Source organism: Terriglobales bacterium (assembly GCA_035561515.1).
Classification (GTDB): Bacteria; Acidobacteriota; Terriglobia; order Terriglobales; family Acidobacteriaceae; genus DATMXP01.
In genome coordinates this window covers 57672-115342 of sequence record DATMXP010000027.1, presented here as the reverse complement: position 1 = coordinate 115342, position 57671 = coordinate 57672, and the positions used below count along the sequence as shown (strand labels likewise).

The window sequence follows — 57671 nt, the reverse complement described above, 5'->3', positions numbered from 1 at the left end:
GGAAAGGAGACTTCTTCAACCACTCGATCGCTTCCTGCAATGACTTAGTCTGCCAAATCCAGAAGCCCGCAACCAACTCCTTCGTCTCCGGAAACGGTCCGTCGATCACCGTTTTCTGTTCACCTGAAAACCGAATACGCACACCCTGCGAGCTTGGCGCCAATCCTTCACCGGCCAGCATCACGCCTGCCTTCACCAGCTCTTCGTTGAAGATACCCATTTCGCGCAGGATCTCCTCGGAGGGCATCATCCCCGCTTCACTGTCATTGTTCGCCTTCACCAAAACCATGAACCGCATTGTCTTCTCCTGTAATCTGTTTCTCTTACTTCCTTGCGCCGCTGACGCAAAAGAAACTTAATCAACCGCGAAACGGAATCAACGCTCGTACTTTCGTCTCCCGCCAATACAGTCCTGCCCAGATAAATACACCGAGGTAGATCGGGAAGAGTACGTGAGTGAAAAGCGGATTCCCCACGCGGACGTGCGTAGCCACCGCACCGCCCAGGTAACCTGTCAGCAGGATGGCGCCGAGAATACTGGTTCGCGGAATCGCATAAGCTATCGTGCAAACCAGCAACGTAATGCCGATACCCAGGATCGTGCTCTCCGGATATCCAAGGCTTTTCGTTCCTTCTACGACGGCCGGCGGTTTCACCAGCTTGCCGATGCCGTCTAGAACTAAAAATAGAATGGCGATACCGCTGAGTACTCGCCCTGCCACAATTCGCTTCTTGCTTGTCATCTGCACTGTCTGAGTTGCTGCTTGCATCGTTCACCTCACGAATCTAGCTCTGCACCATCACTTCGAACCCGCCCCAGGCCATACGCTTTAAGTCGAAGGGCATCTTCTTCGGATCGAAAGTATTCATCCGTTTGTCCTTCATCACCTTTGCGTTCACCTTGTCGCGATGCGCACGCGACTTGTACACGATCCACGAGAACACGATCACTTCGCCCTGCTTCGGCTTCACCAGTTTCGGGAACGGCACACCGAATTTCACGGCCATGTCGTCGCCATACGACTCGAAGTACTCGAGTGCGCCGTACTCCTTCCAGACTTTGGCGCCCAACTTCGCCATCTTGTGATAGGCCTTCAGGTTCTTCTTCGGAACCGGAAGGATGAAACCATCCACGTACTTAGCCATCGTTCTCTCTCTTTCTCGTTACTGAACTGCCTGTCGCTCAGCCTCAGTGGTGGGCAACAGGTCCGAAATTTCGACAACTGGCCGTATTTCCACCTTGCCCCAGCGTGCAGCCGGGATCCTCGCGGCGATCGCAATGGCTTCGTCCAGGTCTTTCGCTTCCACCATGAAATAGCCGCCGAGCTGTTCGCGCGTTTCTGCAAACGGACCGTCTGTCACAAGCCGTTTCCCTTCACGAACTTGCACGCTGGTTGCTGTCGCTACCGGCTGCAACGGACTGGCCGAGATGTACTGGCCTTTCGCCGCTAGGTCGTGGCAAAGCTGCGCCGACTCCCCGTAGCACTTCTCGCGTTCCGTATCCGTGATGGCGTTTTCTTCGGAGTAGATAAGGAGCATGTACTTCATTCGCGTTTCTCCGTCTGTATAACGAATGGCAAACATGCAAATCGACACGACCCCGGAAATATTTCTAAAATCGGGTATGTCTGCCGACCCCACATCGGCCGTTGAAGAAGTTTACCGCACTGATTGGGGACGAATTGTCGCCACCTTAATCGGGCTGGTCGGAGACTTCGATCTCGCGGAAGAGGTTGCACAGGAAGCATTTACGGTCGCCGTGGACCAGTGGCGCACATCCGGAGTTCCCGAACTTCCTCGTGCCTGGATCGTAAAAACAGCCCACCATAAGGCCATTGACCGGCTCCGGCGTCGTACCAATTTTGAGGAAAAGCTCGGCAGTTACGCCACGATGGTACGTACCGTAGAGGAACCAAACTACGATACGAATGAGATCCCCGACGACCGCCTCCGCCTTATCTTCACCTGTTGCCACCCGGCGCTCGCACGCGAAGTCCAAGTTCCGCTAACGCTTCGGGAGCTATGCGGGCTCCAAACCGATGAGATCGCGCGCGCCTTCCTGGTCCCGTCCACCACCATGGCACAGAGGCTTGTCCGCGCAAAGCGGAAGATCCGCGATGCCGGCATTCCCTACGCCGTTCCCGAAACCACGGAGATGGCTGAGCGTCTCGAGGCCGTACTCACCGTCATCTACCTCATCTTCAACGAAGGGTATTCCGCCACCCGCGGCCATTTGATCCGTCACGACCTTTGCTCGGAAGCCATTCGTCTTGCGCGGCTGGTTTGTTCGTTGATGACGCCAAGGCCATCCGAAGCCTTGGGCCTCCTCGCGCTCATGTTGCTGCACGATGCGCGCCGTGACGCCCGTCTCGATGAAGCTGGCGACCTGATTACGCTCGAGGACCAGGATCGTACCCGGTGGAACCACCGGCAGATCGCCGAAGCCATGCCGCTCGTCTCCGACGCGCTTCGCACGGGACTCGGTCCTTATTCTTTGCAGGCCGCCATCTCGGCGATTCATTGTCACGCCCCACGCGCCGAAGATACCGATTGGCGGCAGATCGTTGGAATTTATGGCGAACTGGAGCGCATCCAACCTTCACCCGTGGTCTCGTTGAACCGCGCAGTGGCGATTGCGATGGCCGATGGCCCACAGGCGGGCCTTGCCATCATCGACAAGTTGGAAGGGCTCGAAACCTATCATCTCTACCACGCCGCGCGTGCCGATCTTCTTCGCCGAATGAATTCCCTGGCAGAAGCGGCTAAGGCCTACGAACGCGCCCTTTCGCTTGTCACCAACGACAGCGAGCGTCGCTACCTGGAACGGCGGCTCCGCAACGTGCAGTCCGGATCACTTTAATCGCAAGAACCGGATATTCCGCAGACTGTGTATCGCGCACAATCGTTCTCACTTCAATGAGGTGAGAAAGCTATGAGCAAGTTCCGCGTCGTCGCACTCAGCACACGAACGGCTGATTACGTGCGTGCAAAACAAAAAGCTCCCGTGTTCGGACATCCGGCTTTCACCAGCGTCGCCACCGGCCACGGCCCGTGCCGCCACTGCCTGACTCCGTTTCGCATCGGGGAAGAAAGCCGAACCCTTTTCACGTTCGACGCCTTCGACGGCACCGCTGCCGTGCCGCTGCCTGGTCCGGTCTTCATCCACTCCGATGGTTGTGCACGATACGCTGAAGACGCCGGTTATCCGCCGGCGCTCGTTCCGTATCCGGTGCTGCTTGTCGCTTATGCGGGAGAGCAGCAGGTCGTGGCACAACAGCGAGTCGCTGCGGGTATGCAGGAGGAAGCTGTGAACGAATTACTGTCGCGTTCCGACGTCGACTACATCCACGTCCGCGACGGCGAAGCCGGGTGCTTCGACTTCCGTGTCGAGAAAATGCAGGAAAATGCGTGAGGCAGTCCCCACCCTTCGCCGGGATCTGCGCAAGGGTGGGGTTCGTTACTCCTTACCTCTTTGTCGGATACGCCCCCACGGTCTTCGACTCCGCTTCACTCCAGCCGAGCATTTTGCGCACATCTTCAGGTAGCGGCACCGTCGCTGGGATCGGCTGCGCCAGTTCATACCGGCCTATGTCCGCACCTTTCAGCACCGAGCGTGGGCTCCTATCGATCTGCTTCCCACTCGCTTCATACGCTGGAAGCGCTTTTCTGAATTCTTCAAGCGAATCAAAGGTCAACGAGCAGTTTTCATTCTTCGCCGGACTCCACGTCACCAGCGGAGGCGGAGTTGCTCCCGTCGCAACTGGTCTCGCATACACGTTTCCGTTCATCTCTTTAGTTTGCGGGTTGGGAAGCTGCTGGCACATCTCTTTCGGCTGCTCGAAACGCACCATGGGCTGACTATAGGACCCACTCGCGACCAAAAGGTTGTTCACGAACACGTGGTTCTCGCGTTCATTTACATCCGGACCGGTAGATGGATGCCATCCGAAATGATCGTTCGTCTTGCTGCGCTCGTTACGCTCAAACGACGCCGGTGCGTCTACATAAGTGTTGTTGTAGATCCGCACTCCGGCAGAATTCAGTACCCGCGTGCCCTTGTTGCAGTGCGCAAAAACGTTTCCTGCGACCGTCGCCTTCCATGAAATCTCCCAGAACAGGCAGTCCGTCGCGCCTTCGATCCAGTTGTCCAGGATCATGCCGTCATGGTTGCCCACGTCATACCAGAGGCCATTCGAGTTCGGATGGTCGATCACTAGGTTGTCGCGGAACGTTACCCGCCTTGTCTGGTTGAAGATCTTTACCGCGGATGCGTAGTAGCCCGTGATGTTCTCGATGTTGTTCCGACGGATAATGTTTTTCTCCAGCAAAACATCCGAGGACCCGATCACGTAAATGCCCTCAGTTCCGGTATCGCTGATCAGCGAATTCCGAATGATCAACCCATCGCCGCGAAAATATCCCGCTACCCGCGAGCAGAATGTAATCGTCACGTTCTCGATCAGCGTGCCGACAGCCTCTTTGCCGAATGTTGCCGGATCCGACAATCCCACCGGTTCGTCCGTTGGTTCATCGTTCGACGTGAAGTGCTTTTTCCCCTCCACCTCCAGCGCGCGATACGCATATTGCGTGAACGTGATGCCGCGGATGGTCGGTCCCTTGTGATCGTTGGTCTTGCCGTGGACGGGTTCGCTCGTGCGTACCAGCGCGCTGTCGAACGCCGTGATCTCCACCTGCTTGTTCGTCGGATCGGTGCCGATGTACACGTACCCCGTTTTGTAGTCGATGAAGTACGACTTCGGGTCCAGCTCGCCTTCCCATCCCACTGACTTCAACAATTCGCCGTTGACGAACACCATGTCGTTGTTGAAGCGATGCAGCGGTGTCTTCACTCCCTCGCGATCACGTCGCCACCAACTGAGTGGCTGTGCCGGAAAGAGCTTCTCCCATTTCGTTTTCCAGATGTTGTTGCCAATCGCCTGCCACTCCGTTGCCACCTTTGTGCCCTTCAGTATCGGCCCCTCCTCAAGGTAGGGCTGGATCGTGACGCCTTGGTTCAGCAACAGGCCGCCGGTCCGGTATACACCGCCGCGCAGGATTACAGCATCGCCTGTAACCACCTTCTTGATCGCTGCTTCCAGCGTGGTCGGTTGCTGGAGTGTCCCTGGCGCCTCTGGCTTTCCATCTGGCGCAACAAAATAGACGTGCGCTGCCTTCGGAACCTCGTACCGCTGGTCAATCGGACCATACGGCCCGCCCGAGGGCTGCGCCAGCAACCAGAAAGCAGGAGTCAGAAGGAAAATTCCCAGGAGAAAGGAGGGTACGAAACGCCGATGCATGTCTGTCCTTCTACAACGATTTAGTTCGTTATAACAACAATCACGGACAATATACGCATTCGCGCACGAACTGTCACTGTCGGCACCCGCGGGCCGTTACGAATCTACTGGCCCGCCATGGCTCGGATCTGCATCAAGGCCCGTCGTGCGGTTTCGTTCGATGGATCGATACTCAGGGCATATCCGTACTGCCGCTGTGCTCCCGCCACATCGCCCAACCGCAGCATCGCCTCCCCTGATCCAAGCAGGCAATGTAAGGCGATATTGGCGTCCTTGGTGTAGGTCCCCGCCAGCAAGTAGTGCTGCAGCGCCCCTTGGACGTCGTAGCGAACGAACAGAATTTCAGCCATGTTGAAGTGGCAGAGGTCTTGTTTCTCGTTCAGTTCGCACGAGCGCTTATAGTGCTCAAAGGCTTCGTCCATCCGGTTAGAAACCAGTAGGGCGTCGGCGAGCAGGTTCTCGATCATCGGTTCAGGCGTCTTCTCAACCTGCGCCGCACGAGTAAACAACACAACTCCGTTTCGCCAGTACTGCACATAGTGGTAGCTCGCAAATGCGAACACTGCCACTAGCACGCATCCGGCGACCGCCGGAATCATCCGCGGAACGTGAGCCTTCTCAACCAGTGCCGCACATCCCCAGACAGCCGCAACAAATATCCCAATCGCCGGGATGTACGCGAACCGGTCTGCGATGACGACGTATCCTGCCTGCAGGATTCCCGTTACCGGACCAAGTGCCAGGACGAAGAAGAGCCAGCCTACAATCAGATACCCCGTCTTCCGGCCTCGTATTGCCGCTGCCGTGATCGCCACCAGCAGCAGGATCGCTCCGGCCAACTGCAAGATGGGAATCCATTTCGGGTGGTAAGGATAGAAAGCTGCCAGGTCAGTCGGCAGAATCAGTTTTCGCAGGTACACCACATACGAAACGAATGCCTGTTCAATCCTCATGCCCAGCGGGATAGTTCCAGTGGTAGCGAAAGCGCCGACTGCGCGTTGTCCGATGATCGTGATGACCGTGCTCCCCACGCTCATCAGCAGCAGCGGGACTTTCTCCAAAACCAGCCTGCCCCACGACGGTGGGTTCTCTTGCCCTCTTCGCCGCAGCGGCCAGACATCGATCAGGAGCAGCAACACCGGCAGCGTAACCGCCATGGGCTTCGACATCAGCGCAGCCAGAAAAGCCAGTGCCACCAGCGCATAGCGTTTTGCGGCAGGCTTTGCGACATACCATCCATACGCCGCAATGGTCAGAAACGAAAACAGCGCACTTAACAGACTCTTTCTCTCCGATAGCCAAGCCACCGTTTCTACATTCAGCGGATGAAATGCGAACAGTGCCGCAACCATCGAACTGCGCCAGAAAGCTCCTGTGCCTTTGTAGAGAAGGAAGAACAACAAAAGCACGTTGATCGCATGCAGGATCAGGTTCACCGCGTGATGCGATCCCGCGCGAGCCCCAAACAACTGCACATCGGTCATGTGCGACATCCACGTCAGCGGATGCCAGTAGAAGATACCGGTCTCCTTGAATGCCCATGCAATATTGGCGGCACTTAACCCGACCGTGACGTGCGGATTGTCTGTAATGTAGTTGTTATCATCCCACCGCAGAAATCCGTGTTCGGAGACGGGCGAATATACGAGGACGACCGCGAGAACGAGCGCTAGCGGTATGAGAATTTGCTTTGGAGGCAGGCTGTTGGTGAATGAACGCCACCAGTTCGCGCTTTCATCGCCCATCGGAAGGCTCCCGGAGAAAATCTCATCGATTCTCTTTTTGGTCAGTCACCGACAGCAATGACATGCATCACCAGTCTGTTGTGACCATCACCCGGCAGCCTGTTTTGAAGGTAAACAAAAAGGCGGCCCCTTCTCGGGACCGCCTCTCCGTTCTGATGAAACCGACGCTACTTCACCACCTGCAGCACCATCTGCGTACCGCTGTCCAGACGAACACTCTTATCCGTCGAGGTGATTACGCTTCCGTGTGTCGAATGCGCAACATCTCCTGCGATGGAGATGTTCTTCAGCCCAACCACACCACCAGTGTTGCTGCTCAGGCTTCCCTGCAATCCATTCCCGACCTGAGTCGTGGAGCCCAAGGTCGAATTCACAGTCCCCGCCGCATTGCCGCCGACGTTGGCTACGGTCCCGGTGGCCGCGCTTGCGTTCGAGGCGACACCACCCAGCAGTCCACCGCCACTCCGCGCCGCCCCGGAGTGTGACATCGTCGACGCACTATTCGAGGAGAAAGAATCTTCAAACGGAGTTGCCGCAACTTGAGCGGCCGTGAGTGCCTGCACCACTCCGTTCACCTGTACCTGGCTGCCATCCTTCAGGAGTGCATGGTCGAACATAATCCCGAGCGTGGAGTTCGCCTGCCCTTCACTCTTCGCCGACGCTTCCGTCACATGCCCAATCAGCTTCGAGCCTTTCTTGACCACAACCTTGCCGTCTGACTTCACGTCTTGGGCGACCGTCGCAACAACGCGGTCACCCGCTTTTAGCTTGCGGGAATCGAGCGATTTCGCAAGCACTGCATTCACCATTGTTCCGGCAGCTAACGAGTTCGAAACGCCCGCGGAATTCTTGGACTCAGAATTCACCTTGGCCTCTGACTTCGCGCTTGCTGCGCCCGAGGACGACCGATCCATGCCGACGTTCGTCTGCGTCGAGGCATCCACTCGCGTGTCCGACTTCACATTCGCGCCTGACTGGTCCACCGCCGCGGCGTTGCTGCCCGACACGGCAGCACCCGTGGAATGATTGACTTGCTGTGCCGCTGAAATCCCTACCAGGACTGAAAGAACGCAAGCTGCGACTACATTGGTACGCATAACATTCTCCTCACCCGCGGATGAAATCCCGCTTCTGGTTGAGGTTCTCGCAAACCCACTGCCAACGTGACCGTTATAAGTAAGTCGTTTATTTTCAGACACATTCCTTTTGGTTGCCTCGTGCGGTTACGCAGGTAATAGCGAAAACTTTTCCCTGCGGTCAAAGGCTGCTCGGAAATTTCTACAAACACCGACGGGAGCGCCGGAACACTTCTTAACCGCGACGATTGAGGCATCGTCCGCATTAAGCCCGGCACAGCAGGACGGAAACGGCAGGTCGTCGCCGGCGTTCGCATCCTAATTCGGTCACTCCGTTCCCCCACATACCCATTGTTCAACTGTCCCAATTGTGGCGCTGTCCGTCCGAATCTCGTGTATCTTTGCTGGACGCATTTTGGGGTGCAATCATCACATGCGGCCATAATCTCCGCCCCCAGACCGGCTTCGCCATCTGACCTGATATTTGCGGAGCCCAGGGCCACTGAAGTCGAAATACCGGGCCGGGTAGAACATCACAACAGGAGACACCTTTGAACGCTATTGCCACGGCCCCAGCTCCCTCCAAACCAAATCGCGGACGCAGCATCGGAGCTATCCTCGCCGGCTTCGTCGTGGTTGTCGTCCTATCCACACTCACCGACGTCGTCATGTACGCGACGAAGATATTCCCTGCGCCTGGAAGCCCCGGCCAGCCCATGTCGGACGCGCTGTTCGCACTCTCCACCCTCTACCGTACCGTTTACACCGTGCTCGGCGGATACATCACCGCCCGACTCGCGCCAAACCGCCCCGTCCGTCACGCCATCATTCTCGGTTTCGTCGGCATAGTCGTCGGCTCGATCGGGGCCGCCGCCACATGGAACCGCAACATGGGGCCGCATTGGTACGCCATCCTGCTGGTTGTGCTCGCAGTCCCAAGCTGCTGGGTCGGAGCTCGATTGTTTGCGCGGGGTGGAGAGTAGCCTCCGCTCGCATTTGAAATGAGAGTTGTCGCTCCGAAAACCACGAACGGACTCGAACCCTGGGCAGGTTTGACGATTTTCTATAACGCCCTTAGAATCAGGAAGGAAGCACTGTTGCGCGTGCCCCTCCTGCAGTATCCCTCAGCGCAAAAGACCTATGGCGGTGTAGCTCAGGTGGTTAGAGCGACGGTCTCATAATCCGTAGGTCGCTGGTTCGAGTCCAGCCGCCGCCACCAATCAAATCAACAACTTTCGAAGGAGTCTCGCTCGCTTGTGTACGCGGCGGTTGTGTCCTGTTTGCGTCCGTTTGCGAAGTTGTATCGGACTTCGGCTTCGGCACCGAATCGAGCAGCAATCCGGTTGATTAGAGCCTTCGTGCTCCGGGATCTCGCGTCCGCTCAACCGATTGCTGGATCCTAATCTAGGAGTGAAGCCAATACTCTAGAACGTTCACGCTACCTGAAACAAAATAGAATAGTGACCGTAGAAAAGTGCGTCCTTGCCTGAACTGCACCTCCCCGGTATCGTTACTGCCAAAAGACGTCTTACATTCTGTGGGAGTACGAATGCCTACTTTGGTGGAACAGCCAACGCGGATCCAGGCCGCTGGCAATAAACCCAAGCTCATCGACGAGTTCATCGGACGCGTCAACAGCAAGCACGAATCCGTCAGTATCGCGCATATGCGCAGCCCCGAAGGCTGGCTCGAACCCGGTCAGACCCCCGAATTCGACGAGTACACCATTGTGATCAGCGGCGTACTCCGCGTTACTCATCGTAGTGGTTATATGGACGTGAAGCCTGGACAGGCCGTGATTGCCAACAAGGGCGAGTGGGTCCAATATTCGACTCCGCAGGGCGCGGAGTACATCGCTATCTGCGTGCCGGCGTTTTCGCCCGACAAGGTTCACCGCGACTACTAGCCGTTTTCGCGGGCGATCTTCATCCCCATCTTTTGGAGCAGCATCATCGCCCATCCGGGATGGAGCTCTTCCAGATGGCGCTCGTATTCCTTCTCTCCGCGAAATTCCATGTCGCAGAACATGCAGACATGCTTCTTCGTCTGCGTGCCGGAAACCGTGGCGGAAGGAGCACCGTTGAGCTGCGTGAGTGGAATGAAGGAAGTCATCATGGGAGTACAGTAGCCCGGCTTATCACAGGCGTCTGTGACATACGTCACACCTCCCAAAAACCGGGCTGCTGGGCGCCTGCCGCAATTCAGGTTTGCCGGTAAGCTGCTTTGTCCGTTATACTTCTAGTTTGTCTCTTGCCCAATTTTGAAATAGGAGTAGTAAGGTTTCATGCCGAAGCGCACGTTTCAACCCAACCGTCGTCGCCGCTCCAAGGTGCACGGGTTCCGTAGCCGTATGAAAACAAAGAGCGGAGCGGCCGTTTTGTCGCGCCGGCGAGCCAAGGGACGCAAGCGCGTCTCCGTTAAGCCAGGCTTCCGCGAATAGTGTGGGCAGGGGCAGTCCTGCTCCTGCAAAGGTCCGCCGTGAACGTTCCCAGGGTTCGATTTCCACGAACCGCCAAGCTGCTGAAACATTCCGATTTTCAGCGCGTATATAAAACCGGGAAACGGCATTTCTCTGGTCTCATGACGGTGTTTTACACGCCCCGTCCTGATTCCGGTTCCGGGCCCCGTATCGGGTTTACTGTCCCGCGTGCCCTTGGCGTCGCGGTCAATCGCAACCGGATCAAACGCCGGATGCGAGAAGCCGTACGCCATAACTTCGCCGGACTGCAATCGTCCGTGGATGTGGTTTTCAACCCGAAGAAACAGGTTCTCGAAGCCGATTTTGTCCAGATTGAACAGGAAGTGAAGCGCGCCTTCGAAGTTATCCAGAAAGCCGCCTCGCGTATGGAAGCGACAAACCTGACGAAGGAAAGGAGCACCGCCCAGTGATTCGCGCGTACCTGCTGCTCATGCTGCGCGGATATAAGGCCTTCCTTTCTCCGATGCTTCCCAATGCCTGCCGTTTTGTACCCACCTGCTCCGAATACGCCATGGAGGCCATTTCTCACTACGGCGCGTTCCGCGGCGGATACATGGCGTTATGGCGCCTGTTGCGATGCCATCCGTTTTCTCCAGGTGGATACGACCCCGTCATTCTTTCTGAAAAACCAGCCGGGACACCCGAGGTAGCCGAAGAGTGTCTCTGCTCTGCCGATCATCCGGTACGTGCGGAAGCCGTGCCGCAACCTGAATTCACCAGCCCAACCCTGCGCCCCAATGTGTGGCGCTGCTGAGACAGAACGCCTTGCCTGAATATAAAGCTCCTAACCAGGAAACGCCCACCGGAAGACTCATGCTGGTCTTCCTCGTCACCTTCGTCATCCTGATCCTTTTCCAGCCGTTGATGAAGAAGTTCGGACCGCAGACGCCGGCCCAGCCCCCTCAACAGCAACAAGCCCAGCAACAGCCGGCCGCCGCACCTCCTGCACAGCCCGCCACAACTCAGCCAGCGAAGCCGGCAACGCCCGCCACCGGGACTGCCGCCGCCAAACAGGCCGCGGCTGAAACCGAGACGGTGATCGAGAGCGAGTTTTACAAGATCACCTTTACCAATCGTGGTGGGCAGGTTAAGTCCTGGATCCTGAAGAAGTATTCCGACGACAAGGGCAATCCGCTCGACATCGTGCACCAGTCTGCAGCCCAGCAGTACGGGTATCCGCTTTCGCTCTTCACCTACGACGAGAATCTCCGCAAGCAGTTGAACTCGGCTCTGTACGTGGTAAACGCGACGCCTCGCGGGGTTACGTATGAGTACAGCGAAGGTGGAATCGACGTCCGCAAGTCGTTCACCTTCGACGACAGCTACGTCGCTAAGCTCGATATCCTTGTTACGAAGAATGGCCAGGCCGTACAGGCATTCCCCGCCTGGCCCGGCGGATTCGGTGACGAAACCGTCCCCGCTTCCTACGCCGTTGAGCGCATCGACTTCCACCCGCTACAGCCTATTTCGCGCACCTGGTACGGCGGCTCAAAGCAGGTTGAGCGGCTCGATTTCAAGAGCGTCAGCGGCGGCAACACGCTGCGCCAACCCATGTATTGGGGCGGTCCGGCCGACCAATATTTCGCGGCTATCTTCCTCCCGGATGATCCAACGAACACCACGATGGTCACCTTCCGGAATCCGTTGAAGATTCCGAAAGATCTCAATAAGCCTGACCCGAACCAGATGCTCACTGTGGACATTCTCGGTGCTGCAGTTGGCAACGTGAACGGTCACACCACCATGCGCTTCTTCGCCGGCCCGAAAAACCTGCAGGTTCTACAGGCGACCCACGCCACGGCCGTTCCGGGCATGGAAGCTCCGCCCGATCTCGGCACCTTGCTTGACCTGGGCATGTTCAGCTTTATCGCCAAGCCGCTCTTCCTGTGGCTGCGCTGGACTTACGAGCACTGGATCGCCAACTGGGGATGGGCCATCGTCATCCTGACGATCATCATCAACCTGGCGCTCTTGCCGTTGCGTCTCAGCGGCATGAAGTCGGCCCTCAAGACGGCGAAGATTCAGCCGGAAATGAAGGCCATTCGCGAGAAGTACAAGAACATTCCGTTGCGCGATCCTCGCCGCGCCGAAGCGAATACGAAGATGAACCAGGAAATCGCCGCGCTCATGAAGCAGCACGGCGTCAATCCTGCCGGCGGATGCCTCCCGCTGCTCATCCAGTTCCCCTTCCTGATCGCCTTTTACAGCATGTTGTCGAATACCACGGAACTGCGCCACGCTTCGTGGTTCTACCTGAAGGACCTCTCCGCGCCGGATCCGTACCACATCCTGCCGCTGGGCATCGTCCTTTCCACGTACTTCGTTCAGAAGATGACGCCGCAGGGCGGCATGGACCCGCAGCAACAGAAGATGATGAACATCATGATGCCGGTCATGCTGGGCTTCATCAGTTGGAACCTGTCTGCCGGACTCTGCCTCTACTGGACCGTCGGCAACATCGTCGCCATGCTCATGCAGATGGGCCTGAACCGCACCGAACTCGGACGCGAGCAGCGTGCCCTCGCCGCAAAGCGCGCCGCCAAGAAAGCCCGTTAGAAACAGCGGAAACAGAAATGCCCGGGTCGCAACCCGGGCATTTTTTCTTGCTCGTTTTTGTTACTGCTTGGAAACCGGTGCCGCCGACGAATCCTTCGCCAGGCGAACCCGCGCCGCGTCCAGTTTCTTCTGTACCTTTGCGACATCCGACTGTTCCACTTCCGCGGGAATGGTTTTGTTCCACTCCTGCAATGCCCGTTCCCATGTTGCTGCAGCCAGTTTTAAACGGTCGGTCTTCTGGTAGAGGTCGCCCAGGTGGTCCAGCACCGTCGGATCGTTGTTCACCTTCTCCACTGCCTTGCGCAGGTTCACTTCGGCAAGATCGTAGTTGCCCATCTTGAAGTAGGCCCAGCCCAGCGAATCCAGGTAAGCGCCGTTCTGCGGATCCAACTGCAGCGCCTTCTTGATGTAGTTAAGCGCTTCCTCCAGACGCACACCTCGGTCCGCCAGCATGTAGCCCAGGTAATTCAGCGCCACAGCGTTATCCGGATCGTTAGCAAGCACTTTTCGGAAGGTTTCTTCCGCCATGTCGTACTTCTTTTGGCGCTCGTAAATTGACGCCAGGATGAAGTTCACATACTCCTTCTCATCCGGCTTCGTCGAAAACTCCAGCGCCTTGGAGATGGACTGTTCCGCGTCGGGCCAGCGGCGCAGGCGCGAATACATCTGCGCCAGTGCAATGTAGACCTCGCGATCTTCCGGCGTGCCTTTCAGCAGGCTCTTCGCCTTCTCGAGAGCTGCGTCGGACTCACCCATATCCGCCAACTGTCCTGCCAGCACCAGCTTCAAATTACGATCGCTCGGTATCTTCTCGACAGCTTCCTGTGCGGTCGCCGTGGCAGCCTTCCAGTCCTTGGCGTCCCGATACGTGTCAATCAGTTGCTGGTAAGCCCGGACGGCGCTCTCGTTCCCAAGGTCCAGCATCCGGCGAAATGTCTCGACCGCCGGAGCGGTTTTGCCCTGATCGCGATACAGGCTTCCCAGCCGCTCTAGGAAGACCGACCGGTTGTTCTTTTCGCCGGCGGTGTAGTTGCCGTCGGCCTTTTCCGTCTTCTTGAGCAGGTTCTGCAGTACGCGGGTCGCTTCGTCGTACTTGCCCTGCGCCTGGTAAATCACCGCCATGTTGTACGGCACTTCCAGCGAATCCTGTACTTCCGCTTCGGCGCGCTTCAGAGCCTCAATCGCCTTATCGAAGTTTCCCGTACGACGGTAGAGCTCAGCAATCCGCAGATGGCTCTGCGCGTCATGCGGATCCGCATCCACAATCGTGCGGAACTGCTCAAGCGCGGCGTCGTGCTGGTTATCGTTCAGCAGGTTCTGCGCCAGGCCGCGTCGGGCTTCCAGATTGTCTTTATCCAGCTTCACCGCCGCGCGATACGCTTCCACTGCCTTGCCGTACTCATGCTGCTGCTCGTACGTGTATCCCAGCGCGGAATAAAGTTTCGTGGTCCGCTGGGCTTCAGGAATGGCAGTTAGCACCTCAGCCGCGCGCTTGCTGTCGCCCTCATCGTTATAGAGGTATGCCAGCATCGTGACGGCTTCTTCCGAATCCGGCTGTAGCGAAACCGCCGTCTTGAACTCGTTTTCCGCCTTCAGCAGGTCGTTGTTGAGCCGGTACAGCCGTCCGAGCAGGATGTGGTTATCAATGCTCTTCGGCTCAATGCGGGCAATCTGCTCGTACTGTTCGATGGCGCGTTTCAGGATCTCCTGCGACTGCGCTCCGCTCTGCAGGTCGCCCAAGCCACGCAGATAAATACGCCCAAGCAGCTTCCGTGCTTCCAGGTTATTGGGATCGCGCTTAATGATTTCCTGGGCTTCCATGACCGCGTCACGGATCCGCCCGGTCTTCGCGTAAAGCTCGGCCAAACCGGAATTCAGGTACTCCGAAGAGGGATCGTTCTCGATTGCCAGCCGGTACTCTTCAATGGCCTTGTTCGCAAACTCGGAGCTTTGGTAGATCGAAACCAGCTCCTCATACATATGGGCGAGCGTGTAATGGTAGTAAGCCGCTGAGCGATCCGGGGTTTTGGGACCCAAAACGGTGGAAGCGTTGGTCTCCGGGGCGGACTGCGCCGGTGCTTGCCCGGTACCCGCAGCGCCCGTCTGTCCCACGCTGGTCGAGGCCGCCAATACCAAAGCAAAAGCTGCCTTATGAATTCTCATGTAAACCTTTAGTGGCGTATGAACTTGGCCACTGTGTTGGATGCCGCTTATCTGCGGCAAGTCTCAGCCTATTTTACGCTGATTGGCGTCCCTCCCGGTCACTCGAAAGGACAACCGAATAGACGTGTCCTGCCGACTAAAGTTGCTGATTTTTAAGGGAAAATCAATACCGGGTGGGCTACTCCGACACCAAAAAGGGACTGCCCGGATCGGCCAGTAAGGCCTTCGCGTCCTCCACATCCTCCGGACGCACCTGCAACTGGAACTCATGCCCACCCCAGATCCGCATCATGGGACCGGCAATTCGGGCCATATGCTCGTTCGGAGAGAAGCACTCGATCCCGCTCGCCTCCAGACGTGCCCGCGCCAGCAGGTACTCCTGCTGATTCTGTAGATGCGCTACTGTGACCCAGTTCCCCGGCATCGACTAGTTCTCATCTTAAACCCTGCAAAGTGGAGGAAAACAGTTCAACACTGAACACCGGCTTGAAAGTGAGTTGCGTTCCAATTTTGGAACAAGAAGGAGAATACCGGCTCCCAAGCAATCATCGTGCAGTAGCATTCAACTAGCGGTTCGGGAATTCGTTATGCTTTTGCGTTCTACGCTACTTCGCTCCGCACTTCTCTCCCTGCTACTTTGCTCACCGACTCTTTTCTATGGCCAGAAGTCCGGCATCAAGCCGCGTCCTGACCCCAGGCATTACCCCGTCGCCCATCAGGTCGCAACCGCTACGCTTGCAGCCGCGCAACTCCCGGCGAAACAGGTACGTCGCAGCTTCGCCTCCGATTTATGGAAAGACTACGTCGTGGTTGAAATCGGTGTTTTCCCGAAGAGTCAACTACGCTTGTCGCGTGGAGACTTCCTGCTGCGGATCAAGGGAGAAGCAGACGTCATTCGGCCACTCGAGCCAGAGACCATTGCCGCCACGATCACGGAAAAGAAACAGAAAAACCTCGACGTCAACCCAGTAGTAGGCGTGCGATGGGAAAGCGGCCCGAATCCAAACGACCCCGGATATTACAACGGCCAGAATCAGGGAAGCCGCGTCAACACCACCGCTGGCGCGACCGTCGGCGTTTCCGAAAAGGAGAAATCTCGTCAGGCACTTGAGGCAGAACGCAAGGCGATCATCGCCGAACTTTTAAGCAAATCCCTGCCGGAAGGCACAGTCACAGAGCCCGTCGCAGGATATCTATATTTCCCTGCACCGACCGACAAGCCTCCAGCGTATGAACTTGAATTCGATGGCAGCGGCTCAGTCATACTAAGCCTGCCCTCGCCGCGTCAGTAGGTCGCTAACCGCCGCGCTTCGCGCACCACATCCTCAACTTTCGGGAGGTAATACTCTTCCTGCGGAGGCGAAAACGGCACCGGCGAGTCCTGCGCTGCAATTCTCACAATCGGCCCGTCCAGATCGTCGAACGCCTCTTCGTTGATCACCGCCGCAATCTCCCCCGCGATCCCCGCCGTCTTCGGATGCTCGTGCAGCACGATCACCTTATTCGTCTTCCGTACCACGTCGGTGATCGCCTCCCGGTCCAGCGGCAGCAACGACCTCAGGTCCACAACCTCCAACTCAATTCCGTCTTTCGCTAGGATCTCTGCTGCCTCCAGCGCCGTAAGCACCATCGCCGCATACGTGATCACGCCGATCTTCTTTCCACCCTTCGCCTCGCGCGCCACCCGCGCCTTCCCGATCGGAACCGTGTACTCCTCTTCCGGCAGCTCTTCCTTGATCCGCCGGTACAGAAACTTATGCTCGAAGAAGATGCACGGATTGTTATCGCGTATCGCCGATTTAATCAGCCCCTTCGCGTCATACGCCGTCGCCGGACAAATCACCTTCAACCCCGGCGTGGGCACAAAATACATCTCCGGATTCTGTGAGTGAAAGGGCCCGCCATGCACGCCGCCGCCGCTCGGGCCGCGTAGCACCAACGGCGCCGGCGCTCCCCAGCGATAATGCGCCTTCGCCACCATGTTCGTGATCTGGTTGAACGCGCATCCGATGAAGTCCATGAACTGGAACTCCGCCACCGGACGCATCCCCGTCAGTGCCGCCCCGAACGCCGCCCCCACAATCGCTGACTCGGCGATCGGCGTATCAATCACCCGCCGCGTCCCAAAATGCTCGATGAACCCCTCGGTCACCTTGAACGCGCCGCCGTAAACACCAATGTCCTCGCCAATACAGAACACGGTCGGATCGCGTTCCATCTCTTCCCAGATTCCCTGCCGGATCGCTTCGAGGTAAGTGACTGTCGCCATGAGCTATTAGGAGTTATCAGGCCGAGCCGAACGAGTCAAGCGTTCGGACGCTATATCCCTTTGCTCAATGTTAGAATTCCCGCACTCCGGATGGCACAAACTGCAGCAAAACGTAAAGTTGGAGTGACTTCGGCGACACCGTCCGTTGCCGATGTCCTCGCCTGGCTGAAGAAGAATGCCAGCGCGAAAGTCCGCAATGACATGGAGCCCCGTTACGGCATCGTCACCGACAAAGCCTTCGGCGTCCCCGTTGGTGCCATGCAGAAATACGCCAAGAACATCGGCAAGAACCACGATCTCGCGCTCGCCCTGTGGGACACCGGCTGGTACGAAGCCCGTATGCTCGCCGCCTTCCTCGACGAACCCGAACTCGTCACGCCCGCTCAAATGGACCGCTGGTGCCGAGATTTCGATAATTGGGGCATCTGCGACACCGTCTGCTTTCACCTCTTCGACCGCACTCCGTACGCATTTCGCAAAATCAAAGAGTGGTCAGGAAAGAAAAACGAATTCGAAAAACGCGCCGCTTTCGCGCTCCTCGCCTGCGTCGCTCTCCACAACAAAGAAGCCGACGACAAGCAGTTCCTTCCCTATCTGCCGCTGATCGAAAAGGCCGCCACCGACAACCGCAACTTCGTGAAGAAAGGAGTGAGTTGGGCGCTGCGCCTGATTGGCCGGCGCAGTCTCCAACTCAACCACGCCGCTCTTGAAGTAGCAAAAAGGCTCGCCGCATCCGACGAGCCTTCTGCAAAATCAATCGGGAAAGAAGCCGTGAAGGAACTCACCAGTCCAATCGTCTCCGGACAACTGAAAGCAAAAGCAAAACGCCTCTAGTACTTCGCCGCTGTCGCCTTGTTATAGATCTCCAGCACCCACTTCGGAGGATCGGGCGCACCCTTGAAATCCGCATCTTTCCCCAGCGTGATCGCCCAGCGGTGCTGCCACGGATAACCGTACGGGCCGGCATAGTTATCTGGCGTCTGATACGCCGGATCCTTCAGCGCCTCCTCCAGCATCACGAACTTGTACCCGCGCGCCTCAAACTTTTTCAGAATATCGTCGAGTCGCAGCGCATTCAGCCGGTCCGAATGCAGCAGCATTACGTGCGCGATATTCCGCCCGAACAACTTCTGCGACATCGCCTCGTAGTAATCGATCTGCACGTCCTGGTACGCCACATACGCATCGAGGATCTTGTTCGCCGTCACCATATCGCCCTGGTCCAGCGTGTACAGATAGGCCGTGTTGAAGGCCCAATCGTGGTTCTCCACCGTCACAGGCGCCACGATGTACCCGTGCCGCTTCAGGAACGCTTCGAACGTGTTCTTGTCCTCCACCGTCGCTCCGGTGTTCAGGAACGGATGCCGGAAGTATTTCAGTTCTAACCCGCGCGCTTTCATCAACCGCCGCGTCACCACTTCTCCGCGTATCACTTCCGCTTCGAACTCCGGCAGCGGAGTCTTGTTGATGTTCATGTGCGAGTACGTGTGGTTTCCCAGAACCACGCCACCATCCAGCCACTGGTCCAGCAGAGACACGCGTGCATCAATCTGCCCCGGCACTTGCAGCTTCGCCTCGTTCACGAACGCCACCATCGGCGCTTTATGGACTTTGATGACCGCCAGGATCTTCGCAATATCGCCCCGCGCAATCGCAACATCTTCTGGGTTGCCCTTCATCGTGGCGTACGGAAGATCGTCAATTGTGAGGGCGACCGTCTTCGTTTGAGCCGCCCCGAGCGAGGACATCAATAAAAGCACCAAAAGCAACGATATAAGTCTCATGCGAACAGAGTACCCGAGGAAAGGAATTGAGAGAATCTCGAAACGGCCGCTGGCTTAATCCATCGATTTCCTGTAGATGTGAATATTCATGAAGTCCCCTTCGATTCGCTCTTCTCGAGTGCTCGGGTCAGGCAGGTACTCCGATGGCTTCGCCGCTGGCGGATGACTCGGATCGTCCGCCCGAACCAGATGTAGCATTTCCTCGCGTGGCTCAAAGAATACAACCGCACCATTCTTCTTCACGACTCGCAGCGCCTCGCGGAACACGTCGCCGCGTACATCTTCATCTATGTGATGGAGTACGCCGAAGAAACAGACGGCCTCGAACGACTCCGTCTCAAACGGCATTCTGCTCGCGTCAAACGATTCAAACCGGATCTTGTCCCGAACTCCGGCTTTCTCCGCATTCAACGCCCAATCTCTTCGGGCGTACTGCGATGTGTCCGTACTCGGCTCGCCTGTGACGACCTCGTATCCCTCCGAAGCGAGGAAGATGGCAAAATTCCCGCTGCCCGTGCCCACATCTAGAATTTTTGCTTGCCCCGGTAGGCCCAACTGCTTCAACGCGCGCGCCCCGTCCTTCGCTACGATCTCGAACCTTGCTCCGAGCACTTTGGCGATAGATTCCAAATCCATATTTTTCTCGAAGAAAATCGGGCTGCTCCTAAATGAAATCGCGACACCCCGAAGCCCCGCACTGGCACCGTAACCCGCCGTCGTGGTGGGAGACCTCGTAATCCACCGTCATTTCCTCGCCCGCTGCGATGTCGCGCTTGGCGTAAAACTCCACCCGGTTATAGGCAATCCGTATGAACACATTCGGACTGCATGAATGATTGATGTACTGGAACGGTCCGCCTCCCGGTACGCTTTCGTCGATCGCCTCTTTGTCGCTGAGTTCCACGATCGCGATATGTTCTCGCGTCTTCGCGCGACGGCGTGCCTCGCGCACCGAGATTCGCTCCCCTGTATACTCGCCCACCTTCATTCTGGCCTTGATCGGAGCGTCCGTGAACAGTCCCACTCCCTCAATCTTGCTCTTCCTGACCTTCAACATTTCCGACAATGTACATCAGGATCGCCTCTGTTTTGTCAGAAATCACCCCGACCCTCCAGGGCGCATTCGTGCCGGCCCTTAGTGCCCCCTGCCCCTTGTTGCCACGCCAGCCTGTCAACACGTCCCTTCGGCTGCCGCCGGAGATAAAAAACCGGTATGGTTACTGGTTTATACGGGATGAACAGAAGTATAGAATTTCTGGCCGGAGGACTGGATGGGCTCGCGCACTGCACTGCCCGATCTTTCACACCTGAAGATCGAAGATCACCACCGCGGAGGAGGCTAGGGCGCACGCTGGCCTCGTTGGCTCGCGGTTGCTGTGGGCGTTCTTGTACTTGTGGTCGGGGCGGTGTTCGCGCTGAAGGGGAAAACCCCGGAAGTGGAAGTGGCGAGCGCACAGAATACCGGCGGCACTCGATCGGTTCTTTTGAACGCCAGCGGATACGTCACGCCACGCCGTCGCGCAACCGTAGCCGCAAAGGTCACCGGCCGCGTCACCCAGATGCTCGCGGAAGAAGGTATGCGTGTACACGAGGGCCAGCTTCTTGCAACTCTTGACGATTCCGATGCGCGCACCAGGTTGGCTTCCGCTATCGCCGACCGTGACGCCACAACCGCCTCCTTGGCGGACCTGCGCGTTAATCTGATCGACGCTGAGCGCGAGTTGCGGCGTACCCGTGATTTGCAGAGTGGCGGAGTATTCAGCCAGCAGGCCCTCGACGCAGCTACCACCCGCGTGGAAAGCCTCAAGGCCCGTATCGCCCAGACCGAGGTACAGGTGAAGGCCGCCGAAGCACGCGTCGCCATGGCGCAACAGGATGTCGAAAACTGCACCATCCATGCGCCCTTCGCCGGCATTGTGGTTTCGAAAGATGCTCAAAAAGGAGAGATGGTGTCGCCCGTATCCGCCGGCGGCGGATTCACACGTACCGGCATTGCCACCATCGTCGACATGAATTCGCTGGAAGTTGAGGTCGACGTAAACGAGTCCTATATTGCGCGCGTAAAAACCGGCATGCCGGTCACCGCAGTTTTAGACGCGTACCCGGACTGGCAAATCCCGGCGAAGGTTCGCACCGTAATCCCCACCGCCGACCGACAGAAAGCCACCGTCAAGGTGCGCATCACTTTCGACAAACTTGATCCCCGCATTCTTCCGGACATGGGAGTGAAAGTCACCTTCCTCGGCGACGAAGAGCCGACGAGCCAAGCCACCATTGTCACCGTCCCCAAGAACGCGGTCCGGCAGGAGAATGGGTCGCCCATTGTCTGGCTCTACAAGGACGATAAGGTGGAACGGCGTGCGGTGAAAGTTGGCGGCGTACGCGGTAGCGATCAGGAGGTCCTGGCCGGGGTTAACGCCGGGGACCAGGTTGTGATTGCCGGTTTCGAAAATCTGAAGGATGGCGCAAAGGCGCAACTAAAAAGATAGCGACTTCTCGTTGCGCTTCAGCGAACAACTATAAGGAGTTCACGTGCGAGTAGACGGCAAAGGTGATGGAAGTCTTATTTCTGTCCGCGGTCTGGATAAAAAATATCAGCGCGGGAGCGAAGAGATCCATGTTTTACAGGGACTGAACCTCGACGTCCAGAAAGGCGAATTCATCGCCTTCATGGGTCCGAGTGGATCAGGCAAAACAACCCTGCTCAACCTTCTCGGCGGGCTTGATGTTCCGACCGCCGGAAAGGTCGTAGTTGCGGGTGATGAGATTACGCACATGTCGGCTCGGAAACTGACGGCATGGCGCTCGCGCCACGTCGGTTTCGTGTTCCAGATGTACAACCTTATCCCCGTGCTCACAGCGTTCCAGAACGTCGAACTGCCGCTGTTGCTGACGAAGCTGTCAAAAGACCAGCGTCGCAAGCACGTGGAAACCGCGTTGGGCGTAGTGGGACTAGGCGACCGCATGCACCACTACCCGCGGCAGCTTTCAGGCGGACAAGAACAGCGCGTCGGCATCGCCCGGGCGATCGTCGCCGATCCCACCTTCCTGCTTTGCGACGAGCCCACCGGCGACCTTGACCGCAAAAGTGCCGACGAAGTCCTCGATCTTCTTGATCGCCTCGTAAACGACTACGGTAAAACCGTCCTCATGGTCACGCATGACCCGCTCGCTGCACAACGCGCTCACGTGCTGTTGCACCTCGAGAAAGGCGTGCTCGTCGAAGGCCAGAAAGCCACGGTGGCGTAATGAAGTACCGTCACATCATCTTCGCCAACATCTTCCGCAAGAAGATGCGGCTCCTGCTGACGCTCGGCTCCTTCACCGTTGCCATGTTTCTCTTCGGACTGCTGGCCGTCGTGAGAACGGCCTTCGTCGGCGGTGTCGACGTCGCTGGTGCCGACCGGTTGGTCACCATCAACAAAACGTCCATCATCCAGCCATTGCCTCTGTCGTACAAAGAAAGGCTGTTGCGGATCAAGGGCGTCAAGGCCGTCACCTACGCGAACTGGTTCGGTGGTATTTACCAGGACGAACGAAACTTCTTCGCGAACTTCGCCATCGACAAAGACACCTACTTTGAAATGTACCCCGAGTTCGTAATCCCTCCCGACCAGAAGCAAGCCTTCATGGAAGACCGCGAGGGTGCCGTGGTCGGCAAGCAGTTGGCCGAGCGCTTCGGTTGGAAGGTGGGGGATCGTATTCCGATCAAGGGCACTATCTTCCCGGGCACGTGGGACTTCAACATCCGTGCCATCTACGAGGGCAAGCGCGCGCAGGACGATACCAGCCAGTTGTGGTTTCGTTGGGACTACTTCGAGGAACGCAAGCCATTCCAGAAGGGCTTCGTCGGCTGGTACACCATCCGCGTGGAAGATCCTGGCGAGTCTGTGAATGTCGTGAAAGCGATCGACGACACCTTTGCCAATTCCCCCTGGGAGACGAAAACCGACACCGAAAAAGCCTTCGCCGCCTCGTGGGTCAAGCAGATGGGTAACATTCAGTTCCTCATTAACACCATCGGCGCCGTTGTCTTCTTCACCCTGTTGCTGGTCACCGGCAACACCATGGCCATCGCCGTTCGCGAACGGATCCGCGAACTTGCCGTACTGAAAGCTATTGGATTCTCTGACAAGTTCGTCCTCTTCCTCGTGATCGCCGAGTCGTTGTTCGTGGCCGTTCTCGGTGGCGCGCTGGGCCTCGGACTCGCGAAGCTGATGACCCTGGGCGGTGATCCCACCCGCGGCATGATGCCGATCTTCTACCTCTCGCCTCCAGCAGTCACCATTGGCGCGATTCTGGCCATCGGCGTAGGAATTTTGGCCGCAATTATTCCAGCCACCACCGCGATGCGGCTCCGCGTTGTTGAAGCCCTGAGGAGGGTCTGATGGCGATTCCACTGAGCTACAACATTCGCAGCCTCAAAGTACGCTGGGCATCTACCGTCGTGGCAATCCTCGGCATCGCCGGATCCGTGGGCGTCTTCGTCGCCATGCTTTCTCTCGCGCGTGGATTCAAGGCAACATTGGTGTCCTCCGGATCCCGCGATAACGCCATCATTCGCCGCGCCGGCGCAACCTCCGAAATGGAGAGCGCCATCACCGTCGACCAGATTCGCGTGGTCGAAGATGCAACCGGGATCAAGCGAGGTCCTCAAGGCGTGCTCGTCAGCCCCGAGGTCGTCGTCGTGGCGGCATTCCCCTTGAAATCCAGTGGTACCGACGCCAACGTGCAGGTGCGGGGCGTTTCGCCCGTCGTGCTTCAGGTCCGCGAATCGGTGAAGATGATCCAGGGACGCTTCTTCCAGCCGGGACTCAACGAGCTCATCGTCGGCAAGAACGCCAACCGCAGCTATTCCAATCTGGATCTGGGCAGCACCATCAAATTCGGCGGAGGCACCTGGACCGTAGTCGGCATTTTCGACGCCGGCGGCAGCGCTTTCGATTCCGAGGTCTGGTGCGACACCAACGTTCTCAACCAGGTCTACAAGCGGCCGCAGAATATCTTCCAGTCGGCGACCGTGAAGTTGACTTCCCCGGACGCCTTCAACGCGTTCAAAGACGCCCTCACCGCCGACCCGCGCCTCACCGTTCAGGTTGACCGCGAGATCGAATATTACGAAAAGCAGTCGCGGCAGTTGACCACGCTCATCACTGTATTGGGTGCGATCATCGCAGCCGTCATGGGCATCGGCGCAGTCTTCGGCGCACTGAACACCATGTACTCGGCCGTTTCGGAACGCGCGAGAGAAATCGCCACCATGCGCGCTCTTGGGTTCGGTTCAGGTTCGGTCGTCACCTCGTTTGTCTTCGAGTCGTTGTGCATCGCCTTCATCGGAGGCGCACTCGGATGCATCGCCGTGCTACCGCTCAACGGACTCACCACCGGGGCCATGAACTGGCAGACGTTCTCTCATCTGGCCTTCGCTTTCAAAATCACGCCGGCACTGCTTTTGGGCGGAATCGTCTTCTCGCTGATGATGGGCCTGATCGGCGGCGTACCTCCCGCCATGAGGGCCGCCCGACAGACAATCTCCGTCGCCCTGCGAGAGCTGTAAGCATCGGCTGAAGCCGTACCAAAAAACTTGGGCCCGTCTCGTACTCTTGAGACGGGCCCTTCTTATTTCTTTTCGATGGTGTGGCTGAACCGCTAATCCACTTCCACCATCACGGTTGCTTTCCCGTCGCGTCCCACCGGGTTGTACTGCACCGTATTCATGCCCTGAACCAGGTACGGCGTGATGTCGACGCTGAGTTCATCGGTCGCCAGATCGTCGGCCGTAAACGACAGGTCGTACAGTGCGTTGATGTGTACGCGAAGGCCCTTCAGGTCAGTCGGTCGGATCACCAGTCTGCCAATGGCGTTCGGAGCGTAGAAGCTCTGGCGCAACGTCGGCACGCCCGAGCCCGGGTTGCGGCCGATGTCGATCGGATGCGATCCGATGTCCACGCCCGTGTAGTACGCCTTCAGGATCTGCTGGAAAGTCTGGCCCGCCTTGGCACGGCCATTGGAACCGTACTGGCTCATGCCTACGTTGTGCCCCCATCCCCCACCGTAGGAGAAGATGTAGTCCAGCGTGCCGTCGAGTTTCTTCACCTGCTCGATAACGCTTGGGTTATTAAGCGTGAAGTTGTTTGCGATCGTCGAGGTACCGCACGCGCGCGGTGTTCCGGCTACAGCCGTACGTCCGAGCACATTGCGCAGGTTGTCCCATCCGCGTACTTCCACCACGCCCGACGTGAGCGTAATCCGCACGATCGCCGCCCGTCCGGATGGCATACGCAACGTGACCGCAACATCCTGGATCGTACCGCTGGTATCGCCCGAGACCACCACGATGCGCGAGGCCATCGACGTGAACCGCGCCTTGATGTCCGCTGCCGTCAGCCTAATCTTCCAGCGCGAGAAGCTGTTGCCGATCCGGATGCAATCGTCGTAGATCGTCGGCACCGGATTCGCAGTCCAGAATGCCGCCACACCTTCCTCCGTGCTGAAGTCTGGAGGCGTGCCGTCGCCGTCATAGATGTAATGCAGGTACGGCAGTATTTGCGTGCCGGGCAACTGCGAAGAGGGGCTGTTGAAGCTCCATTCGTAGCTGTCGGTGTGTCCGCCCATCGACGACGAATACATCGCGCTGATGATCTTGCCCTGGTAGGACGCAACCAGTCCGCTCGTCTCCTGTGAAGCCTGAACGGCCTTCACGTGCTCCGAGATCACGCCGCGATAAACCTGCGACGAACTGGAGTCCACGATGTCGAATGGATATCCGCGATTGATGTAGTTGCCGATGTTGCCGGCGGCATATCCGCGCGCCGCGACAGCCTGCGCCTTCAGCGCCTCGATCCCGAACGACGAAATCGATTCATTCACCACCACGCCCGGAACATAATCTTCCAGGGAAACGAAGTTGACCACGTTCACGCGGTTCGCCGCGGTCGATCTGCCGCGCGAGATCTCGATGGCGCCACGATACAAAGGAACCTTTACGCCACTGAAGCTGCGCCGGATGCTTTCCACCCGGAACATGTTCGTGGAGTCGCTCGGTTTGAAAAAGATCGGACCAGCGAAGTCGCCGAGCGAATTGCCATCCACGGCAACTTGGTACGCGTTTAGCGTGGAATCAAACGACACCCGCACAATCTGTCCGGCCGTGATTGCGATGATCTGCTTGCCCGTCGCTTCGTCGAGCACATGCACATCGCCGGCGGTGTTGCTGATGTCGGCAAAAGTATGGTTGAGAGATGCATATTCAGTGTTAAGAGTGCCGTTTGCATTGAAAGTCGAGGCGTAGAGTCCTACGCGCAAAACTACAACTGCCTGTGTCGGGTTGCCGAGAATCACGGGCCCCAGTTCCGGACGCATACCGGAAGCATGCGAATCGCCCTGCTCGGCCTTCATCTGGATCCATTCTTCTTCGGTCTGTCCCTGCTCCGGTTGTGCCTGCGCCAGCAGGTTCAAGCTCACGAGCAGTAATGTCAGGAGGACTAATACACCAACTGCAGACTTACGGAAACGGTTCATAGCAAAGCCCCTCGTTCCACAGATGTGGAAGCCGCCACATCCTACAATTCGGAAAACGATAACTCAAATGGAAAACGACTGCGTTGGTGTGCACGTTATCCACCGGGAACGCTTCAGCACACCCGGCCAAGATCCGCACGCGTTTTCAGGAAAAATTTCAGCCCAAATTAAGGTTCTCTCAAGGATTCAGACCCTCACTTCGCGGTTCAATGGCTGCGTATCGCGAGGGACGCATGGAAACAGCAGTCGGACGTATCTCGAAAAGTAAATCTCGTCACAACCCAGCAGCTTCCTGCCCTATTCCAGCGTCGTTAGAGGCTATGGGAGCGGTGCTCGGCGCCAATCAGGTCCGCGACGCGCTCTGCGCACCTGCTTCGCAGCGGATCGGACCATTCGAGGTCGCTAACTCGGTGGTCCCCGCGCGCTATGTCTCGGGCGATTTCGTCGTCACCTTCGAGCACGATGGCCTCCATTACCTAGTCTTGGGAGACCTCATGGGCAAGGGCCTCTCGGCGGCGATGTGGTTGACCCTCGTCGTGGACCTCGTCCGGCGTGCCTGCGAACGGGGCGGCGAACTGTGGGAAATCATGGACCGGCTGAATAGTGAAATGCACCGCTCGCTCATAGGCGTGCCGCTAACCGCGATGTTCATGGCAAGGCTCCACCCCGGCGACTCCCGTGTCAGCTACTCGTGCGGCGGTTGTCCCGCAGCCTTCCTGCTCCGGGCTGACGGCACCGTCAAAACACTCGACTGCGGAGGTCCAATCGTCGGGGCGCTCCCCGATTCGACGTACCATTCGAGCACCATCGAGTTGCACCCCGATGAAACCCTCATGGCGGTATCCGATGGAGTCATCGAGATCCACAACGGGAAGGACTTCGAACTTCGCCCTGACCGGGTGGTCAATCACCTCAAATACACGGCCGGCGACACGGCGTCGGCAATCGTGAATTCTCTGACCGCCCAGGCACGGGAGCAAACGACGACCTTCAACGACGATCTGAGCGTGCTCGCCATCAAGCGAATATCCTGAGCAGAATCAGGTAGTTAGAGCACCGCTGCGGCGGTGCTTTTCTTTTGGTTCGGAGCTGTCACGAACATGAAATTCAATTTCATCTTTCTTTCAGAAAAGTTCAAGGTTCCTTCAAGGACTCGCAGACGCCACCAGCCGTAATCTCGCCACAGTCGCGGAGGCAACGGTGAGTGCCCTACCGCGGAGGAGATTCACAATGATCAAGAGAATCGCTGTTTTCCTTTACGGAGTCGCCTGTTATGCGGTGTTCTTCGGCACCTTTCTTTACGCCGTTGGCTTTATCGGAAACTTGTTCGTTCCCAAGTCGATGGATTCCCGCGCTGAGACGCCGTTCCTGCATGCACTGGTAATCGACCTGCTCTTGCTCGGTGTTTTTGCCGTCCAGCACAGCGTCATGGCTCGTCCCTGGTTCAAGAAGGCGTGGACCAAAGTCGTCCCCGAGCCGGCGGAGCGCAGCACCTACGTCCTGTTCTCCAGCCTGGCGCTCATCCTGATGTTCATCTGCTGGCAGCCGCTGGGTGGAAGCGTGTGGAACATCGAGAACCACACCGGACGCGCGCTGATGTACAACGTGTACTTCCTCGGCTTCGGCCTGGTGCTGATCAGCACATTCCTGATCAACCATTTCGATTTGTTCGGCTTGCGCCAGGTTTGGCTCTACTTGACCGGGCAGCCTTACACGCACCTGAAGTTCCGGACTCCGCTGTTCTACAAGTACGTGCGCCATCCGCTCTATGTGGGCTGGTTCCTCACCTTCTGGGCCACGCCCACCATGACGATCACGCACCTTGTGTTCGCCATCATGACCTCGGCCTACATCCTGATGGCGATCCGCTGGGAAGAAAACGATCTCATCATGGTGCACGGTGACAAATATGCAAAGTACCGCGAAAGCGTGCCGATGCTCATCCCCGCAACGAAGGCTTATCAGGCTCCTTCGCGGAAATACGCTGCCAACTCAGCAGCGTAATTACCCCAGCGGCTTGGACGAACCGTTCCAAGCCGCTTTTTCAATTCTGCCCGGCACTTCGTTTCATCGGGCTTTCGGATGCTTCCTTCCATCCCAAAAAACCTGCAACTTCCCGAATGTAATCTCCCCATGCGGGATCGCCTGGACTGACCAGGTGGTTCCGGCTCTGCAATTCCACGAAACGAGCGCCACGAATGCGCGACGCTATCAACCGTCCCTCATTCACAGGAACAGCGGCATCATCACGCGAGTGCATGACGAGAGTTGGACAGCAGACGTTCGGCAGCTGATCGAGAATGTTAATTTTGGGGAACTCGGACAGCATGCGCACCGCGTTCTCCGGAGACGAAGTGATCCGTTGCAGTTCGTTCATCCAGTTCATTTCTGCCGGCGAAGCATCCGGCATGAAGAGGGTGGTCCAAAGCTGCCGAAAGGCTGGATTGTCTTTCCCCCAGCCGAGCCGTATCAGGGTCAGGAGTGCATTGAATTGCTCGACGAGCATGTCATCGGGAGGAGGCCAACCGCGGGCAAAGGCGCCGTTCAGGATCAGGCGCTTCACACGCTTGGGATTGCGAATTGCATACGCCGTTGCGACCGCTCCCCCTTGGCAACTGCCGAGCATGGTGAATTGATCGACTCCGGTGACCGCTATCAGTTCTTCCAGGTCCTGGACGGAGCGTTCGAACGAAAAGTCAACAACGTTCCAATCAGAGAGTCCGCTCCCCCTCTGGTCGTAGCGGACCAAAGTGTGGTGCTTCATAACGTCAAGCAACCAGCGGCGTATGAACGGGTTCTTCCACTCGAAGTCGAGATGATTGATCCAGTCGATAGCGCGCACGAGTGGCGGACCACTTCCCCCAATCGCGTACGCGATGCGTACACCGTCACTCGTGGTGAAGAAGTTGATCTCCTGTTCGGGAATATCTTCCTCGTCACTGGAAGCAGGTTGAACCGCTGTAACCAGTGACGGAGTAACGACCTGCTCGACTTGCGCCACGAAGCGGTAACCGAGGCGCGGAACCGTTTCGATGAACTTGCTTCCGTTGGCACCTTCCCCGAGAGCACGGCGCAACTTTGAGATGTTGTGATCCAGGTTGTTTTCTTCGACGATGCTGTCAGGCCATACCCGCTTCATCAGTTCGTCTTTACGCAGTAGGCGGCCGTGATTCTCAACGAGGACGCACAGCGTATCGAATACCTTGGCGCGCAGAGAAATGAACTCTCCTGCGCGAGCGAGACGGCGCTCAGTAGCGTCCAGTTCAAATTCTGCAAAACGGTAGACCATGAACCGTCACCTCAATCAAGACGGTTGGAAGTCCGCATATGGCTCGGGCGAGCCGCCACCCCACGGTCGAAGATTATATCCCGTCTTTGCTGTGTTCCGAATGAAGCGCCACTGTTTTCTTCTAAAGTCGCCATCCCATGAACTGCGAAAGTTCTCGGACAAATATTGGCCATGCGGGTTCGGTATGAATCACGAGATGGTTACGGCTGGGTAGTTCCACGAACTGGGAACCCGGAATGCGCGAAGCAACAAGACGTCCTTCCGTGATCGGGACCGCTTCGTCTCCGGAACAATGCATAACGAGGGCAGGAGACTGCACCTTAGGCAACAGGTCTACCACGTCGATTCGACCGCCGGCGTCCAGCAACTGGACCGCATTCTCCGGCGACGTCGTAACCCGCTGAAGTTCGTTGAACCAATTCTGGTGCTCGGCAAGGCCGTCCGGCATAAACAACGTCGTCCACATCTGCCGGAAGGCTGGATTGTCTTTGCCCCAGCCCAGTCTCACCAGGGTAAGCAGCGCATTTCTGCGTTCAATTTCGCCGGCGATCGGTCGATTCATCCAGCCGCGGGCAAACGAACCATACAGGATCAGCTTGTCGACGCGTTCAGGATGTTTGGCCGCGTAAGAAACCGCGACAGCGGCGCCTTGAGAAATGCCGAGGAGAGAGAATTTTTCTAACTCCAGTTCGTCGATGAGCTGTTCAAAATCACGGACCCATGCCTCGAACGAGAAGTCATGAATGTTCCAGCTCGAGAGGCCGTTTCCCCGCTCGTCATAACGGACGAGAGTGTTGTTAGCCGTCAGAATAGGTAGCCAGTGGCGCCAGATAGGACTCTTGAGTTCAAACTCAAGATGATTCAACCAGTTTGCTGCCTTAACGAGAACGGGACCTTTCCCCGCGACGGAGTAGGCGATCCGTGCGCCATCGGCTGCCGTGAAGAACCGGACCTCCTGGGAGATCAGAGGTGGAGCAGGAACCACAGCATGTTCTTGATCAGGTTTTGTCTGGGTATCCGTTTCAACAGGTGCGGTGACTTCGGCGACAAAACGGTAGCCCTGCCGGGGAACCGTTTCAATGAACTTCTTCGTTCCGTCTTCGCCCAAGGCTCGACGCAGCTTGGAAATATTGTGGTCGAGATTGTTTTCCTCAACGACGCTGTCGGGCCAAAGCTTTTGAATCAGTTCGTCCTTGCGAAGCAGACGGCCGTGACCTTCGACCAGAACACAAAGGGTATCGAATACTTTGGCGCGCAGAGAAATGAACTCTCCTGCGCGAGCGAGACGGCGCTCGGTTGTATTCAATTCAAAATCGGCGAAACGGTAGACCATGAACCGATACCCTTCCAGACGGTCGGACTTGTCTGCGGCTCTGGCGAGCCTACCCCACGGCGCAGAATTATATCCCCACACTGAGCTCTCAACTTAGGCTGTGAACGGCTCCTCCAATGAAGTTGTCAAGGGGGTCCAGGGCCTCATTTTCACGTAAGTTCCTCATTTAACGGCAAATATAAATTTCGGGATGTTGGCATGTTACCCCCACCCAAGTTGCTATTCTGAAAATGTAGGCGGTGTAGGGCGGACACTCCTGTCCGCCGCAGTTGCTACTGACTGTGGCGAAGACGTCCGGCCAGGTTTTCGGTTTCGCCGACTGAGAGCTAATAGCCAAGAGCTAAAAGCGAGAGCTCGCAGCTAAGTTCTTTGTTATCAAATTGATGCTGTAAGTAGCTGTAGAATCAGCAACTTATAAGTCCTTTGTTTTCATGGTCCGTCGTGTAAGTGCTTTGCTTTCATAGCTGGTGGGGGGAGGGGGGAGGGTATCCGTTCAGAACTCGTGTTTAGGAGAAAAGCAGGCGCGGAGCATTGCGCTCCGCGCTTCGTGCTAACTACTCGCCCTGGCGTTCGGTGCTTACGGTTGTTGAGCCGTTTGAGGTCTGCGTTCCGCCGACCGGAGTCGAAGTCGGAATCGGCGTGGCGCCCGCCTTCCGATGCTGCTCGGGTGCCGGACGCGCGGGCTGAACCGAGGTGACGCCTCGCTCGTCGAACTTGCCGAAAATCATCTTGCCGGCGGTGGTCTGGAGTACGGACGTGACCGCAACGTCAACCGTCTTCCCGATCATCTTCCGCGCATTATCCACGACGACCATGGTGCCGTCGTCAAGGTAGGCGACGCCCTGGTTGTATTCCTTCCCTTCCTTCAGGATGAATACACGCATGGCTTCGCCCGGAAGAACGATGGGCTTGAGGGCGTTGGCCAGCTCGTTGATGTTGAGAACTTCGACCCCTTGCAGTTGCGCAACCTTATTAAGGTTGAAGTCGTTGGTAATGATCTTCGCTTCGAACTCCTTGGCGAGTTCGATCAGTTTCATGTCGACTTCACGGATGCTGGGGTAGTCGTCTTCGACGATCTGCACCTGAACCGTTGCAATCTTCTGGATGCGCTGAAGGATGTCGAGGCCGCGGCGACCGCGATTCCGCTTGAGCGGGTCCGCCGAATCGGCAACCAACTGTAGTTCACGCAGCACGAACTGCGGGATCACCAGTACGCCATCGAGGAAACCGGTCTCGGAGATATCGGCGATACGCCCGTCGATGATGACGGAGGTGTCGAGGATCTTCTGGCTCTTTTTACCCTGTTTTTCTCCGCCAAAAATTCCGCCGAGAGCGGAGAGGTTCAGCAGGTCACCTTTATTCGCACCGACGATCAGGCCGACATAAGCCATGAACAGCATGATCACCAGCATCAGGAAGCTCTGGGTGCTTCCGGGAGCGATGCTGTTGCGGATGACGGTGCTGAACAGGAATGCGCCGACGATCCCCAGGATGCTGCCAATGGCGGCACCGATAAGGCGTTTGAGGCTGACCTGCCTCAACCGCATTTCGAAGAGGACGATACACAACCCAATTACTAGGCCGAGACCTAGATCGGGCCACTTGGCCAAGCCGAATGGTCGTAGAACAAAACACGCCAGGCCAACAAGAAGGACAAATATCAGTCTAACTATGTATAGATCCAAAGGGGGGCCTCCCCCGAATACTCGTTGAGGGCGGGTATATAACAAAATAAATCGACAAATCCGCCCGTTTGCCCCATTCGGGGATTACCAACTATTAACGTGGGCATTTATATCACTGCCCCATATATCTCTGCACGCCCAAAACGGGAATGCCCCTCCGTGTCGAAAATGTCAGTACTGCTGATGACACGGAAGGTTCACGGTATCGAAAAGAGCAATACTCATGCGGTATTTCAGGTTGACCGGGAAGCCAACAGCCTTCATGTTAACCATCGACAGTCAGTGCAGGCGTAATTTGGCGCTGGCCATCCCCCAATCTGTAATGGGTCCCAAATTGGTTCGTTTTAGAAGATTCGGCCCGCAGTAATCGGCCCTCTGTTTTAGGAGCCCTCAACAACAGGGTGGGACTCCTAATAAAACCGGCGCATGTCTCGGGGGAGAATGGCGCCGGTTTATTTTTGCCCAAACGCAGGAACTTCGCCGTCACTTTTCGAATGTCGCTGGCTACCGTTCAGGGCGTGAAAACACCCATCCGGCAATGTTTTGAATCACTTAGCGCAAGGTTGTGCTCTAATCACCGTTGAGGATGGGACTGAAACTCCGTTTACAGCGCAAATTGAGAGCCGCTCACCGGCACGCACGCGAATGGAAGTTGATCGCGAAGGCCCTGGTGTCGACGGACCATCCCGTGCTGGCCCACATTGTCCCCATGCGCCGGTGCAATCTGGCGTGCACGTACTGCAACGAATACGACAAGACCAGCAATCCAGTGCCGCTGGAGACGATGTTCCAGCGAGTCGACAAACTCGCTTCCCTGGGCACCACCATCATGACGATTAGCGGCGGCGAACCGCTGCTGCACCCCCAATTGGATGACATCATTGGCCGGGCTCGTAAGCACGGCATGATGGCTGGACTGATTACCAACGGTTACCTGCTGACGGTCGAACGCATTCAGCGGCTGAACCGGGCTGGACTGGAACATCTTCAGATCTCGATCGACAACGTCACTCCGGACGAAGTTTCGAAGAAGAGCCTGAAGGTCCTCGACAAAAAATTGCAGTTGCTCTCGCAACATGCCGAGTTCCACGTGAACATCAACTCGGTCGTCGGCGGAGGAATCAAAAATCCGAACGACGCACTCATGGTTGGACAGCGGGCGCTCTCGCTGGGCTTCACTTCGACGGTCGGCATTATCCACAACGGTGACGGCCAGTTGATGCCGCTGGGTGAGGAAGAGCGACGTGTTTACCACGCCATGAAGGCGATGGAAAAAACCAACTACTCACGGATCAACGGATTTCAGGACAACATTGCTGCCGGACGTCCCAATGACTGGCGCTGCCGCTCGGGCGCGAGATACCTCTATATCTGCGAAGATGGGCTGGTCCACTACTGCTCTCAGCAGCGCGGGTATCCGGCGAAGCCGCTGAAGGACTACACGGTGGACGACATCCGCCGCGAGTACGTGACCGAAAAAAGTTGCGCGCCGCACTGCACCGTATCCTGCGTTCACCAGGTGTCATTCATCGATGGCTGGCGTGGAAAACAGCGTGCGACACCTCCCATGCAGCAGCCCGATGGCGAACTGGTCCACATCCAGACATCGTCTTCCACCGGCGACTAAATCCCCAGGCTCAGCTAAAACATATCCGTAGTTTCTTCGAGTAGAATCCGCTCATGCCGAAACATATCGGAATTGTCGCGGTCAGTTCGGAAGGAGCAGCCCTTTGCTACCGGACTATTTGCCTGGAGAGCGAACAGTTCATGGGCGAGCACGATCATCCGCAGATCAGCGTGCATGGATATTCTCTGGCTGAATACATGAAGTACATCGACCGCGACGACTGGCGTGGCGTTGGTGAGTTGATGCTCTCTTCGGCGCACAAGCTGAAGAAGGCTGGCGCCGAGTTCGCAATCTGCCCGGATAACACCGTCCACAAAGCAATGCAGTACATGGAACCGCAAACGCCGCTGCCGTGGCTGCACATCGCGGAAGTGGTCGCGCAGGAGGCTAAGAGGCGTGGCTTCCGCAAGATCGGACTGACCGGCACGAAATACCTGGTGGAAAGCGAAGTCTACCCATCGAAACTGACGGCTGTCGGGCTGGAATTCGCGCGGCCGTCGGAAGAAGAACGCGTTCGGATCAACGAGATCATCTTCAAGGAACTGGTACACGGCATCTTCACGGACCACGCGGTTGCGTATTTTCAAAAGGTAATCGGCGGACTGAAGCAGCAGGGTTGCGATGCGGTCGTACTGGGTTGCACAGAGATTCCGCTGATCATGAATGATGGAAATTCTCCTTTGCCTACGCTGGATTCGACGCGTCTGCTGGCGCGAGCAGCGATACGGTACTCGCTCGAGATGGCGGTAGAGTCAGCATGAGCGCCCCGACTTTGGGCGGCAAAGTACTTGACGACCAATCGGAACCGGAATAAGCTCCGGCTCATATGCCCTCCGTCCGACGGTGTCGAACCAACAAGCCCTCTCTCGAATTTTCGCCTCCCGAACACGCCATCGAAGACCTGCGATTTATCAGGCGGACCATGGAAGTGTCGGGTCCATTCACGGCGGTACCCGGATGGGGATTGGTGGCGGTGGGAGTAACAGCGATCGGCGCCGCTCTGATCGCGAGCCACCAGGTGTACCTGCAACACTGGATTGCGGTTTGGCTAGGTGAAGCGGTAATCGGAGCGGCCATTACGTTGTGGTCGATGTACCTGAAAGCGACTCGCACCGGAGTGGTACTGCTGGCTGCGCCGGGACAGCGCTTCGCATTGGGCCTGGCTCCTCCGCTCTTCGCAGGAGCAGTACTGACACCGGTTCTCTATTACCACAACGCAATCAATGCCATCCCGGGGATGTGGCTGTTCCTTTATGGGACTGCAGTGATGACGGGTGGAGCGTTCTCGATCCGCATCGTGCCGGTAATGGGAATCTGCTTTATGGCACTGGGCGTGGCCGCGTGGTTGACGCCGATGTCGTGGGCACTGGCGTGGATGGTGGCAGGCTTCGCGGGAATTCACATTGCGTTCGGATACGCGATAGCGAGGAATTATGGCGGTTAAGCGCGCAACGGGTTCGACGGAAAAGTATTCGGCGGTTCGGAACCGGCGTTCAGAAGAACCGAGGCGCCTGACATCCACGGTACCGGATTTCGATCCGCTGATTCATGAACGGATGCGGTTGGGGATTCTAAGTGCGTTGGCGGTAAACCAGAGCCTGACGTTCAATGACCTTAAGGCCCTGCTGGAGACTACGGATGGGAACCTAAGCGTCCATGCACGAAAACTGGAAGACGCAGCGTACGTGAAATGCGAAAAGTCTTTCGACGGGCGTACGCCTCGAACGACTTACCAGTTGAGCCCGCTGGGGAAACGCTCGCTGGAGCGTTACCTGGACCACATGGAAGGATTGATCAAAGCGACCCGCGAGAATCGATGAAAAGGGGCGCCGGATGGCGCCGCCAAAATACTCCCTATTGCTTCGCCATCGTTTCTTTCTTATTTGCCTGCTGCATGGAGGCGAATTTCGCCTGCTGTTCTGAGTTGAGCAGAGCGTTGATCTGAGAGTTCGTGGAACTCTTAATTTCCATCTTCTTGGTCTTTTTGGCTTCGTCGGTCAGGGACGAATCGGACCAGATGGCGTCGATCTGTTTCTGCTGATTTTCGAGTATCGGCTTGAGGCTAGCTTGCTGGTCAGACGTAAGTTTAAGTTCCTTGGCCATCCAGCTCACTTTCTCGTCCACCGACATCTTCTTGGCGTGGTCTCCACCGGCGAAGGCGAAGATTGAGGCTAGGAGCACGAGCAGAGTGAGCAGCGAGATGTAGCGTTTCATTCGAAATCCTCCACAGAGAAATAGGTAGGGTGGGGCCCATGGGGAACAAATGAACTGACGCGCGCGAAAAGAAAAAGTGAGGTGTGGAAATTCTATAGGTGGGACGAAAAGACTTTGCCAGATGGGCATTTGGGGCCAGTACACAGGGACGGGTTTTGTAACGATTTTGCCCATCCCGCATCTTTTCAGATAGGCAGGACGCCTGCCAGAGCCCGATTGTTAGAATAAGGATGCAATGTCCGGAGCACCTCTTCCTATCGCCGCCTTCCTAGCAGGTGTGGTTTCATTCCTTTCACCGTGCGTACTGCCGCTGGTACCGGGTTACGTTTCCTTAATCTCGGGTACCGGAGCAGCAGCTCTCGAAAACAAAGAACAGCGAGTCCTTGGAAAAGTGATGGTGAACTCGCTGATGTTCGTGCTGGGCTTCAGCATCGTTTTCATCGCGCTGGGCGCGGCGGCGACGACGGTTGGACAGTGGACGGCTGAATACCGGCGGGAACTGACGTACATCGCCGGCATCGTGATCATCATTTTCGGCCTGCACCTGACGGGCATCATGAAGATCAAAGCCTTGTATGCCGACAAGCGCATGCACAGCGTACAGGGGAACAGTTCCGCGTGGGGTGCCTTCGCGGTGGGATTCGCGTTTGCGTTTGGTTGGACTCCTTGCATCGGACCGATCCTGACGACGATCCTGACGTTCGCCGCTTCGGAGGGTACGGTTGCCAAGGGGGTTCTGTTGCTGGCACTGTACTCGGCTGGACTCGCCGTTCCATTCCTGCTGACTTCGCTAGGGATCGACCGGTTCCTGGCGTTCTACACAAAATTCCGGCGCCATCTGCATACCGTAGAAGTGCTGAGTGGCGTGCTGCTGATCGCGATTGGGCTTTTAATCCTGACGCGTAAACTGACAATTTTGTCTTCGTACTTCTCGTTCCTGAATCGCTTCGCAATGTAAAGGAAGTCGCGTGAATCGAAATACTCTTGTTCTTGTTGTTGTAGTGCTGGTTGTGTTCGGAATGTTGGTGGCAGGCAAGCGCATGCGTGAAAAGCGCGAAGGCGCGAGCCCCAAGTTGAGCGCTGGAAACGCTACCGGGCAGATAGCTCCAGATTTCACGCTCAAAACCCTGGACGGCAAGGACATGAAATTGTCCGACTTGCGCGGCAAGGCGGTGTTGCTGAATTTCTGGGCCACCTGGTGCGGTCCGTGCAAGCTGGAGATCCCCTGGTTTCTCGACTTGGAGAAGCAATATGGGTCGCAAGGCCTGGTGATCGTGGGCGTCTCGATGGACGACAATCCAGAGAAAGATGTCCCGAAGTTCGCGCAGGAGATGAAGATTACCTATCCGATCCTCGTAGGGACCGAGGCGGTGGCCGATCTGTATGGCGGAGTTGAGGGGTTGCCGATCACTTTCTACATCAATCGCGAAGGCAAGATCGTGAAGAAGGTGATGGGACTGGTAAGCCACAGTGAAGTGGAAGAAGGGATTAAAGAAGCTTTAGGGTCACAGCAGCCGACGGCCACGGTTCAGACTCCGCAGCTCGAGGTAGCCGCACGATGAACTTCGTTCGGGCGCTAGTCTCTGTGCTTGCTCTGTCCACTTTCCTTCCTGCGCAAATTCCGTCTACGCCGAAGATGCCGAAGGTGACCGTTGCGGCCACGCCGATGGTGCGGGTGAAGCAGGGATCAAAAGCGCAAGTGCAGGTACTTTTCCGGGTAGTGCCGGGATTTCACATCAACTCGAACAAGCCGAATTCCGAACTTCTGATCCCCACATCTATCAATTGGGACGTGCCGACGAACATTTCGTTGGCAAAAACGAGCTATCCGCCGGGGGAAGACTACACGTTCTCCTTTGCGCCGGACGAGAAGCTCAACGTGTACACCGGAGATTTCGCGGTGAAGAGCACGGTGATGGCTGCGAAGTCCACGCCGAAGGGCACGTACCGAGTGCACGCCACTCTGCGTTACCAGGCTTGCGATAACCGCGCCTGCTATCCGCCGGCGTCGGTGCCGTTTTCATTTGACGTGAATGTGCAGAAAGGCACCTCGACGAAGACACGGCGGAACCCCGGACAGAGTCCCCACATCAAGTAGAGAGTTCGCCGGTCACAGCTCTCTTCCCTGCTGATTGCTATACTCGAACCTTATGCTACGAGTGAGATTTGCGCCTAGTCCCACGGGGTTTCTGCACGTGGGCAGCGCGCGTACGTTTATCTTCAATTGGCTTTATGCCCGCCGCAACGGTGGGACGATGATCCTGCGGCTCGATGACACCGATCTCGAGCGCAATACCGAAGCTTCCGTGAACTCGATCTTTGAGGGCCTGAAGTGGCTGGGGCTTAGCTGGGACGAGGAATATAAGCAGTCCGAACGCCTGGGCCTTCATCGCGAAATGGCGGACGCGATCTTCCATAAGGGACTGGCGTATCGGGATTTCACCCCAGCACGTGAAGGCGACACAGAGAAGTCGGGGGCGGCGCAGGGCACGTGGCTTTTCAACGCAGAGATGCGGAACATGTCGCGGGAGGAGAGCGACCGTCGTGCGGCGGCGGGTGAACCCTTTGCACTGCGCTTCAAGGTGCCTCGCGACACGGAACGGGTTATCACATTCAAGGACGCCGTTTACGGAGAGAGTTCGAAGTCCACGAATGACATCGAGGATTTTGCGCTGCTGCGATCGGACCGGATGCCTACTTACCATATGGCATCGTGCGCGGACGATGCGGACTTGAAGATCAGCCATATCATCCGCGGGCAGGACCACCTGTCGAATACATTTAAGCATGTGCTGATATTTGAAGCTGCTGGGGCGGAGGTGCCGACGTTCGCGCACCTGCCGCTGCTGGTGGCGCCGGACGGAACGAAGTTGTCGAAGCGGAAACACGGTCCGGTGGTGAGCGTGACGACGTATCGAGATGCGGGTTTCCTACCGGAAGCATTTATCAATTTTCTGTGCCTGCTGGGCTGGTCACCGAAGAACGATAAGGAGTTCATGCCGATCGGCGAATTGAAGGACCTGTTCTCGCTGGAAGGCATCAATCGGGCCAACGCGGTGATCAACTTCAAGGAACCCGCGACTACGCCGGATGAGATGTTTGATCCGAAGGCGGTTTGGCTGAACTCGGAGCACATACGGGCGTTGCCAGTGGAGAATTTGAAGGACGAACTTTTGCCGGTGGTGCGAGAAGCAGGGTTCGATGTTTCGTCGGAAAAGATGGCGCGGATTACGCCGCTGGTGCGGGAACGGATTCGTCTGCTCAAGGAAGTACTGACAGTTGGGGACTTCTTCTTTGTCGATCAACTTGCGGCGTACGACGTGAATGAATTGATTCCGCAGAAAGGCGACTTGGCGATGGCGAAGCGTGCGCTGGAGAGGGCGCGCGAGGTTCTGCCGAACGTGGAGTTTAGGCATGATCCGCTGGACCAAGCCTTGCGGGGTGCGGCTCAGGAACTGGGTCTGAAGGCAGGACAGATGTTCCAGCCGATTCGGGTTGCAGTGTGCGGGAAAAAGAATGCGCCTCCGCTGTTTGAGACGCTGGAAGTGCTGGGCAAAGAAAAGGTGCTGGAGCGGATTGGGCAGGCGATAGAGAAGCTTTAAAGCTAATGATAAGTGCCTTGAAGCAACACTCTAGTTTCCTACTCCAGAACCTTTGCAGCTTCTAGAATCTGCTCGGGACGCGCACGCACCCAGTAGTTCTCGGTAAGGTTCACCCAACGAACTGTTCCGGTTGCGTCCACAAGGAACTCCGCCGGCCGAGAGATATCGCGGCCACCTTCTCCCTGGCCGGCATGAACCAGGTCATAGGCGCGAATGGCTTCGGTTTTGGAGTCACTGAGGAGTGTGAAATTGAGCCCCGCCTTCTGAGCTAGTCCGCGCGTAGTTTCGGGTAAGTCCACGCTAATGGCGACGGGACGGATTCCCGCTTCCTGAAATGCTGCTAAACGCTTTTCGATGCTCCGCAACTCGGAGAGGCAAGAGGGTCACCAGTATCCGCGGTAAAAAACGAGCAGAACTCCTTTGGGAGCCTTGCCGTTGATTGGCTGTGAAAGCAAATCTTTGAGCGACACCTGATTGTCGTTGAGGGTCGTCAACCGGAAGTCGGGGGCTTTTTGTCCGACGTGCGGAGCGCCTTGCGACTTGGGCAGCCATCGGCCGGACACGAAGATGGTGAACACGAAGAATGCGAAGACGACGACGGTAAGGCCGGCGAGCACCGAGGCGCCGATTTTGCGAAGGCGGCTGCGGCCCGGAGCGAACGCGCGACGAATTCCGATTACCGCTAACGCAAGAGCGGCGACGAAAAGAAGCAGGTTCAGCCAAGGAACATCGCGGGTGCTCGGAAAGTTGACGAACACCGCCATGTAGCTGATAAACGCGAACAGGCTTACCAGAAAACCCGCCCACAAAGGCCAGTTGAAACGAGCCATCATCCTCACGGAAAGGATTTTACACGCGAGGAGGTGCGGAACGGATACGTTAGTCCCAGCTCTTTTTGCATCCACAGAATGTCATCGCGCGTAGCCATTCGGGTGCTGGCGGTGCCACTCCCATGCTGTGGAGATGATGGTTTCGAGGTCGGCGTACTTCGGCTTCCAGCCAAGTTCGCGCTTGATCAGATCAGAGCTGGCGACGAGAACAGCCGGGTCGCCGGGGCGGCGCGGGGTTTCTTTCGCGGGGATTGGGTGTCCGGTGACACGCCGGGCAACATCGATGACTTCCTTCACTGTGAAGCCCTTGCCATTGCCGAGGTTGTAGATGAGGCGATCCCGCTCACCGAGTGCATTCAGAGCGAGCACATGGGCATGAGCGAGGTCGGACACGTGAATATAGTCGCGCACGCAGGTGCCGTCTTTGGTTTTGTAGTCGGTGCCGTATATGGAAATGAATTCGCGTTTCCCGAGGGGCACCTGGAGTATGAGGGGGATGAGGTGGGACTCCGGCTGATGAGCCTCTCCGAGTGAACCTGCCGCACCGGCGGCATTGAAGTAGCGGAGGCTGGCGTAACGGAATCCATGGATGCGGTGGAACCAGGCGAGCATCTGCTCGACGAGCAACTTCGATTCACCGTACGCGTTGGTGGGGCGGAGCGGATCGGTTTCACGAATCGGGATGTTTTCGGGATCTCCGTATAGGGCTGCGGTGGAGGAAAAAACGAACCGATTGACGCCGGCCTTCAGCATGGTCTCAAGCAGCGTAAGAGTGTTGGCGGTGTTGTTGCGGAAGTAAATTTCGGGGACCTGCATGGACTCGCCAGCCTCAATGAGGGCGGCAAAATGCATCACGGCTTCGATGGATTGGTCGCGGATGACTGAGGCGAGTTTATTTGCATCGGAAACGTCGCCTTCGACAAACGGAACGTTGGCGGGTATGACTTCGCGATGGCCGTGAGAAAGGTTGTCGTAGACGACGACGTCATAGCCTGCCTGCAGCAATTCAGCTGTAACCACGCTGCCGATGTAACCTGCTCCGCCTGTAACGAGTACCTTCAAGTATGTCCTCCGTAAACTATCAATCCTAACGCAAACCCTTGAGCCGATGATTGTACGCCGCCAGGTGGGTACGGCATGGTCAACGGGAGGGTGATAAAGCTCCTATCCATGAGGAAGAGCGGGCCGTAAAATTCAGCCTTAACCGGTTTGGCATGGCAAGCGACACCAAATGCTTATTTGCGACTGACCTGCACGGTCAAGCGAGCCGCTACGACAAGCTGCTTGCGGCGATCCAAGATTTGTCGCCAGCAGCGGTGTTTCTGGGCGGGGATCTACTGCCGCACGCACTGCATGGAGATCTGGAACAGAGCGAGGTGATTCATTGCTTCTGCAAATTGCGGCAATCCATGGGCAATGCGTATCCGAAGGTATTCATCATTCTTGGCAATGACGATCCGAGGTCGTTTGAGACTTGCCTGTTCGAATATGAGCAGCAGGGGCTATGGTGCCATGCGCATAACCGAAGAGCTGTTCTCGGAACGAACCCTGTTTACGGGTACGCGTGCGTGCCGCCGACTCCGTTCCGGCTGAAGGATTGGGAGCGCTACGATGTGTCGCGGTATTGCGATCCCGGATGCATTTCTCCGGAAGAAGGGATACACACTGTGGCGGTGGAAGAGAACGAAATCAAGTGGGGCACGATCGGCAAAGATCTTGACGGCCTCGCCGGTGAAGAGTCACTGGAGCGCGCTGTGTTTCTGTTCCATTGTCCGCCTTACGATACGCCCCTTGATCATGCAGATCTCGAGGGCACGCGGTTCGAACATGCGCCTGTAGATCCGCACGTAGGAAGCATCGCGATCCGCAGGTTCATCGAGAACAGACAGCCTCTACTGACCCTGCACGGGCATGTGCATGAGTCGACGCGTTTGACCGGAACCTGGAAGACACGCATCGGCCGCACGACCTGTATCAATGCGTCCCACGATGGGCCAGAACTTGCGGTGGTGCAGTTCGATCTGGAGGCACCCTCCGAAGCAGTTCGCTTCCTGATTTAGTTCAAATGCGCATCGGCAGTTTCCGTGCGGCATCGGTGATAGCGTCGATCTTCACGGCAAAGCTGCTACGGTCGTCGATGTCCTTATCGCTGATGAGATGGATATCGAGGAGACCATCGGTGTGATAGCCGGTCCGCAAGAAATTCATCTCTGCGAGACAGGAACTCCATCCGTCGAGCCACAACAATAACTCCTCGCGTTGTGCGTCACTGCCGGTGAAGTGGAGCATGATATCGATGTCGCTGGCGGGGCCGGCGGTAGCATTTTTGGTACTGCCGATGAGGTAGAAAGCCTTCACGCCGAATTTCTCCGGATCGAGCTGTGCAGCGATCCGCTGAGCCATACGGAAGCGCCAGCGCCAGTGCTCATCCGAGACCTTCTCAACGACACCGCTGGTGTCAAACTCGAATTCCTGCTTGTTCTTGCCGGTAGATGGCTCAGCGAGAAATCCCACGGCCTGATCGAGATCGGCATTCATCAGGACACGAAGAATCAATCCGCCGGTGGTTCCGGGAACATCGATGACGTGTAGCGTGTCCGAGAGACTCGCGAATTCAGGCAAGAGCTCGGGGAGAAGATTGCGCGAACGCTTAAGAAAGCTCTCCCTGAAGACGGCGTCCCCCTCATCTGGATAGAGCGGCAAATAGCGGATGGAGGCTTCGACCAGGTCCTGAAAGAAGTGAGTCCCGAAGGAAAGATCGGGGGTGTAGTTGCCACGCTGCCGGGCGACTTCGATGAGCATGCTCGTGTTGTTGATGTCGGAATACGTAACGGGCACACCGAGCTTAATATCGCCACGACTTCCCCACCTTCCCGGGCCGATCATGATGAACTGACGCTTGGGAAGTAACTTGTTGAGCCGACTCACGGCGCGTCCGACTTCGAGCATCTGCGACATTTCCAGCTGGCTGTAGCCATCCAGATCGACGTAGACGATGTGAGTCGTGTCGGGAACTCTGCCGTTGGAGACAAATTTGCTCGCGGAAAAGACGACCTTGTCACTTGGAATGTTCTGCGGGATGGCAGATGGGGTGGCATCGCCGCCGGCGCTTTCGGGCCTGCATTGGACGAGATAGAAATCCTGGCCATCATAGGCAAACTCGATATCGACCGGTTTCCTAAGCCTGGCCTGAAGCAGAGTCAACAGTTCCCGAAGCAGCGCGACAAAGCTCGTATTCCGAATGAGGCCTTCGAAGGTAAAGACGACGTCGTCGGTTTCGAAGTTCGGCATCCCAATGGGCTGCTGAATCCAGTCACCCTTAATAACGGAGACGAGGTTCCTGACTTGCGGATATTGGGATCCGCATTCAGCCAGCAGTTCGAAGGCACTGACGGTCTCGAAAGCGTTGGATTCGAGGTTGATGACATCGATGCGCTTCGGCGAGTACTTCTCGATTTCGTCGACGGTCACATTCGCCCTGAGGTTTGGCTGACCAGGAGCGATGAGAACGGGGTAATCGTCAGAGACGCGGTCGACGGCGCGGGTACCCAAGCCGGGCACCAAGCGAATGAGGCCATCGCCTCGCTGGATGCGAGATGACCACCGGAATTCGTTGTTGCTGAAGGCGACTCCGGAGCACGCCGGGAGGAAGTACCGGCCGATGGACTGCCCCACGACCTCCTGGATCATGATGCCCATCTCTTCGTGGACGTGGAGAAGTCCGCGCTCGATACGGTATTCGGTCGGATCGGGGCCAAAGATGGAGGCGTACACTTCCGCGATCGCATCCATCAATGCGGAGAGCCGTTCTTCTTTAGTGCCACGATTGCCCAGAAAGAGACTTTTATATTTTCCGGAAAACGCAGAACCGGAGCGGTCCTCGAGCAAACTTGAGCTGCGGACGATTAGCGGCTTGTCGCCGAGGTCCTCAAGCGCAACGGCGAGGCCCTTCGCCAGTTCGGACGGAAAAGACGAGTTCTTAAACAGAGCTACGAGGTGCGGGTACTCCTGCCGGATTTGGTCGATCTCGGAATATTTGCGGCTGAGGACGTCTTCCAGGTCGTTGTGATGGACAAAGTGGAGAATCCAGTCGGAAGTGACATACCAGGTTTTAGGTACTTTGATCCGACGAAGGTTCTGGCTGACGCGCGGAGACTTGTCGACGATTTTCTTAGCAAGGAAAAGACCCGCGCTCTTGCCGCCGAGTTTGCCATGACACCGCGGGGGGTAGATGATGCTCCCCAGCAGTTCGTAGAAGTCTTTAACCTCAATAAACTCTTCGGCGACGTTAATGAAATCGACATTCTCGGAGAAGAAGCGGCGGATCAAAGATACGCGGAGACCCTTTTGTGTAGCGAGCGAGAGCTCACTTTCCTCGATGCTAGTGTGGTGATAGCGCTCAAGGGCTTCGATGATCTCACCGAGCGGAGTGTCCTGATTTTCCAGGGCGCGGACGAGAAAACTGGATTTGTCTTCCTTGATCCAGGTGGTGACCAACTGCAGAATTTCCGATTCGTTGAGGTGCTCGCTCGCAATGCGGAAGGCGTCTTCAGTCAGATCAGGCGCACTCTTCATCATGCGGCGTAAAGGGCGATTCTCGTCGGCGATAGACTCCAGCAGCCCCGGGATGGTGCCTCGTTGAAGGAGCTCGCGAGCTTCATGAACTCCGCGCCAGCTGAGATGATTGATCAGCTTGCGCGAAATACGCTTCAGCAGTGCAGCGTCGGTTTCACGGAGGAAATCGAGGACTACGCGCCACTCGTATTTCTCGTTGCGGATTTCGCCGGTGGTCTTCAGCCAATCGCGATGAGCGGTCTTGAGGCGTTCCTGGGTGAGGGTGCTGGCAATGCGTTCAGCAACGGTCTCGATGAGCCTACGCTCCTCTTTGAGGAAAGGACCTTCATCGGCGTGCGGCATCTGCCTGGTGTAGAAGACCTCGACGGCACCGACAGGCTCGCCTTCCACCAGAATGGTCGCCGATAGCGACCAGGGGGTTACGCGAAAGCCGGGTGGCTCGATGGATATGTTCTCGATAAGAACGCGAGCCTTGCACATCTCGCTGTACTGCCAGCCATTGGGCAATATCTCTATGACCTGTCTCAACACCTCCTCAAGCGGCCGCTCACCATTCGCGGTGAGAAGATCGTTCACCTGATATAGACAGTTCAGTTCCTTCGCACGCTCGCGCAGTGCGTGCACGATGTTGCTGAGTTGGCCCTCGTCGTGCGGCATTACGTGGTGCTCCTCGGTCTTCCGGATTGAATCAATCCTCGCCCGCTCCGGCCATCGACCCGGATGTCGAGCGGTTCCGCGAGATGGACATGGCGAACATGCTCAGTCTCATCTGCTACGGGCTGGCGGTTCAGCCAATCCCAGTTGATCCGGAACCGACCATCGTAGCGCAACATGAGGTACTTGGCGTCAAAGCTTGAAAGGTTATGGAAGAAATGGGATCCCTGGCTCAATTCCACGTTCATATTTGGCAGAGTGGATTCAATGATGACCCTGGCTGCCGAGATCTGACTCCAGTCTACCGGTATACCGAGAGACGGGTGTGAACTACCCCAACGCCCAAAACCTATCAATAGGTACGAGCGTCCCTGCTCCTGAAGACGTTTATTGATGGCGCCAATCTCGGCGGCAAGGATGGGAGTTGTCCCGGAAGAGAAGGAGTCGGGCCGGACGAAGACAATGTCGTGAATGTTGGGAACTGATCCGTTGCCGAGGACCTTATCAGAGGCGACTATCACGTCCGGTTTCGTCAGGTCTTCTTCGGAAACGGTGACGGATTCGCGTGAGATCACTATCGGGCGAACCTGAAGGAGTCCGACCCGGAAGGACTGAAACTGCCCTCGCTCGTAATGGATGGTAACCGCAAACTCGATTTCTACCTTTTGGTCAAAAACACTCTCCGCGGCGCGTAGCAGTGCCTTGATCACGTAGTTGAGCGGGATCTGTTCGAGAACCAGCAACGGAGCGAAATTGAGAACACGGGGGCCTCGAGCACGAGTGCCGGGAATCATGCGATCACGTTCGACATCGAAGGTGGAGGCGAGAAGGGAGAGAACTTCGTCTGACTCAGCATCGCCGAGATTGGCATTTACCATGTACTCGGTTTCGCTGACAGGATCGTAAGCGGGTGGCTTACCCATGTTTACAGCCCAGAAGTGAGTCTGGGTGCCATCTATTAACTCGTCGACAGAGCCGAACGGTGGAGCAACCTTCGGGTATTCGGGCGAGTAGGTCCACGTGATCCCGCCGTCTACGATGGTTTTGCCGAGTCCTAAAGCAAGACTGACGACACCTTGCTCGGGCAGAGCCGATCCCATTGGGTAATAGTTATAAGATCGGGCGACTCCGGAGACGTCGGGATAAAACCGATCCTCGTGGCGGAGTCCGACGATTTCCTGGATGATAACGGCCATCTTTTCGTCGAGTGGATTCCGACCAGTGGTTCGAATGTACTCGCGCGCTTCACGAAAGAAAGTGGATGCGTAGACGCATTTCATTGCCTCAACCAGCTTGCGGAAACGCGTATCGGCGTCGAACTGGTTGTTCGGAATCATCTTCGTGGCGTATACGCCGGCAAATGGGCGACCGATCTTGTCCTCAAGAAGACTCGACGAGCGAATTGCTAAAGGTGTCTTTACCTGCTGGCTGAGTGCACGCAGATCTCCGAGGAGTTCGACGGGGAGCTCCGTTTTTTGGAACGCCATGCCGATGCGATCGTCGGACATATCCTCGAACGGAAGGTCCAGCAACTTGTTCTGACTTATGAAGTCATCAAAATGATCCGTCGCGATGACGGCGAGGGTGGGCACATCGATTCTGATATTTGGGAGGCGGCCGAATTCTCCCATCTGGGTGGCCAGCAGATCCTTGATGAATACAAGGCTGCTGGCCTTTCCACCGATGGAACCTGTTCCTATGCGAGTGAAACGAAACGTGCCGTCCCAGAAGTTCCGGTCAAATACCGGTAAATCGGCATGTGCCACTCCTTGATTGCTCATGGCTCCTCCGACCGGAATCTAACGGCACCTAACGAATCGTTTATACCCAACCACGCTCGCGGCAGGCCTGCGCTACTCTACCGATGGCAATCGCGTAAGCAGCGTCGCGCATATAGAGTTTCTGGCGGCGAGCAAGTTCGGACACGGCGTAGTAAGCGGACGTCATCTTCACGTCGAGCTTTCCAAGCACTTCATCCTTCTCCCAGAAATAGTTCATGTTGCTCTGGACTTGCTCAAAATAACTGCAGGTAACGCCACCGGCGTTAGCGAGGAAGTCGGGAATCACCCAGATACCCCGCTCTTTAATAACGGCGTCGGCTTCTGGTGTGGTGGGACCATTCGCACCTTCCGCGATGATCTTCACCTGCTTGCTCATTCTGCCGACGTTCTCGCCAGTGATCTGATTTTCAAGTGCTGCCGGGATGAGGATATCGACGTCCTGCTGGATCCAGGCATCACCCGGCAACATTTCGTAGCCGAGGCTCTGCGCTTTTTCTTTGTTAATTCCACCGAACTTATCGGTAATGCTCAGAAGTTCCTGCAAATTGATGCCGGGCATCTTCTTGTACGTGTAAGAAGTTTGATCCGCCTGATCCCAGCAGGAGACAGCGATGACCCGGCCGCCCAGCTTCATGTAGAGTTCAATTGCATATCGGGCGACATTGCCGAAGCCCTGAACACTGGCTGTCGTGTTCTCGGGCTTAAGGCCGAGTTCCTTCAGCGCCTCCCGGAGAGTAAAGACGACACCATAGCCCGTGGCTTCGGTGCGTCCAAGTGATCCGCCCATACCAACGGGTTTGCCAGTAATGAAACCCGGGTAGCGTCCACCATTGATCTTCTCGAATTCATCGAGCATCCACAGCATGTGTTGGGAATTGGTCATCACGTCGGGCGCCGGGATGTCCGTGGTGGGGCCAACATTGCAGACGACCTGACGAACCCAGCCTCGGCAGATCGCTTCTTGTTCGCGCATGCTGAGGTTGTGGGGATCGCAGATCACACCGCCCTTGGCACCGCCGAGCGGAATGTCTACCACCGCGCATTTCCAAGTCATCCACATGGAAAGGGCGCGAACGGTATCTACTGTTTCGTGGGGATGGAAGCGGATGCCACCCTTTGCGGGTCCGCGGGCGTCATTGTGTTGGACCCGAAATCCACGGAAGACCTTAACGGTTCCGTCGTCCATACGGACGGGGATGGCGAAGTGATACTCACGAAGGGGGAATCGCAACAGTTCTCTCGTAGGCTCGTCGAGGCCCAAGTACTCAGCTACCTTGTCAAACTGGGCCTGCGCGATATCGAAAGAATTAGCAGGTTTAGAAGCTTTCTTTTGTTTTACTTGCGTGTCCGAACCTGGCTGTTCGGCCAACATCGTAGGCATGACTGTCTCCTTGATGCTAATGATCCCATAAGAAATCATTATTGCTCATCTCAAATGTCCCATTTTGGGGGAAACCCCACTGTGACAGGTGGCACCTGAGGGGGTGACGCAGTGTCACAATCGCGTGACCGAGGTGCCCGCCGCTTAGGGCAACAGGAGTTTATCTCTCTTTGTTCTCAAGGGCTTAGCTGGTCTTGGCGGCCTAGTTTGAAGGGCGGGTGCGCCAACACGGAGGGGTTGACCACGAGTGTACAGAAAGCCTGTGGCTGCAACGGCAACCACAGGCTTTATTTCGATGGCGCGGCGACTATGACCATTCGAGAGTGGTGACGGAATCGGACGGAAGTTCGATCGATACCATTGAGTTCCCGACGGCGATATTGGCGGTAGCAGGTGACTTTGCGGAGTTTGTCAGAACTGCGACGTATCCGCCACGCGTGTTCCTGGCAACCACGTGCTGCACTTCGGCGCCACCCGTGGACTTCAGGATTTTTGCTCCTCGTTGAATGTGCTGGGAAAAGTGCTGCATCGCCCAATATTGCCCGCTGTAGGTAAGTTCCCGTGTAGCGGAATGAACGGTGACCAGACCGGCGCAGTTGAATGGTCCGATATTCGGCTTGCCCTTTTCATCGAGCGCGTAGTTCCAGGCAATGATGGAGCGAGACCAGTTACGCAGAATACTGGTGAACTGGGTTGACCACTTCGCCCACTCAGTCTCGTATCCGGGCGTATCGAAATCGGGTCCGCCTTCAGTCCAAAACATGTCCACGTCCGGGAAATGCTTCTTTACGTGTGTCATCGCGTCGGGGGTACCGACGTATCCATGCCAGGCGACGCCTTTGATGAACTTCTTAGCACCGGGGTCCTCGAGCTCACCGATAGCGCGGCCCCAGAGATTGTAGTTGTGATCAAGTACCCAGATGTCGGCGGAATCAGACGATTTCGCGAGTGCGGGTCCGAGATGATCGCGGACAAACTCGATCTCATACTCCTGCGCCCAGATACAGGCGGGCATCTTGCCATCCTGATCGGTATCCACTTCGTTCTGCGGAGTCACGGAGTTGATCTTGACGCCTTCGGCGACGTACGCGGCCAGAAACTTGTCGAAGTACTTTGCATAAGCGCCAAGCCATTTACGACGCATGCTTCCGCCCAGCATGGAATTGTTGAACTTCATCCATCCGGGTGGACTCCACGGGGAAGCAAGAAGCCACATGTCGGGGTTGGCGGCTCGTGCTTCGCGCAGGATCGGAAGAATGTATTCGCGATCGTGGGCGATGGAGAAACGTGTCATTTCGGGATCAGGCTCGCTGCCTTCGGAATAACTGTAGACGTTACGCGAGTAGTCACTCGCACCCATACAGACACGACTCGCCGATAGTCCGATTGCGGATGGATGAAACAGATTGTGGAACAACTCTTGACGGACGGATGGTTCAAGGCGGCTGAGGGTGTAACAAGCAGCGTCCGTGAAAGCCGCGCCAAATCCAAGCACTTGTTGGTACTGCTCAGCCGGATCGACAGTGATCAGATTCGTTGCTCTTTTGTCCAGCTTCTTCCATTCGAGAGAAGGCAGTTTCGCATGTTTTTGCGAGCCAGCGGTGGTCCAGACCGACACGTTACCGGAAGGAGAATCTGACGCAAGGGCCGAAACGGCGTGAGGCAACGACGCGCTTGCCGTTGCGACGGCGGAGATTTTCAGGAAGTCACGACGATTGAAGTTCTGCAAAGTATCGCTCCGAATGAATGATGGTTAGAACGCATGGCTGCAATTGAAGAGCATTAAAATGATGAAGCCGACGGAATCAATTCGGGATTTTACCGCCTTCAACCCGAATTTCCGCCTTGCTGCTCCAATTCGCCGACGAATTGCCGACATGAAGCAGAACACGACCTTCATCCGTGACGAATGCGTGCTGCGCAACGTCCCAGTAGGAGAGGACCGAGGCCGGGACAGATATTTCGACGTTACGTACTTCTCCGGGCTTGAGCGTTACCCTCTTGAATCCGACTAATTGTTTGAACGGGCGGCTCACTTTCGAACTGGGATAGGTTGCGTATATCTGCACGACCTCGTCGCCACTAATCGGCCCGGTGTTCTTCAAAGAAACCGAGGCGATGAAAGAAGAAGCCGGGGAAACCGCGCTCGATTTGGTTTTCAATTGGCCAAATTCGAAGGTGGTGTAGCTCAGACCATAGCCGAAGGGATATAGCGGGTTGCCACCGAAGTACATGTAGGTGCGCCCATGGCGGATGTCGTAGTCCATCAGAGGTGGCAATTGCAGTTGACTGGTGGGCCAGGTGTGCACGAGATGCCCACCGGGGTTGACGTCGCCGAAGAGAACATCGGCGAGCGCGTTGCCGAGTTCCTGGCTGTTGTGCGTGACGTGCACGATCGCGGGAATGTGTTCCTCGCTCCAGTTAATGGCATACGGGAAACTGGAGAGGAGCACCATTACCGTACGCTTGTTCGCGGCGAAAACTGTGCGGACCAGTTGCTCCTGCTCGAGGTCAATCGAGCGGCGGTCGACCGCCTCCTTACCGTTGCTGGGCACGGGGCACTTCGCCCATCCCGCGTCACACTCGGGATGATTCCCCACGATCACAATGGCGACGTCGGCATTCTTTGCAGCTCGCGCAGCTTCTTCCTCGTTGGTGCGAACAAATTGCACCTTGACGCTGTTGCCGGCGCGGCGGCGTATGCCTTCGAGTGGGCTGACGGTGTAGGGCGGAGTACCCGAATACCAGTCGAGTAGGACCTGATCGGCGTAGGGGCCGATCACGGCGATGGACTTGATTTCCTTTTGATGGAGCGGAAGAGCGCTCGCCTCGTTCTTCAGCAAGACGATGGATTTCTGGGTGACGAGCCGGGCGAGTTGCTTGTGCTCGTCCGAGGTCCAGGGATCGGGGCCGTCTTTAATTTTCGAGTATGGGACCATGTCGGGTGGGTCGAGTTGTCCGAGACGGATCATGACTCGGAAGACACCACGCAGAGCGGCGTCGATGTCTTTCTCGGTCAGCAGTCCCTTTGATACCGCCTCTCGAACCGGCGCGTTGTACCGGTCGAGAAACTGATTGATGCCGGCCTTGATCGACTCCGCCGCAGCTTCGGCAAAAGTACGATACCGCTTATGGTCGGTAACCAGCAGAGTCATCGCTCCGCCATCGGTGCAGATAATGCCGTCATTTCCCCATTCGGCGACTGTAACCTGCTTCAGAATGGGGTTCACCTCCATGGGGGTGCCATTGTAGGCGTTGTACGACGCCATAAACGCCCGCGAGCCGCCCTCTTGAATCCCGCGCCGGAATGGCACGGAGTAGTACTCGCGGAAGAGGCGTTCGTCGAAGTCGGAAGAAGAGTGAGTGCGAGTGTCTTCGTTACTGTTCGCAAGAAAATGCTTCATCAGGGAAGCAGCCTGCCAGTAGCGGGGATGATCGCCCTGAAGTCCCTTTGCAAACGCAACGACCATGGTTCCGTTGAAGAATGCGTCCTCGCCGTAGGATTCTTCGGTGCGCCCCCAGCGAATGTCGCGCGCCAGGTCGGCGTTGGGCGCTCGCACAACAAGCCCGCCGCGATGGTACTTTGGGCTCTGAAACATGAATCTGGTCTCGTAGCCTTCAGCGGCCGCGACTTGCCGGATCAACTCGGGATCCCAGGTCTCACCCAGGCCCACGGCTTGCGGGAATTGCGTCGTAGGTACAACGGAGGGACGACCCCATCCGCCAGGACCTCCCATGGCGAGACCATGAAGTCCTTCGACATGACCCGCGCCGCGGATGCCCAGTCGCGGTACATCGGGCGAGGTGCCAAGGCAGGAGATTTTCTCGTCCAAGGTCATAGTCTGGAGGAGGTTGGTGATGCGCTGTTCGACAGGGAGCGCGGGATCCTGGAACGTGTATTTGAATTGTGCCGTTGCCGGCAAGACAGCAAGAATCAAGGTGATGATGGCAAGATTGCGGATATTGGTGAGTGCCATGAAGCTGCCTCTCGAGTGAATGGCTGAAGAAAAATAGGTCCGGCGGTTACGCCGGACCTAATGCGTTACAGGGGCTTGCATGCGATGCGGGACCGGCCGTGTAGCCGTATCCCGCTCTCTGTTCTAGAACTCGAACTTGATTCCAAGTTCCATCATGCGACGACCCACCGACTGGGTAGCCCTGCCGGTGAAGTTCCTATTCGTCTGCGTGTACGTGATAGGCGCGTTCATGTTGCCATCCACGGTACGGTCTCCGACCAGCACCAACTTCAGATCATCGCTGCTGAACTGCGGCAATGCACGGTTCAAGAAGTTGAACGCATTGACGCGGAACTGCAGAGACTTGCTTTCGCTGATCTTGAAGTTCTTGTACACCGAAAGGTCGTTGTTGAAGTATGCGGGACCCTTGATGTACGGCCAAATGAAGTTGCCCACCTGGCCCTGCTGCGGACCGGTGAAGCAACTCGGGTTGAAGTACTGGCCATTGCTGAGCCCTTGCCGCGGGTCGCAGGTCAAGACCGGCAACAGCGGAGTGGCATCGGTGCCGAGAATGAAGGTATTGCCGATGCGGTCACCGGAGAACGAAACGTTAAAGGTTCCGGCCGTGTTCGGCTGTAGCGGCACGCCACTCTGGAACTGCGTAACACCAGAGAGTTCCCATCCATTGAGTACCGCATTGAGAACAGGATTCGACGTCGCTACCTTCGGGGTGTCGAGCACATAGGCAAGGTTGAAGATGTGGGTGTGATCGAACGCCAGAGGACCGTAGTTGGAATCCAGATCGAAAGAGTAAACGGTAGTGCCGTTGCCGTTACCGTTGTTCGTCTGGCCGTCGCGGATGCCCAGCGTTTTGCTGAAGGTGTAGTTGGTGGTGAACTTGGCAAGGCCGGCTTGCTTGCGCCAGGACAGCTGCAAAGAATGGTAATTGGAATAGCTGCCGTGCGACACAAGGTTCAGAGCTTGCCCATAGTTGCGGTACGGCCGGTAGTCACCGCGTTGTCCCGAGCCGTTTCCGTCGGGCACGTTGCCGGTAGCCACGCCACACCAGGCACCGCAGCTATCGCCACTCTCAACGTAAGTAATGCCGGTGACAGGATTCGGTCCGAAGAACGCACCCAGAGGGACTTTGTTGATATTCGAGAAGAACACTCTCTGGTCGCCATTACCAGTGAGCAGCATGTCCCTCGAACGATTGCCAGAGTAGGTGACTTCCAGCAACGATTTCAGTGGCATTTGCTGAGAAATCGTTACGTTCCAGCTCTGGGTGTGAGGTGTAGCATCATCACCACGCTTTAACAGGTACTGATTGCCATTGAAGGCCGATGCTGCCCCTGGTGAATAATTTGCAGCTTCTGCCAGCGAGGACAACTCACCCGTGCTCACGTTCTTGATGCCCATGCCTTGGGCAGCAGCCACGGAGATGTCGTTGTACGAGAACTGCCAGTAGTAGATGCCGAAGCCACCACGAAGTACAGTCTGGCCATTTCCGAATACATCAAAGGCTGCACCAACGCGGGGAGCCGGCGTGAAAACCGGAGACGTGAAACCAGACTTTGGAATGCTGCTGTCGATTGCGTTCCATTTCATGCCGGAGAACGGGGAAGCCGTAGAACTGTTGCTGTAGCTTGCCTCGTCCCAGACTGCAAATCCGGGGTGATCGTTAATGGCATACCACTGGCCCTCATGATCCAACCGGAGGCCATAGGTAAGGCTCAAGCGACGATTCACCTTCCACTGGTCCTGCGCATACAACGAGTACTGGTGGAAGCGCGTGTTGTAGGTGGGAACGTTGCTAACCTGCGTGTAGCTCGCAGGGTGCCCGATCAGGAGATCGGCAATCGGGTTGTAAGTTGAATTGTTGTGCCACCAGTCGAAGTCATACATGCCCTGCGCCCAGGAGCCATATCCGCTCGCCTGATGGTTGGTCGCCATATCCCAGTAGCCACCGAACTTCATGGTGTGGGAACCGATGACCTTGGTCAGGTTGTTTGCGAACGAGGGAGTCTGCTTGGCGGCACCAAAAGCACCGTTGTAGAAGTCAGAGGAGAATCCCGGACCGTAAATGTTCGGGAAACAGCCGGAATTGTTGCCAGCATTGCCGCAGCTCCAGTTCACGATGTTGGGGATCTGGGGTGCGATATTCGGAGTGAAGGCTCCCTTGGCGGTGAACCCTACCTTGGAAGGATCTATTGCTTCAGGGTTCGATGGGCGAAGCGGGTTTACGAACTTCGACCAAGCGAAGACAAACTCGTTTGTCATCGTTGGGCCGAACGTGCTGGTCAGGTTCACGCTAAGGCTGTTGGACCCGACTTGTGCCGGCAAAGACGTCGGATAGGGGATGGTCGAACTCGGCCACCACCAGATACCGATATTGTTAATGTCCTTTTCGTTCTGCTTGGTCCAGGTGCCAGACAGCCGATGGTTATTGTTGATCACGAAGTCGATCTTCGTGCGCAGTTCCCATCGGTTCAACGGCGGCTGGTTCAGGTACGCGTAGTTGTATCCATTGTGTGCTGCCGGATCCTGGTTGGGAAGCGGCATCAGACTCATCAGCGCAACCCCGTTCGGATCCCAGAGGGCTTGCGGAATCATGCCGTTTTGGACGGACATACCAGCCGGTGTGTTCGAGCACCAACCGCTATCCGTCGGCCATCCAGTTCGGTCGCAAGGCAGTTTGCCAGAGTCACCGTTCAGAACGTTGGTGCCGCTGAAATCGCCTCTGCGCATCGCTTCGGTGGGAACCACGGTCTGAAGCAAGGTGCCTGAGGGGCTCTGCTTCATGTACTCGTAGCCAACGAAGAAGAAGAGCCGGTCACGGTTCTTGTTAATGTCCGTTCCCGGAATGATCACCGGGCCACTGAGAGTGCCTCCCGGATAGTAATACGACTCCTTCGGCTTCGGCTGCTTTGACTGCTTCAGGTAGGAGTCTTCCGCGTTCATGGAATCATGACGGGCATAGAGATAGCCGCTGCCATGGAAGTTTTTGCCGCCGCTCTTGCTATAGGCCTGGAATACGACCGGTCCTTTGGCAAACTCAGCGCCGTAGGCGGAGTTCAGGAGCGTAACTTCCTGGGTTTGGTCCTGGTTGATATTCGAGATCTGACTGCCCTGGTTACCAGGATCGACGATATTCGCGCCGTCGGAGGTCATGGTCATGCCGCCGTAGGGAGCGGTTCCGTTTGCGGAGAACTGCCCTAGAGGGCCGTTGCCCGTTGAGGTCAGTTCGCTATTCCACTGTTTGTTACTAAGGCCGTTGTTCATGCCCATACCTGGCATGAGGCGAATCAATTCGGCACCGTTACGCCCGGTGATGGCGATTTCGGTGACCATCGTTTCGTTCAGGGTCAGTCGGCCTTCACCGGTCTCGACTGGCACCTGGTCGGCCGACGTGATGACCTCAACGGTCTCTTCTTTCCCGGCCGGGCGAAGTTTGACGTTGGGAAGGCTACGGTGTTCGCCCTGGCTGAACACAAGATTGTCGTACTGGATTGGGGCGAAACCTTGGGCAGTAACCTTTGCACTATAGGTACCCGGCGGAATGGCGGAGAAATTGAAAAATCCAACCGAGTTGGATGTGGTGTCGCGGGTGACGTGCGAAGCGTCGTTAGTGAGGACGATGGTCGCGTTCGCGACAACCGCTCCGCTGTTATCGAGAACCGTTCCGCTCAGCGTGCCTGACGCAACCTGTGCGAACACGTTTGTCGAGGTTGCTGCGATGATCAGCAGCAACGCTGTAAGTAGGACGAACTTCCATAATCCCCCTGGGTGGCGAACCGCGCACCCTGCGGGCTCAAGGCGCTTCATATTTACCTCCAACGGTGATCCAAGATGCA

Annotated in this window: 52 protein-coding genes, 1 tRNA gene and 1 pseudogene (1 of these 54 only partly in view); 26 read left to right on the top strand and 28 right to left on the bottom strand. The window is 56.8% G+C overall.

The annotated features are described in order from the left end of the window. The 4 genes from VN577_13260 to VN577_13245 all read right to left on the bottom strand — a co-directional run. Positions 1 to 298, bottom strand: partial view of a YciI family protein gene (locus tag VN577_13260; GenBank protein ID HWR15789.1) — the 5' portion only. 131 nt of this gene lie to the left of the window's left edge; the window shows 298 of its 429 coding nt (coding positions 1-298); it begins with the start codon at positions 296 to 298; the stop codon falls past the left edge of the window. A 61-nt stretch (positions 299 to 359) separates the two neighbouring features. Continuing rightward, positions 360 to 770: a DoxX family protein gene (locus tag VN577_13255; GenBank protein ID HWR15788.1), complete on the bottom strand. Its 411-nt coding sequence runs from the start codon at positions 768 to 770 to the stop codon at positions 360 to 362. 16 nt (positions 771 to 786) lie between these two features. Next, positions 787 to 1146, bottom strand: a complete 360-nt coding sequence (locus VN577_13250) for a DUF1428 domain-containing protein (GenBank protein ID HWR15787.1) — start codon at positions 1144 to 1146, stop codon at positions 787 to 789. Positions 1147 to 1164: 18 nt separating this feature from the next. Further along, positions 1165 to 1548 carry a YciI family protein gene (locus tag VN577_13245; GenBank protein ID HWR15786.1) on the bottom strand — a complete coding sequence of 128 codons (384 nt, stop codon included), beginning with the start codon at positions 1546 to 1548 and terminating at the stop codon, positions 1165 to 1167. Positions 1549 to 1573: 25 nt separating this feature from the next. On the opposite strand from VN577_13245, the gene VN577_13240 reads away from it, so the two are divergent. Next, entirely contained in the window at positions 1574 to 2860 is a 1287-nt protein-coding gene (locus VN577_13240; protein ID HWR15785.1) for an RNA polymerase sigma factor, read from the top strand. A 72-nt stretch (positions 2861 to 2932) separates the two neighbouring features. Beyond that, complete coding sequence (locus VN577_13235) at positions 2933 to 3412, top strand: DUF1203 domain-containing protein (GenBank protein ID HWR15784.1); 480 nt, start codon at positions 2933 to 2935, stop codon at positions 3410 to 3412. 52 nt (positions 3413 to 3464) lie between these two features. Here the strand turns inward: VN577_13235 and VN577_13230 are convergent, their stop codons facing one another. From VN577_13230 to VN577_13220, 3 genes are all read right to left on the bottom strand, one after another. After that, the gene (locus VN577_13230) at positions 3465 to 5297 is read right to left on the bottom strand and encodes a right-handed parallel beta-helix repeat-containing protein (protein ID HWR15783.1); all 1833 of its coding nucleotides are present in this window, start codon (positions 5295 to 5297) and stop codon (positions 3465 to 3467) included. Positions 5298 to 5401: 104 nt separating this feature from the next. Next, on the bottom strand, positions 5402 to 7042 hold the full coding sequence (locus tag VN577_13225) for a tetratricopeptide repeat protein (GenBank protein HWR15782.1): 1641 nt from the start codon (positions 7040 to 7042) through the stop codon (positions 5402 to 5404). Positions 7043 to 7209: 167 nt separating this feature from the next. Next, positions 7210 to 8139 carry a hypothetical protein gene (locus VN577_13220; GenBank protein HWR15781.1) on the bottom strand — a complete coding sequence of 310 codons (930 nt, stop codon included), beginning with the start codon at positions 8137 to 8139 and terminating at the stop codon, positions 7210 to 7212. Positions 8140 to 8669: 530 nt separating this feature from the next. Between VN577_13220 and VN577_13215 the strand changes: the two genes are divergently transcribed. From VN577_13215 to VN577_13205, 3 genes are all read left to right on the top strand, one after another. Continuing rightward, the gene (locus VN577_13215; GenBank protein HWR15780.1) at positions 8670 to 9101 is read left to right on the top strand and encodes a hypothetical protein; all 432 of its coding nucleotides are present in this window, start codon (positions 8670 to 8672) and stop codon (positions 9099 to 9101) included. Positions 9102 to 9260: 159 nt separating this feature from the next. Next, positions 9261 to 9337, top strand: a tRNA-Met gene (locus VN577_13210). 330 nt (positions 9338 to 9667) lie between these two features. Next, positions 9668 to 10024 carry a hypothetical protein gene (locus tag VN577_13205; GenBank protein HWR15779.1) on the top strand — a complete coding sequence of 119 codons (357 nt, stop codon included), beginning with the start codon at positions 9668 to 9670 and terminating at the stop codon, positions 10022 to 10024. On the opposite strand, the gene VN577_13200 is transcribed toward VN577_13205, so the two are convergent. Next, positions 10021 to 10233, bottom strand: coding sequence for a hypothetical protein (locus VN577_13200; protein HWR15778.1), 213 nt, complete (start codon positions 10231 to 10233; stop codon positions 10021 to 10023). The genes VN577_13205 and VN577_13200 overlap by 4 nt on opposite strands. Before the next feature lie 169 nt (positions 10234 to 10402). Between VN577_13200 and rpmH the strand changes: the two genes are divergently transcribed. Genes rpmH through yidC form a run of 4 tightly spaced genes read left to right on the top strand, consistent with a single transcriptional unit; the run spans position 10403 to position 13153 of the window. Next, positions 10403 to 10558 (top strand): 50S ribosomal protein L34, encoded by a 156-nt coding sequence (gene rpmH, locus VN577_13195; protein HWR15777.1) that lies wholly within the window; start codon positions 10403 to 10405, stop codon positions 10556 to 10558. A gap of 38 nt (positions 10559 to 10596) precedes the next feature. Further along, on the top strand, positions 10597 to 11007 hold the full coding sequence (rnpA, locus tag VN577_13190) for a ribonuclease P protein component (protein HWR15776.1): 411 nt from the start codon (positions 10597 to 10599) through the stop codon (positions 11005 to 11007). After that, positions 11004 to 11351: a membrane protein insertion efficiency factor YidD gene (gene yidD / locus VN577_13185; GenBank protein HWR15775.1), complete on the top strand. Its 348-nt coding sequence runs from the start codon at positions 11004 to 11006 to the stop codon at positions 11349 to 11351. The genes rnpA and yidD overlap by 4 nt, the downstream gene beginning before the upstream one ends. 11 nt (positions 11352 to 11362) lie before the next feature. Continuing rightward, a complete protein-coding gene (yidC, locus tag VN577_13180; GenBank protein HWR15774.1) occupies positions 11363 to 13153 on the top strand; it encodes a membrane protein insertase YidC in 1791 nt (596 codons plus the stop codon). A 60-nt stretch (positions 13154 to 13213) separates the two neighbouring features. Here yidC and VN577_13175 read toward each other — a convergent pair whose 3' ends face one another. After that, on the bottom strand, positions 13214 to 15316 hold the full coding sequence (locus VN577_13175; GenBank protein HWR15773.1) for a tetratricopeptide repeat protein: 2103 nt from the start codon (positions 15314 to 15316) through the stop codon (positions 13214 to 13216). Positions 15317 to 15494: 178 nt separating this feature from the next. Beyond that, positions 15495 to 15740 carry a DUF2007 domain-containing protein gene (locus VN577_13170; GenBank protein ID HWR15772.1) on the bottom strand — a complete coding sequence of 82 codons (246 nt, stop codon included), beginning with the start codon at positions 15738 to 15740 and terminating at the stop codon, positions 15495 to 15497. Positions 15741 to 15903: 163 nt separating this feature from the next. Between VN577_13170 and VN577_13165 the strand changes: the two genes are divergently transcribed. Beyond that, a complete protein-coding gene (locus VN577_13165; GenBank protein HWR15771.1) occupies positions 15904 to 16608 on the top strand; it encodes a hypothetical protein in 705 nt (234 codons plus the stop codon). Here VN577_13165 and VN577_13160 read toward each other — a convergent pair. After that, on the bottom strand, positions 16602 to 17585 hold the full coding sequence (locus tag VN577_13160) for an alpha-ketoacid dehydrogenase subunit beta (GenBank protein HWR15770.1): 984 nt from the start codon (positions 17583 to 17585) through the stop codon (positions 16602 to 16604). The two genes, VN577_13165 and VN577_13160, sit on opposite strands and share 7 nt — an antisense overlap. Before the next feature lie 90 nt (positions 17586 to 17675). Between VN577_13160 and VN577_13155 the strand changes: the two genes are divergently transcribed. Continuing rightward, a complete protein-coding gene (locus tag VN577_13155; protein ID HWR15769.1) occupies positions 17676 to 18419 on the top strand; it encodes a DNA alkylation repair protein in 744 nt (247 codons plus the stop codon). Here VN577_13155 and VN577_13150 read toward each other — a convergent pair. The 3 genes from VN577_13150 to VN577_13140 form a co-directional block, all read right to left on the bottom strand. Further along, complete coding sequence (locus VN577_13150) at positions 18416 to 19333, bottom strand: polysaccharide deacetylase family protein (protein ID HWR15768.1); 918 nt, start codon at positions 19331 to 19333, stop codon at positions 18416 to 18418. The genes VN577_13155 and VN577_13150 overlap by 4 nt on opposite strands. A 90-nt stretch (positions 19334 to 19423) precedes the next feature. Further along, entirely contained in the window at positions 19424 to 20005 is a 582-nt protein-coding gene (locus VN577_13145) for a class I SAM-dependent methyltransferase (GenBank protein ID HWR15767.1), read from the bottom strand. A gap of 28 nt (positions 20006 to 20033) precedes the next feature. Next, positions 20034 to 20426, bottom strand: coding sequence for an SET domain-containing protein-lysine N-methyltransferase (locus VN577_13140; GenBank protein ID HWR15766.1), 393 nt, complete (start codon positions 20424 to 20426; stop codon positions 20034 to 20036). A gap of 319 nt (positions 20427 to 20745) precedes the next feature. On the opposite strand from VN577_13140, the gene VN577_13135 reads away from it, so the two are divergent. From VN577_13135 to VN577_13120, 4 genes are read left to right on the top strand one after another with little or no spacing between them, the layout of a single operon-like run. Continuing rightward, positions 20746 to 21858 carry an efflux RND transporter periplasmic adaptor subunit gene (locus tag VN577_13135; GenBank protein ID HWR15765.1) on the top strand — a complete coding sequence of 371 codons (1113 nt, stop codon included), beginning with the start codon at positions 20746 to 20748 and terminating at the stop codon, positions 21856 to 21858. Between the two features lie 43 nt (positions 21859 to 21901). Beyond that, complete coding sequence (locus tag VN577_13130) at positions 21902 to 22618, top strand: ABC transporter ATP-binding protein (protein HWR15764.1); 717 nt, start codon at positions 21902 to 21904, stop codon at positions 22616 to 22618. After that, positions 22618 to 23757: an FtsX-like permease family protein gene (locus tag VN577_13125; GenBank protein ID HWR15763.1), complete on the top strand. Its 1140-nt coding sequence runs from the start codon at positions 22618 to 22620 to the stop codon at positions 23755 to 23757. Before VN577_13130 ends, VN577_13125 begins: the two co-directional genes overlap by 1 nt. Further along, entirely contained in the window at positions 23757 to 24926 is a 1170-nt protein-coding gene (locus VN577_13120; protein ID HWR15762.1) for an ABC transporter permease, read from the top strand. The genes VN577_13125 and VN577_13120 overlap by 1 nt, the downstream gene beginning before the upstream one ends. A gap of 92 nt (positions 24927 to 25018) precedes the next feature. Here the strand turns inward: VN577_13120 and VN577_13115 are convergent, their stop codons facing one another. Further along, on the bottom strand, positions 25019 to 26890 hold the full coding sequence (locus VN577_13115; protein HWR15761.1) for a SpoIID/LytB domain-containing protein: 1872 nt from the start codon (positions 26888 to 26890) through the stop codon (positions 25019 to 25021). Between the two features lie 233 nt (positions 26891 to 27123). Here VN577_13115 and VN577_13110 point away from each other — a divergent pair, with 233 nt between their 5' ends. Further along, complete coding sequence (locus VN577_13110) at positions 27124 to 27924, top strand: PP2C family protein-serine/threonine phosphatase (GenBank protein ID HWR15760.1); 801 nt, start codon at positions 27124 to 27126, stop codon at positions 27922 to 27924. A 196-nt stretch (positions 27925 to 28120) separates the two neighbouring features. Next, entirely contained in the window at positions 28121 to 28894 is a 774-nt protein-coding gene (locus VN577_13105; protein HWR15759.1) for a hypothetical protein, read from the top strand. Between the two features lie 40 nt (positions 28895 to 28934). Here VN577_13105 and VN577_13100 read toward each other — a convergent pair whose 3' ends face one another. The 3 genes from VN577_13100 to VN577_13090 all read right to left on the bottom strand — a co-directional run bounded on the left by VN577_13100 (position 28935) and on the right by VN577_13090 (position 33122). Next, positions 28935 to 30179, bottom strand: a complete 1245-nt coding sequence (locus VN577_13100; GenBank protein ID HWR15758.1) for an alpha/beta fold hydrolase — start codon at positions 30177 to 30179, stop codon at positions 28935 to 28937. Between the two features lie 121 nt (positions 30180 to 30300). Beyond that, on the bottom strand, positions 30301 to 31512 hold the full coding sequence (locus tag VN577_13095; protein ID HWR15757.1) for an alpha/beta fold hydrolase: 1212 nt from the start codon (positions 31510 to 31512) through the stop codon (positions 30301 to 30303). Between the two features lie 554 nt (positions 31513 to 32066). Continuing rightward, positions 32067 to 33122, bottom strand: a complete 1056-nt coding sequence (locus VN577_13090) for a PIN domain-containing protein (GenBank protein ID HWR15756.1) — start codon at positions 33120 to 33122, stop codon at positions 32067 to 32069. A gap of 661 nt (positions 33123 to 33783) precedes the next feature. On the opposite strand from VN577_13090, the gene VN577_13085 reads away from it, so the two are divergent. The 4 genes from VN577_13085 (at position 33784) to VN577_13070 (ending at position 36644) form a co-directional block, all read left to right on the top strand. Further along, positions 33784 to 34824, top strand: a complete 1041-nt coding sequence (locus VN577_13085; GenBank protein HWR15755.1) for a radical SAM protein — start codon at positions 33784 to 33786, stop codon at positions 34822 to 34824. 53 nt (positions 34825 to 34877) lie between these two features. Continuing rightward, positions 34878 to 35585: an amino acid racemase gene (locus VN577_13080; protein HWR15754.1), complete on the top strand. Its 708-nt coding sequence runs from the start codon at positions 34878 to 34880 to the stop codon at positions 35583 to 35585. 161 nt (positions 35586 to 35746) lie between these two features. After that, positions 35747 to 36268, top strand: coding sequence for a hypothetical protein (locus VN577_13075; GenBank protein ID HWR15753.1), 522 nt, complete (start codon positions 35747 to 35749; stop codon positions 36266 to 36268). After that, on the top strand, positions 36258 to 36644 hold the full coding sequence (locus VN577_13070) for a transcriptional regulator (GenBank protein ID HWR15752.1): 387 nt from the start codon (positions 36258 to 36260) through the stop codon (positions 36642 to 36644). The genes VN577_13075 and VN577_13070 overlap by 11 nt, the downstream gene beginning before the upstream one ends. 34 nt (positions 36645 to 36678) lie before the next feature. Here VN577_13070 and VN577_13065 read toward each other — a convergent pair whose 3' ends face one another. After that, positions 36679 to 37038, bottom strand: coding sequence for a hypothetical protein (locus VN577_13065; GenBank protein HWR15751.1), 360 nt, complete (start codon positions 37036 to 37038; stop codon positions 36679 to 36681). Between the two features lie 235 nt (positions 37039 to 37273). Here VN577_13065 and VN577_13060 point away from each other — a divergent pair, with 235 nt between their 5' ends. The 4 genes from VN577_13060 to gltX are packed head-to-tail and all read left to right on the top strand — an operon-like array spanning position 37274 to position 40640. Continuing rightward, a complete protein-coding gene (locus VN577_13060) occupies positions 37274 to 37996 on the top strand; it encodes a cytochrome c biogenesis protein CcdA (GenBank protein HWR15750.1) in 723 nt (240 codons plus the stop codon). Positions 37997 to 38006: 10 nt separating this feature from the next. Further along, entirely contained in the window at positions 38007 to 38600 is a 594-nt protein-coding gene (locus VN577_13055; GenBank protein ID HWR15749.1) for a TlpA disulfide reductase family protein, read from the top strand. Continuing rightward, complete coding sequence (locus VN577_13050; protein ID HWR15748.1) at positions 38597 to 39136, top strand: protein-disulfide reductase DsbD domain-containing protein; 540 nt, start codon at positions 38597 to 38599, stop codon at positions 39134 to 39136. Before VN577_13055 ends, VN577_13050 begins: the two co-directional genes overlap by 4 nt. Positions 39137 to 39188: 52 nt before the next feature. Then, on the top strand, positions 39189 to 40640 hold the full coding sequence (gene gltX / locus VN577_13045) for a glutamate--tRNA ligase (GenBank protein HWR15747.1): 1452 nt from the start codon (positions 39189 to 39191) through the stop codon (positions 40638 to 40640). 38 nt (positions 40641 to 40678) lie between these two features. Here the strand turns inward: gltX and VN577_13040 are convergent. The 3 genes and pseudogenes from VN577_13040 to galE all read right to left on the bottom strand — a co-directional run bounded on the left by VN577_13040 (position 40679) and on the right by galE (position 42532). Next, a pseudogene (locus VN577_13040) lies at positions 40679 to 41011 on the bottom strand (redoxin domain-containing protein). Positions 41012 to 41023: 12 nt separating this feature from the next. Further along, positions 41024 to 41473: a hypothetical protein gene (locus VN577_13035; protein ID HWR15746.1), complete on the bottom strand. Its 450-nt coding sequence runs from the start codon at positions 41471 to 41473 to the stop codon at positions 41024 to 41026. Positions 41474 to 41551: 78 nt separating this feature from the next. Continuing rightward, positions 41552 to 42532, bottom strand: a complete 981-nt coding sequence (gene galE / locus VN577_13030) for a UDP-glucose 4-epimerase GalE (protein HWR15745.1) — start codon at positions 42530 to 42532, stop codon at positions 41552 to 41554. Between the two features lie 152 nt (positions 42533 to 42684). Here galE and VN577_13025 point away from each other — a divergent pair, with 152 nt between their 5' ends. Continuing rightward, positions 42685 to 43530 carry a metallophosphoesterase gene (locus tag VN577_13025; protein ID HWR15744.1) on the top strand — a complete coding sequence of 282 codons (846 nt, stop codon included), beginning with the start codon at positions 42685 to 42687 and terminating at the stop codon, positions 43528 to 43530. A 1-nt stretch (position 43531) separates the two neighbouring features. On the opposite strand, the gene VN577_13020 is transcribed toward VN577_13025, so the two are convergent. The 6 genes from VN577_13020 to VN577_12995 form a co-directional block, all read right to left on the bottom strand. Further along, a complete protein-coding gene (locus tag VN577_13020; GenBank protein ID HWR15743.1) occupies positions 43532 to 46702 on the bottom strand; it encodes a PEP/pyruvate-binding domain-containing protein in 3171 nt (1056 codons plus the stop codon). Further along, the gene (locus VN577_13015) at positions 46702 to 48480 is read right to left on the bottom strand and encodes a PEP/pyruvate-binding domain-containing protein (GenBank protein ID HWR15742.1); all 1779 of its coding nucleotides are present in this window, start codon (positions 48478 to 48480) and stop codon (positions 46702 to 46704) included. The genes VN577_13020 and VN577_13015 overlap by 1 nt, the downstream gene beginning before the upstream one ends. 40 nt (positions 48481 to 48520) lie before the next feature. Then, positions 48521 to 49861 (bottom strand): Glu/Leu/Phe/Val dehydrogenase, encoded by a 1341-nt coding sequence (locus VN577_13010; GenBank protein ID HWR15741.1) that lies wholly within the window; start codon positions 49859 to 49861, stop codon positions 48521 to 48523. Positions 49862 to 50168: 307 nt separating this feature from the next. Next, complete coding sequence (locus tag VN577_13005) at positions 50169 to 51590, bottom strand: twin-arginine translocation signal domain-containing protein (protein ID HWR15740.1); 1422 nt, start codon at positions 51588 to 51590, stop codon at positions 50169 to 50171. 76 nt (positions 51591 to 51666) lie between these two features. Beyond that, a complete protein-coding gene (locus VN577_13000) occupies positions 51667 to 53838 on the bottom strand; it encodes a glycoside hydrolase family 3 C-terminal domain-containing protein (GenBank protein ID HWR15739.1) in 2172 nt (723 codons plus the stop codon). 123 nt (positions 53839 to 53961) lie between these two features. Beyond that, entirely contained in the window at positions 53962 to 57642 is a 3681-nt protein-coding gene (locus tag VN577_12995) for a carboxypeptidase regulatory-like domain-containing protein (protein ID HWR15738.1), read from the bottom strand. Positions 57643 to 57671 lie beyond the last annotated feature (29 nt).

Excerpts from the sequence above, each read along its gene's own strand:
- VN577_13065 (HWR15751.1), bottom strand. The coding sequence starts at position 37,038 with ATGAAACGCTACATCTCGCTGCTCACTCTGCTCGTGCTCCTAGCCTCA.
- VN577_13070 (HWR15752.1), top strand. The coding sequence starts at position 36,258 with ATGGCGGTTAAGCGCGCAACGGGTTCGACGGAAAAGTATTCGGCGGTT.
- VN577_13170 (HWR15772.1), bottom strand. The coding sequence starts at position 15,740 with ATGCCGGGGAACTGGGTCACAGTAGCGCATCTACAGAATCAGCAGGAG.
- VN577_13205 (HWR15779.1), top strand. The coding sequence starts at position 9,668 with ATGCCTACTTTGGTGGAACAGCCAACGCGGATCCAGGCCGCTGGCAAT.
- VN577_13150 (HWR15768.1), bottom strand. The coding sequence starts at position 19,333 with ATGTCCTCGCTCGGGGCGGCTCAAACGAAGACGGTCGCCCTCACAATT.
- VN577_13080 (HWR15754.1), top strand. The coding sequence starts at position 34,878 with ATGCCGAAACATATCGGAATTGTCGCGGTCAGTTCGGAAGGAGCAGCC.
- VN577_13035 (HWR15746.1), bottom strand. The coding sequence starts at position 41,473 with ATGATGGCTCGTTTCAACTGGCCTTTGTGGGCGGGTTTTCTGGTAAGC.
- VN577_13200 (HWR15778.1), bottom strand. The coding sequence starts at position 10,233 with ATGATGACTTCCTTCATTCCACTCACGCAGCTCAACGGTGCTCCTTCC.
- VN577_13075 (HWR15753.1), top strand. The coding sequence starts at position 35,747 with ATGGAAGTGTCGGGTCCATTCACGGCGGTACCCGGATGGGGATTGGTG.
- VN577_13160 (HWR15770.1), bottom strand. The coding sequence starts at position 17,585 with ATGGCGACAGTCACTTACCTCGAAGCGATCCGGCAGGGAATCTGGGAA.
- VN577_13060 (HWR15750.1), top strand. The coding sequence starts at position 37,274 with ATGTCCGGAGCACCTCTTCCTATCGCCGCCTTCCTAGCAGGTGTGGTT.
- VN577_13155 (HWR15769.1), top strand. The coding sequence starts at position 17,676 with ATGGCACAAACTGCAGCAAAACGTAAAGTTGGAGTGACTTCGGCGACA.
- rpmH (HWR15777.1), top strand. The coding sequence starts at position 10,403 with ATGCCGAAGCGCACGTTTCAACCCAACCGTCGTCGCCGCTCCAAGGTG.
- VN577_13110 (HWR15760.1), top strand. The coding sequence starts at position 27,124 with ATGGAAACAGCAGTCGGACGTATCTCGAAAAGTAAATCTCGTCACAAC.
- VN577_13245 (HWR15786.1), bottom strand. The coding sequence starts at position 1,548 with ATGAAGTACATGCTCCTTATCTACTCCGAAGAAAACGCCATCACGGAT.
- VN577_13240 (HWR15785.1), top strand. The coding sequence starts at position 1,574 with ATGGCAAACATGCAAATCGACACGACCCCGGAAATATTTCTAAAATCG.
- VN577_13125 (HWR15763.1), top strand. The coding sequence starts at position 22,618 with ATGAAGTACCGTCACATCATCTTCGCCAACATCTTCCGCAAGAAGATG.
- VN577_13025 (HWR15744.1), top strand. The coding sequence starts at position 42,685 with ATGGCAAGCGACACCAAATGCTTATTTGCGACTGACCTGCACGGTCAA.
- VN577_13105 (HWR15759.1), top strand. The coding sequence starts at position 28,121 with ATGATCAAGAGAATCGCTGTTTTCCTTTACGGAGTCGCCTGTTATGCG.
- VN577_13010 (HWR15741.1), bottom strand. The coding sequence starts at position 49,861 with ATGCCTACGATGTTGGCCGAACAGCCAGGTTCGGACACGCAAGTAAAA.
- VN577_13100 (HWR15758.1), bottom strand. The coding sequence starts at position 30,179 with ATGGTCTACCGTTTTGCAGAATTTGAACTGGACGCTACTGAGCGCCGT.
- VN577_13020 (HWR15743.1), bottom strand. The coding sequence starts at position 46,702 with ATGCCGCACGACGAGGGCCAACTCAGCAACATCGTGCACGCACTGCGC.
- VN577_13225 (HWR15782.1), bottom strand. The coding sequence starts at position 7,042 with ATGGGCGATGAAAGCGCGAACTGGTGGCGTTCATTCACCAACAGCCTG.
- VN577_13220 (HWR15781.1), bottom strand. The coding sequence starts at position 8,139 with ATGCGTACCAATGTAGTCGCAGCTTGCGTTCTTTCAGTCCTGGTAGGG.
- VN577_13235 (HWR15784.1), top strand. The coding sequence starts at position 2,933 with ATGAGCAAGTTCCGCGTCGTCGCACTCAGCACACGAACGGCTGATTAC.
- VN577_13230 (HWR15783.1), bottom strand. The coding sequence starts at position 5,297 with ATGCATCGGCGTTTCGTACCCTCCTTTCTCCTGGGAATTTTCCTTCTG.
- VN577_13175 (HWR15773.1), bottom strand. The coding sequence starts at position 15,316 with ATGAGAATTCATAAGGCAGCTTTTGCTTTGGTATTGGCGGCCTCGACC.
- VN577_13165 (HWR15771.1), top strand. The coding sequence starts at position 15,904 with ATGCTTTTGCGTTCTACGCTACTTCGCTCCGCACTTCTCTCCCTGCTA.
- VN577_13015 (HWR15742.1), bottom strand. The coding sequence starts at position 48,480 with ATGAGCAATCAAGGAGTGGCACATGCCGATTTACCGGTATTTGACCGG.
- gltX (HWR15747.1), top strand. The coding sequence starts at position 39,189 with ATGCTACGAGTGAGATTTGCGCCTAGTCCCACGGGGTTTCTGCACGTG.
- VN577_13255 (HWR15788.1), bottom strand. The coding sequence starts at position 770 with ATGCAAGCAGCAACTCAGACAGTGCAGATGACAAGCAAGAAGCGAATT.
- VN577_13115 (HWR15761.1), bottom strand. The coding sequence starts at position 26,890 with ATGAACCGTTTCCGTAAGTCTGCAGTTGGTGTATTAGTCCTCCTGACA.
- VN577_13250 (HWR15787.1), bottom strand. The coding sequence starts at position 1,146 with ATGGCTAAGTACGTGGATGGTTTCATCCTTCCGGTTCCGAAGAAGAAC.
- VN577_13085 (HWR15755.1), top strand. The coding sequence starts at position 33,784 with ATGGGACTGAAACTCCGTTTACAGCGCAAATTGAGAGCCGCTCACCGG.
- VN577_13140 (HWR15766.1), bottom strand. The coding sequence starts at position 20,426 with ATGTTGAAGGTCAGGAAGAGCAAGATTGAGGGAGTGGGACTGTTCACG.
- VN577_12995 (HWR15738.1), bottom strand. The coding sequence starts at position 57,642 with ATGAAGCGCCTTGAGCCCGCAGGGTGCGCGGTTCGCCACCCAGGGGGA.
- VN577_13145 (HWR15767.1), bottom strand. The coding sequence starts at position 20,005 with ATGGATTTGGAATCTATCGCCAAAGTGCTCGGAGCAAGGTTCGAGATC.
- VN577_13120 (HWR15762.1), top strand. The coding sequence starts at position 23,757 with ATGGCGATTCCACTGAGCTACAACATTCGCAGCCTCAAAGTACGCTGG.
- VN577_13095 (HWR15757.1), bottom strand. The coding sequence starts at position 31,512 with ATGGTCTACCGTTTCGCCGATTTTGAATTGAATACAACCGAGCGCCGT.
- VN577_13000 (HWR15739.1), bottom strand. The coding sequence starts at position 53,838 with ATGGCACTCACCAATATCCGCAATCTTGCCATCATCACCTTGATTCTT.
- VN577_13050 (HWR15748.1), top strand. The coding sequence starts at position 38,597 with ATGAACTTCGTTCGGGCGCTAGTCTCTGTGCTTGCTCTGTCCACTTTC.